At 36.6% G+C, this 57,671-nt stretch carries 59 protein-coding genes and 1 pseudogene (2 of these 60 only partly in view); 2 read left to right on the top strand and 58 right to left on the bottom strand.

Annotated features, from left to right (window positions below; all coding sequences use genetic code 11):
• From flhA to smc, 47 genes and pseudogenes are all read right to left on the bottom strand, one after another.
• Positions 1-1,889, bottom strand: partial view of a flagellar biosynthesis protein FlhA gene (gene flhA, locus B2C77_RS12125; RefSeq protein ID WP_077704072.1) — the 5' portion only. Its footprint begins 145 nt before the window's first position; only the first 1,889 of its 2,034 coding nucleotides appear in the window; its start codon is at positions 1,887-1,889; its stop codon lies beyond the left edge, outside the window.
• A 19-nt stretch (positions 1,890-1,908) separates the two neighbouring features.
• Positions 1,909-2,988 (bottom strand): flagellar biosynthesis protein FlhB, encoded by a 1,080-nt coding sequence (gene flhB / locus B2C77_RS12130; RefSeq protein ID WP_077704075.1) that lies wholly within the window; start codon positions 2,986-2,988, stop codon positions 1,909-1,911.
• A gap of 1 nt (position 2,989) precedes the next feature.
• Positions 2,990-3,769, bottom strand: coding sequence for a flagellar biosynthetic protein FliR (gene fliR, locus B2C77_RS12135; protein WP_077704078.1), 780 nt, complete (start codon positions 3,767-3,769; stop codon positions 2,990-2,992).
• 3 nt (positions 3,770-3,772) lie between these two features.
• Positions 3,773-4,042 carry a flagellar biosynthesis protein FliQ gene (gene fliQ / locus B2C77_RS12140; protein ID WP_073005061.1) on the bottom strand — a complete coding sequence of 90 codons (270 nt, stop codon included), beginning with the start codon at positions 4,040-4,042 and terminating at the stop codon, positions 3,773-3,775.
• A gap of 59 nt (positions 4,043-4,101) precedes the next feature.
• Entirely contained in the window at positions 4,102-4,767 is a 666-nt protein-coding gene (gene fliP / locus B2C77_RS12145; protein WP_077704081.1) for a flagellar type III secretion system pore protein FliP, read from the bottom strand.
• Positions 4,760-5,419 carry a flagellar biosynthetic protein FliO gene (locus tag B2C77_RS12150; RefSeq protein WP_164085535.1) on the bottom strand — a complete coding sequence of 220 codons (660 nt, stop codon included), beginning with the start codon at positions 5,417-5,419 and terminating at the stop codon, positions 4,760-4,762. The genes fliP and B2C77_RS12150 overlap by 8 nt, the downstream gene beginning before the upstream one ends.
• A gap of 16 nt (positions 5,420-5,435) precedes the next feature.
• Positions 5,436-5,798 carry a response regulator gene (locus tag B2C77_RS12155; protein ID WP_077704087.1) on the bottom strand — a complete coding sequence of 121 codons (363 nt, stop codon included), beginning with the start codon at positions 5,796-5,798 and terminating at the stop codon, positions 5,436-5,438.
• Positions 5,799-5,829: 31 nt separating this feature from the next.
• Positions 5,830-6,972 (bottom strand): flagellar motor switch phosphatase FliY, encoded by a 1,143-nt coding sequence (fliY, locus tag B2C77_RS12160; protein ID WP_176087322.1) that lies wholly within the window; start codon positions 6,970-6,972, stop codon positions 5,830-5,832.
• The gene (gene fliM, locus B2C77_RS12165; RefSeq protein WP_077704092.1) at positions 6,962-7,960 is read right to left on the bottom strand and encodes a flagellar motor switch protein FliM; all 999 of its coding nucleotides are present in this window, start codon (positions 7,958-7,960) and stop codon (positions 6,962-6,964) included. Before fliM ends, fliY begins: the two co-directional genes overlap by 11 nt.
• Positions 7,961-7,995: 35 nt before the next feature.
• Entirely contained in the window at positions 7,996-8,415 is a 420-nt protein-coding gene (gene fliL / locus B2C77_RS12170; protein ID WP_077704095.1) for a flagellar basal body-associated protein FliL, read from the bottom strand.
• Positions 8,408-8,629, bottom strand: coding sequence for a flagellar FlbD family protein (locus tag B2C77_RS12175; protein ID WP_077704098.1), 222 nt, complete (start codon positions 8,627-8,629; stop codon positions 8,408-8,410). Before B2C77_RS12175 ends, fliL begins: the two co-directional genes overlap by 8 nt.
• Positions 8,630-8,670: 41 nt before the next feature.
• A complete protein-coding gene (gene flgG / locus B2C77_RS12180; RefSeq protein ID WP_077704100.1) occupies positions 8,671-9,462 on the bottom strand; it encodes a flagellar basal body rod protein FlgG in 792 nt (263 codons plus the stop codon).
• 116 nt (positions 9,463-9,578) lie between these two features.
• On the bottom strand, positions 9,579-10,034 hold the full coding sequence (gene flgD / locus B2C77_RS12185; RefSeq protein WP_077704103.1) for a flagellar hook assembly protein FlgD: 456 nt from the start codon (positions 10,032-10,034) through the stop codon (positions 9,579-9,581).
• 15 nt (positions 10,035-10,049) lie between these two features.
• Positions 10,050-11,354, bottom strand: a complete 1,305-nt coding sequence (locus B2C77_RS12190; protein WP_176087323.1) for a flagellar hook-length control protein FliK — start codon at positions 11,352-11,354, stop codon at positions 10,050-10,052.
• A 333-nt stretch (positions 11,355-11,687) separates the two neighbouring features.
• The gene (locus tag B2C77_RS12195) at positions 11,688-12,296 is read right to left on the bottom strand and encodes a MotE family protein (protein ID WP_077704109.1); all 609 of its coding nucleotides are present in this window, start codon (positions 12,294-12,296) and stop codon (positions 11,688-11,690) included.
• A 5-nt stretch (positions 12,297-12,301) separates the two neighbouring features.
• Positions 12,302-12,748 (bottom strand): flagellar export protein FliJ, encoded by a 447-nt coding sequence (fliJ, locus tag B2C77_RS12200; protein ID WP_077704112.1) that lies wholly within the window; start codon positions 12,746-12,748, stop codon positions 12,302-12,304.
• The gene (gene fliI / locus B2C77_RS12205; protein WP_077706900.1) at positions 12,745-14,067 is read right to left on the bottom strand and encodes a flagellar protein export ATPase FliI; all 1,323 of its coding nucleotides are present in this window, start codon (positions 14,065-14,067) and stop codon (positions 12,745-12,747) included. Before fliI ends, fliJ begins: the two co-directional genes overlap by 4 nt.
• On the bottom strand, positions 14,067-14,810 hold the full coding sequence (gene fliH, locus B2C77_RS12210) for a flagellar assembly protein FliH (RefSeq protein WP_164085537.1): 744 nt from the start codon (positions 14,808-14,810) through the stop codon (positions 14,067-14,069). The genes fliI and fliH overlap by 1 nt, the downstream gene beginning before the upstream one ends.
• Positions 14,803-15,813: a flagellar motor switch protein FliG gene (fliG, locus tag B2C77_RS12215; RefSeq protein WP_077704118.1), complete on the bottom strand. Its 1,011-nt coding sequence runs from the start codon at positions 15,811-15,813 to the stop codon at positions 14,803-14,805. Before fliG ends, fliH begins: the two co-directional genes overlap by 8 nt.
• Before the next feature lie 12 nt (positions 15,814-15,825).
• Positions 15,826-17,424 carry a flagellar basal-body MS-ring/collar protein FliF gene (gene fliF, locus B2C77_RS12220; RefSeq protein ID WP_077704121.1) on the bottom strand — a complete coding sequence of 533 codons (1,599 nt, stop codon included), beginning with the start codon at positions 17,422-17,424 and terminating at the stop codon, positions 15,826-15,828.
• A 227-nt stretch (positions 17,425-17,651) separates the two neighbouring features.
• Positions 17,652-17,960, bottom strand: coding sequence for a flagellar hook-basal body complex protein FliE (gene fliE, locus B2C77_RS12225; protein WP_077704124.1), 309 nt, complete (start codon positions 17,958-17,960; stop codon positions 17,652-17,654).
• A 191-nt stretch (positions 17,961-18,151) separates the two neighbouring features.
• Positions 18,152-18,601, bottom strand: coding sequence for a flagellar basal body rod protein FlgC (gene flgC / locus B2C77_RS12230; protein WP_077704126.1), 450 nt, complete (start codon positions 18,599-18,601; stop codon positions 18,152-18,154).
• A 3-nt stretch (positions 18,602-18,604) separates the two neighbouring features.
• Positions 18,605-19,003, bottom strand: coding sequence for a flagellar basal body rod protein FlgB (gene flgB / locus B2C77_RS12235; RefSeq protein ID WP_077704129.1), 399 nt, complete (start codon positions 19,001-19,003; stop codon positions 18,605-18,607).
• A 734-nt stretch (positions 19,004-19,737) separates the two neighbouring features.
• A pseudogene (gene tnpA / locus B2C77_RS12240) lies at positions 19,738-20,028 on the bottom strand (IS200/IS605 family transposase); the annotation flags it as partial.
• A 285-nt stretch (positions 20,029-20,313) separates the two neighbouring features.
• Positions 20,314-21,093: a GTP-sensing pleiotropic transcriptional regulator CodY gene (codY, locus tag B2C77_RS12245; RefSeq protein ID WP_077704132.1), complete on the bottom strand. Its 780-nt coding sequence runs from the start codon at positions 21,091-21,093 to the stop codon at positions 20,314-20,316.
• Between the two features lie 27 nt (positions 21,094-21,120).
• A complete protein-coding gene (gene hslU / locus B2C77_RS12250; protein WP_077704135.1) occupies positions 21,121-22,515 on the bottom strand; it encodes an ATP-dependent protease ATPase subunit HslU in 1,395 nt (464 codons plus the stop codon).
• 17 nt (positions 22,516-22,532) lie between these two features.
• A complete protein-coding gene (gene hslV / locus B2C77_RS12255; protein WP_077704137.1) occupies positions 22,533-23,078 on the bottom strand; it encodes an ATP-dependent protease subunit HslV in 546 nt (181 codons plus the stop codon).
• Between the two features lie 24 nt (positions 23,079-23,102).
• Positions 23,103-24,011 carry a tyrosine recombinase XerC gene (gene xerC, locus B2C77_RS12260; RefSeq protein WP_077704140.1) on the bottom strand — a complete coding sequence of 303 codons (909 nt, stop codon included), beginning with the start codon at positions 24,009-24,011 and terminating at the stop codon, positions 23,103-23,105.
• 598 nt (positions 24,012-24,609) lie between these two features.
• On the bottom strand, positions 24,610-26,688 hold the full coding sequence (gene topA / locus B2C77_RS12265; protein ID WP_077704143.1) for a type I DNA topoisomerase: 2,079 nt from the start codon (positions 26,686-26,688) through the stop codon (positions 24,610-24,612).
• A gap of 230 nt (positions 26,689-26,918) precedes the next feature.
• Positions 26,919-27,851 (bottom strand): DNA-processing protein DprA, encoded by a 933-nt coding sequence (gene dprA, locus B2C77_RS12270; protein ID WP_077704146.1) that lies wholly within the window; start codon positions 27,849-27,851, stop codon positions 26,919-26,921.
• Positions 27,852-28,111: 260 nt separating this feature from the next.
• A complete protein-coding gene (gene sucD / locus B2C77_RS12275; RefSeq protein WP_077704149.1) occupies positions 28,112-29,014 on the bottom strand; it encodes a succinate--CoA ligase subunit alpha in 903 nt (300 codons plus the stop codon).
• A gap of 32 nt (positions 29,015-29,046) precedes the next feature.
• Positions 29,047-30,207 (bottom strand): ADP-forming succinate--CoA ligase subunit beta, encoded by a 1,161-nt coding sequence (sucC, locus tag B2C77_RS12280; RefSeq protein ID WP_077704152.1) that lies wholly within the window; start codon positions 30,205-30,207, stop codon positions 29,047-29,049.
• 190 nt (positions 30,208-30,397) lie between these two features.
• The gene (locus B2C77_RS12285; RefSeq protein WP_077704155.1) at positions 30,398-30,661 is read right to left on the bottom strand and encodes an EscU/YscU/HrcU family type III secretion system export apparatus switch protein; all 264 of its coding nucleotides are present in this window, start codon (positions 30,659-30,661) and stop codon (positions 30,398-30,400) included.
• Positions 30,658-32,277 carry a TP0910 N-terminal domain-containing protein gene (locus B2C77_RS12290; protein WP_176087324.1) on the bottom strand — a complete coding sequence of 540 codons (1,620 nt, stop codon included), beginning with the start codon at positions 32,275-32,277 and terminating at the stop codon, positions 30,658-30,660. The genes B2C77_RS12285 and B2C77_RS12290 overlap by 4 nt, the downstream gene beginning before the upstream one ends.
• Before the next feature lie 31 nt (positions 32,278-32,308).
• A complete protein-coding gene (rnhB, locus tag B2C77_RS12295) occupies positions 32,309-33,079 on the bottom strand; it encodes a ribonuclease HII (protein WP_077704160.1) in 771 nt (256 codons plus the stop codon).
• A 400-nt stretch (positions 33,080-33,479) separates the two neighbouring features.
• Positions 33,480-34,328 carry a ribosome biogenesis GTPase YlqF gene (gene ylqF / locus B2C77_RS12300; protein ID WP_077704163.1) on the bottom strand — a complete coding sequence of 283 codons (849 nt, stop codon included), beginning with the start codon at positions 34,326-34,328 and terminating at the stop codon, positions 33,480-33,482.
• A 9-nt stretch (positions 34,329-34,337) separates the two neighbouring features.
• Complete coding sequence (lepB, locus tag B2C77_RS12305; protein WP_237342740.1) at positions 34,338-34,913, bottom strand: signal peptidase I; 576 nt, start codon at positions 34,911-34,913, stop codon at positions 34,338-34,340.
• A gap of 298 nt (positions 34,914-35,211) precedes the next feature.
• On the bottom strand, positions 35,212-35,556 hold the full coding sequence (rplS, locus tag B2C77_RS12310; RefSeq protein WP_073005137.1) for a 50S ribosomal protein L19: 345 nt from the start codon (positions 35,554-35,556) through the stop codon (positions 35,212-35,214).
• A gap of 149 nt (positions 35,557-35,705) precedes the next feature.
• Positions 35,706-36,425, bottom strand: coding sequence for a tRNA (guanosine(37)-N1)-methyltransferase TrmD (gene trmD / locus B2C77_RS12315; RefSeq protein ID WP_077706901.1), 720 nt, complete (start codon positions 36,423-36,425; stop codon positions 35,706-35,708).
• 3 nt (positions 36,426-36,428) lie between these two features.
• Positions 36,429-36,944, bottom strand: coding sequence for a ribosome maturation factor RimM (gene rimM / locus B2C77_RS12320; protein ID WP_077704169.1), 516 nt, complete (start codon positions 36,942-36,944; stop codon positions 36,429-36,431).
• A gap of 11 nt (positions 36,945-36,955) precedes the next feature.
• Positions 36,956-37,345, bottom strand: a complete 390-nt coding sequence (locus B2C77_RS12325; RefSeq protein ID WP_077704172.1) for a YlqD family protein — start codon at positions 37,343-37,345, stop codon at positions 36,956-36,958.
• Positions 37,346-37,540: 195 nt separating this feature from the next.
• The gene (locus B2C77_RS12330) at positions 37,541-37,768 is read right to left on the bottom strand and encodes a KH domain-containing protein (RefSeq protein ID WP_077704175.1); all 228 of its coding nucleotides are present in this window, start codon (positions 37,766-37,768) and stop codon (positions 37,541-37,543) included.
• A 9-nt stretch (positions 37,769-37,777) separates the two neighbouring features.
• On the bottom strand, positions 37,778-38,056 hold the full coding sequence (gene rpsP / locus B2C77_RS12335) for a 30S ribosomal protein S16 (RefSeq protein WP_073005144.1): 279 nt from the start codon (positions 38,054-38,056) through the stop codon (positions 37,778-37,780).
• Positions 38,057-38,194: 138 nt separating this feature from the next.
• Positions 38,195-39,541 (bottom strand): signal recognition particle protein, encoded by a 1,347-nt coding sequence (gene ffh / locus B2C77_RS12340; RefSeq protein WP_077704178.1) that lies wholly within the window; start codon positions 39,539-39,541, stop codon positions 38,195-38,197.
• A 13-nt stretch (positions 39,542-39,554) separates the two neighbouring features.
• Positions 39,555-39,875 carry a putative DNA-binding protein gene (locus B2C77_RS12345; RefSeq protein WP_077704181.1) on the bottom strand — a complete coding sequence of 107 codons (321 nt, stop codon included), beginning with the start codon at positions 39,873-39,875 and terminating at the stop codon, positions 39,555-39,557.
• 430 nt (positions 39,876-40,305) lie between these two features.
• On the bottom strand, positions 40,306-41,301 hold the full coding sequence (gene ftsY / locus B2C77_RS12350) for a signal recognition particle-docking protein FtsY (RefSeq protein ID WP_077704184.1): 996 nt from the start codon (positions 41,299-41,301) through the stop codon (positions 40,306-40,308).
• Positions 41,302-41,313: 12 nt separating this feature from the next.
• Positions 41,314-44,880 carry a chromosome segregation protein SMC gene (gene smc, locus B2C77_RS12355; protein ID WP_077704187.1) on the bottom strand — a complete coding sequence of 1,189 codons (3,567 nt, stop codon included), beginning with the start codon at positions 44,878-44,880 and terminating at the stop codon, positions 41,314-41,316.
• A gap of 211 nt (positions 44,881-45,091) precedes the next feature.
• Here smc and B2C77_RS12360 point away from each other — a divergent pair, with 211 nt between their 5' ends.
• Positions 45,092-45,313, top strand: a complete 222-nt coding sequence (locus tag B2C77_RS12360; RefSeq protein WP_077704190.1) for a DUF1128 domain-containing protein — start codon at positions 45,092-45,094, stop codon at positions 45,311-45,313.
• Positions 45,314-45,600: 287 nt separating this feature from the next.
• On the opposite strand, the gene rnc is transcribed toward B2C77_RS12360, so the two are convergent.
• The 9 genes from rnc to sdaAB form a co-directional block, all read right to left on the bottom strand.
• Positions 45,601-46,284 (bottom strand): ribonuclease III, encoded by a 684-nt coding sequence (gene rnc / locus B2C77_RS12365; RefSeq protein WP_077704193.1) that lies wholly within the window; start codon positions 46,282-46,284, stop codon positions 45,601-45,603.
• Positions 46,285-46,354: 70 nt separating this feature from the next.
• Positions 46,355-46,591 (bottom strand): acyl carrier protein, encoded by a 237-nt coding sequence (gene acpP / locus B2C77_RS12370; protein WP_077704196.1) that lies wholly within the window; start codon positions 46,589-46,591, stop codon positions 46,355-46,357.
• Positions 46,592-46,628: 37 nt separating this feature from the next.
• On the bottom strand, positions 46,629-47,372 hold the full coding sequence (gene fabG / locus B2C77_RS12375) for a 3-oxoacyl-[acyl-carrier-protein] reductase (RefSeq protein ID WP_176087325.1): 744 nt from the start codon (positions 47,370-47,372) through the stop codon (positions 46,629-46,631).
• Positions 47,369-48,310: an ACP S-malonyltransferase gene (gene fabD, locus B2C77_RS12380; RefSeq protein WP_077704199.1), complete on the bottom strand. Its 942-nt coding sequence runs from the start codon at positions 48,308-48,310 to the stop codon at positions 47,369-47,371. The genes fabG and fabD overlap by 4 nt, the downstream gene beginning before the upstream one ends.
• Entirely contained in the window at positions 48,307-49,314 is a 1,008-nt protein-coding gene (gene plsX / locus B2C77_RS12385) for a phosphate acyltransferase PlsX (RefSeq protein WP_077704201.1), read from the bottom strand. The genes fabD and plsX overlap by 4 nt, the downstream gene beginning before the upstream one ends.
• Positions 49,315-49,887, bottom strand: coding sequence for a transcription factor FapR (gene fapR, locus B2C77_RS12390; protein ID WP_077704204.1), 573 nt, complete (start codon positions 49,885-49,887; stop codon positions 49,315-49,317).
• Positions 49,888-50,248: 361 nt separating this feature from the next.
• Positions 50,249-52,279 carry an ATP-dependent DNA helicase RecG gene (gene recG, locus B2C77_RS12395; RefSeq protein WP_077704207.1) on the bottom strand — a complete coding sequence of 677 codons (2,031 nt, stop codon included), beginning with the start codon at positions 52,277-52,279 and terminating at the stop codon, positions 50,249-50,251.
• 15 nt (positions 52,280-52,294) lie between these two features.
• Entirely contained in the window at positions 52,295-53,170 is an 876-nt protein-coding gene (gene sdaAA, locus B2C77_RS12400; protein ID WP_077706903.1) for an L-serine ammonia-lyase, iron-sulfur-dependent, subunit alpha, read from the bottom strand.
• A 30-nt stretch (positions 53,171-53,200) separates the two neighbouring features.
• Positions 53,201-53,863, bottom strand: coding sequence for an L-serine ammonia-lyase, iron-sulfur-dependent subunit beta (gene sdaAB, locus B2C77_RS12405; RefSeq protein ID WP_077704210.1), 663 nt, complete (start codon positions 53,861-53,863; stop codon positions 53,201-53,203).
• 298 nt (positions 53,864-54,161) lie between these two features.
• Here sdaAB and B2C77_RS12410 point away from each other — a divergent pair, with 298 nt between their 5' ends.
• Entirely contained in the window at positions 54,162-55,445 is a 1,284-nt protein-coding gene (locus tag B2C77_RS12410; RefSeq protein WP_077704213.1) for an NCS2 family permease, read from the top strand.
• A 301-nt stretch (positions 55,446-55,746) separates the two neighbouring features.
• Here the strand turns inward: B2C77_RS12410 and B2C77_RS12415 are convergent, their stop codons facing one another.
• Together B2C77_RS12415 and B2C77_RS12420 are read right to left on the bottom strand one after the other, a co-directional pair.
• A complete protein-coding gene (locus B2C77_RS12415) occupies positions 55,747-57,402 on the bottom strand; it encodes a DAK2 domain-containing protein (RefSeq protein WP_077704216.1) in 1,656 nt (551 codons plus the stop codon).
• Between the two features lie 98 nt (positions 57,403-57,500).
• Positions 57,501-57,671 carry the 3' end of an Asp23/Gls24 family envelope stress response protein gene (locus B2C77_RS12420; protein ID WP_073005170.1) on the bottom strand. The gene runs 192 nt beyond the window's last position, so 171 of the gene's 363 nt are visible here — the last part of the coding sequence; the start codon falls outside the window, past its right edge; its stop codon occupies positions 57,501-57,503.

Below are 57,671 nucleotides of genomic sequence, written 5' to 3' on the forward strand. Positions count from 1 at the left end.
GTTTCTTCTTGGAGTGTTAACTTTTCCACTTCTTCTTTCATATGCTCTAGTAATTGTTGCTGCAGCTCAGGCTCCATTGATAAGAAGCTTCCATGCTCTGTTTGTTGAATGCTTTCGGCAATTGCATGTTCTGCTCTAGCTGAAAGTGTCACAACTTTCAATGAACGATCTTTATCCGTATATTGCTTTGTAATTTGGTTGGATAGCGCTTGACGAACGTACTCCGTTAGCAAATCCGTATCGTTAGTTAATTTTCCAAAATCTGCTAACGTTTCAAATATGATTGGTAAATTACGAATAGATACCTTTTCCCTCAATAATTTAGCTAGCACTTTTTGTATATCTCCCACAGCTAATGGCTCAGGAGTGACTTCTTCAACTAATGTAGGGTAGCTTTCTTTGAGATGATCAACTAATTGTTTTGTTTCTTCTCTGCCTAGCAGCATATGTGCATGACGTTTAATTACTTCTGTTAAATGAGTGGATACAACAGAAGGGGGGTCCACTACTGTATATCCAGAGAGCTCAGCTTCATCTTTCCATTCCTCACTAACCCATTTTGCTGGTAATCCGAAAGCTGGTTCTGTCGTTTCCACACCTTCAATATCATCTTCATCCATATCTGGTGCCATCGCCAAGTAATGGTCGAGTAATAACTCTCCAGAGGCAACCTCTTCACCTTTTATTTTTAAACGGTACTCATTAGGCTGTAGCTGTATGTTGTCACGAATGCGAACAACTGGAATAACAATACCGAGTTCAACTGCCAGTTGCCTACGAATCATAACAATCCGATCTAGTAAATCTCCCCCCTGATTCGTATCAGCTATAGGAATAAGCGAATAACCAAACTCAAATTCTATTGGATCCATATTAATTAATTGCACAACATTTTCAGGAGCTTTCATTACGTCACTCTCTGTTTCATCAACCTCTTCATCGCTTGGTTCTGTGATATCTTCGGTTTGTTTAAGTAATAGATAACCACTTAACGCTAATAATGCCGCCAAAATCGTCGTCAAGAAAAAGTTTATCGGTGTGAAACCAAGTAAAAACACAGTACCACTAGCAATAAATAATAGCTTTGGATATTGCAATAATTGACCGGATACATCTGTACCCAAATTTCCATTCCCTGCTGTTCTGGTTACAACGATTCCAGTAGCTGTAGAAATAAGCAAAGCTGGAATTTGACTGACTAACCCATCTCCTACTGTTAAGCGCATAAACGTATTAATCGCTTCTTGAAAAGACAAATCCATTTGCACCATGCCAATAATTAAACCAAAAATAATATTAATTAAAACGATAATAATACCTGCAATGGCATCACCTTTAACAAATTTACTTGCACCATCCATGGAGCCGTGAAAATCGGCTTCTTTTTCAATTTTTTCTCGCCGCTCTTTTGCTTGTTGTTCTGAAATTAAGCCAGCATTTAAATCAGCATCTATACTCATCTGTTTTCCAGGCATCGCATCTAATGTAAAGCGCGCAGCTACTTCCGATACACGTTCAGACCCTTTCGTAATAACGAGGAATTGAATGATAACTAAAATGACAAAGACGACAAATCCAACTAACGGATTCCCCCCAATAACAAATGATCCGAATGTGGCTACAACACCACCTGCATCCGCTTCGGATAATATGGATCTAGTTGTTGAAACGTTTAATCCAAGACGAAACAGCGTCAATAGTAATAACAGAGTTGGAAATACGGAAAATTGCAACGCTTCCTGCGTATTCATAGATACTAAAATAACAATTAACGCAAGGGAGATATTGCAAAGTATCAAAATACTTAACAACCATCCTGGTAGTGGTACAATGAGCATAATAATAATTAAAATAACGCCTAAAAGAACAGATAGATCTCTTGCTTTCATGGGGGACTCTCCTTATTGCTTAAACTTTTCTCTCTAATTTATATACGTACGCCAATATTTCTGCAACCGCCTGAAAAAACGATTCTGGTATAACGTCGCCGATATCTACAACACGATATAATGAACGAGCAAGCGGCTTATTTTCAACAGTCATGACGCTATTTTCCTTAGCTACCTGTTTAATTCTTAGCGCTACCTCATCCACACCTTTAGCCAAAATGTACGGGGCAGCAGCTTTTTCTTCATCGTATTTAATGGCAATGGCTACATGCGTTGGATTTGTAATAATGACATCTGCGTTTGGAACTTCACTCATCATTCTTCTTGTAGCCATTTGCCTTTGACGCTCTTTTATCTTTGATTTAATAAGTGGGTCGCCTTCCACGTTTTTAAATTCATCTTTTACATCTTGTTTTGACATTTTCATATTTTTTTCATAGTCGTAGCGTTGATATGCATAATCGAATACAGCTAAAAACACTAGAATAATAACAGCGATAATTCCCATAACGATCGTGACTTTCCCAAAGAAACCAAGTGCTGTATCAGCATTTTTAAACGCCATCATCATCATTTCATCTTTATAAATCCAAATCACAGTAAAAGTTACTGTACCAATACTAACGATTTTTAATAGTGATTTAAGTAATTCCACAATCGCTCGCAAAGAAAAAATTCGCTTTGCCCCTTGAATAGGGTCAATCTTTTTTAAATCAAACTTCAGTGGCTCCGTTGTAAATAAAAAGCCAATTTGCAAAAAATTTGCAGCCAGTGCGCCGATAATCACAATGATCATAATTGGCGCTAACATTTTTGCTACTTCCAGTGTAGCTCCATTGAAAACTTGTGCCACAGTAGTTTCCGTTACTTGCCAATGAATAAACTCCGTAAATGTATGTTCATATAAAGATGTCATTTGATTCTTCATGGAACTTCCGAAAACATAAAGAACGATGAGCGCAAATAACAACAATATGGCTGTATTAACATCTTGACTCTTAGCAACTTTTCCTTTTTTTCTTTCATCTTGACGTTTTTTCGGGGTAGCTTTTTCCGTCTTTTCACCAGCAAAATATTGTAAGTCCAGCTTTAATGACAACTTATCCACCCCCGAATAAATATAGCAAACTGCGTATCGTAGCAAATAAAATTTCAAAAAGATCTTTTGCTAACACTACATATAAACTCATAAAAACCAATAATACGATAAAACTAACTAGTATTTTTAATGGTAAGCCAACAACAAACACATTTAATTGTGGAACGGTTCGAGCAATAATTCCTAACGCTACATCAACTAGGAAAAGGCAGCCTACAATTGGAATGGCAATTTGAAAAGCAATAAGAAACATCGCGTTAAAACTTTCGATAACATAGTGAACGATCGATTCATTTTGAAATGGGACATATTGCTCTAATGGGATAAATTGATAGCTATTTACCATTCCATCTATTAAGATATGGTGTCCATTTACCGATAGTAGAAATAGTAAAGCAAAAATATAAAAATATTGACCAGTTAGCGGGCTTTGTGCTCCCGTTTGTGGATCAATAACATTGGCAATGGCAAAACCCATTTGAAAATCAATAAAACCACCAGCGATTTGCACTGCTGACAAAATGATATATGCGATCAAACCTATAAGCAAACCAACTACAGTTTCCTTTAAGAGAAGTAAAAAATAATGTCCATCTATCGCTATCGCAGGAGCATCAACCGCATAAAACATTAAGAAAGCAAGAAAAAAGCTTAATCCTAATTTAAACGGCCTTGGAATTGTTCGATAAGAAAATAATGGCATCGTAGCAAAAAACGCTACTACACGTACTAAAATTAGTAAAAATACAGGTAAACGATTTATATCAATAACATCTAACATTTTTTATCCTACAAACTGATTCATATTTTGAAATAGATTAGAAGTGAACTCAATCATTTGTGTTAACATCCAAGGCCCAAAGAAAACTAATCCTACCAATACAGCAACAATCTTAGGAATAAATGCTAACGTTTGCTCCTGTATTTGTGTTGTTGCTTGAAAAATACTGACAAGCAGTCCTACAACTAGCGCAAGTAAAAGCAGTGGGCCAGTTACTAGTAAGATGGTAAACACGCCTTTTTCTGCTAGCGTTAAAACGAATTCACTGCTCATTTTTGTGCCCCCTATCTGGTTTAAGGAATACAGGACGGCTAACGCCCTGCACCTCCTATTTAAAAGCTGTCCAGTAATGAATGAGTAATTAAATACCAACCGTCTACCAGCACAAATAGTAATATTTTAAATGGCAATGAAATCATAACGGGAGGAAGCATCATCATCCCCATAGACATCAATACACTGGCAACAGCCATATCTATAATAAGAAAGGGAACAAAAATCATAAACCCCATTTGAAATGCTGTTTTTAATTCGCTTATAGCAAATGCGGGAACTAAGGTTGTTAACGGTATTTCCTCGACAGCATTTGGGCGCTCTAGTTCAGCGTAATTCATAAATAAGGCTAAATCTTTTTGCCGCGTATGTTCAGCCATAAATTGCTTAATTGGTGTACTTGCTTCATCGTATGCTTCATCTAATGTCATTTCCTCATCGAACAATGGCTGCAATGCATTATCATACACGTCATTAAATACAGGTGCCATAATGAAAAAAGTAAGAAACAGTGCAAGACCAATGAGTACTTGATTTGGTGGCATTTGCTGTGTCGCTAATGATGTTCGAACAAACGACAGTACAATAACAATTCTTGTAAAACTCGTCATTAAAATTAAAATACTTGGCGCCAATGTTAGAACTGTTAATAATAAAACTAACTTTATGGAAGTGGACACATTTTCAGGATCAGAACTCGAGAACATATCAATAAATTCATTCATTACGATCTTCCTTCTGTGCAAACTGCTGTATTAATTGGTTGCGATTTTGCTTTAACTTGTCCAATTCCCTTGTAAATTGCCGTTTGAAATTCGTTTGATCATTTGTTTTCATATTTTTTGATCCATGATTAAATTTTTGCAAAAACTTTGGAAGAGTAGCTGTTTCATAAGCTACACCCTCCTTTCGTAAGTCATCAATAACAGACTCATCCGTTATTTCCTGAAGCAGCTCAACATTATCTCCTACACCGATTAAATAATACTTTTTCCCTAGGCGAACAATTTGCAATGATTTATTCTGTCCTACAGATATACCTGCAATGTTCTCTAATGCTTTCGCTTGGTTAAATAATGCATTTTTTCGTTTCAAAAACAAAAGCAAGAGATAGATCAAACCGAGAATAAGCAATAAAGCAATGATTAACTTCACAAAGCTTAGCCATAGTGGATCTGCATCTGTTTCTTTATTCAATAATGCCGTCTTATCTTCATTATTTTCCTTCTCTGCTGCATTTGTTTCTGTAGATTCGCAGTCTGCTTCGTCATTGATACAATCATTAACAGATTTAGGAGCAGCCGCTACATCTAATTCCGTTACAAACAGAAATAGGAACAAGCTTAACAAACTAAATATAACCGTTAATTTCTTCACACACATTCACTCACTTTTAGCTTAAAGCTTTCTGAATTGCTTCAATAACGCGATCCGCTTGGAACGGTTTTACAATAAAATCCTTTGCTCCTGCTTGAATGGCGTCAATAACCATTGCTTGCTGTCCCATCGCGGAACACATAATGATTTTTGCTTGTGGATCAACGGCTAATATTTCGTTTAATGCCGTAATCCCATCTTTTTCTGGCATTGTAATATCCATTGTTATTAAATCAGGGTTTAATTCATTATATTTTTCAACAGCTTGTACGCCATCTTGTGCTTCACCAACAACTTCATATCCATTTTTCGTTAGAATATCCTTAATCATCATTCGCATAAACGCTGCGTCATCTACTATTAAAATACGATTGCCCATAAAGCAAAACCTCCCACTATATTTTGTTCACTTACTTCAGTTTGTTTAATCGATCGGATTGACTCAAAATGTCCGTTACACGAACACCAAAATTTTCATCAATGACAACTACTTCTCCAGTTGCAATCCGTTTTTCATTTACTAAAATATCTACCGGTTCACCTGCTAATTTATCTAACTCTACAATAGAACCTTGTGATAAATCTAAGATATCTTTAATCGTACGCTTCGTTCTACCAAGCTCCACCGTTACTTTTAAAGGAACATCCAAAAGCATATCTAAATTACGTTGTTCTGTTCGGTTTAAAGTCACGGGCTCAAATGAAGAAAATTCTGCTTGTTGCACATTAGATTGCTCCGTTGCTGGGTGATGATTCCCTATAAATTGTTTTGTATCCTTAGCATGAGAGTGATTCTTTTCGGGTTCCAAGTAATTATCATTATATTCTTTATGACTCGCTGGTTCTTCCATAACTGTCGATGCTACCTCTTCTTCGCTTGGTTCGCTAGAAACTAATTGGTCTACTAATTCTTTTGCGAAATGAATTGGCATTAATTGAAAGAGTGTAGAATCAATAAGATCACCAACTTTTAATTGGAAAGTTACTTTAACAAAAGGATCGTCTCCTAAAGTCTTTTCAGATTCTTTTTCCGGATCTTCTAAATGGATCGTCGGCGGAGAAATGTCTACACGTTTATTGAATACCGTAGACATGCTTGTAGCAGCAGCGCCCATCATCTGATTCATTGCTTCCTGCACAGCACTTAAATGAATTTCATTTAATTCTTCTGATGGGTTTCTGCCATCTCCTCCTAGCATAATATCAGATATAATAGCTGCATCTTCGGCTTTTATAACAAATACATTCTTCCCAGAAAAACCTTCTAAATAGTTTACTTGGACACTTACTGGTTCAAAGGTGAAATTTTTCAACTCCTCCTGAGCTATAACAGAAACTTCAGGTGTCGTAATTTCAACTTTTTCTTTTAATAATGTAGATAAAGTTGTAGCAGAGCTACCAAAGGATATGTTACCGATCTCTCCTAATGTGTCAATTTCCATTGTAGATAAGAAATCATTCGTAATGGAGCTAGAGTTATCATCATCTTCTGTAGAACTTACATCTAATAGTGCATCAATTTCATCTTGAGATAGCTTACCGTCATTCCCCATCTTCATTCCCCCCTTTAAAAGTATCTAATATTTGGACGGACATTCTATTTTTATATGTACCTGGTTGTACAAGAAATTTCGGCTCATCGTTTACCTCTAATATTAGTGGACTTTCAATGGATTGATCGAGTCTAATAATATCTTTTTTGCCTAATTTCAAAAACTGTTCAATGGTGATCGTTGATTCACCTAAGATTGGTTTCACCTCAACAGTTGCTTGCTGGATATTTCTAGTTATTTTTTCATATGCTTCATCATTACGTTTTTTTCCAGCCGTTTGCATCCAGTAATGAACAGACAACTTAGATATAATTGGTTCTAATACAATATGCGGAATACAAATATTAATCATGCCGCTTGCTTCTCCTATCGTAGTATTAAGCGATACAACCACGACAGTTTCATTGGGTGAAACCATTTGTAAAAATTGTGGATTTACTTCAAAGTCTTCCATAACAGGATCAATGTCTACAATGGAAGCCCAAGCTTCTTGGAGCTTCGTACTCGCCTTTTCAAACAACTGTGACATTAGAAGTGTTTCAATTTCGGTTAAATTTTCGACTTTATTAAAACTAACGCCTTGCCCACCTAAGGTTCTATCAAGCATCGCATAAGCAATGTTTGGATTAATTTCCATTACAATTCTACCTTCCAGCGGCTTAAGACTATATGTATTTAAAATCGTCATCTTAGGTACAGAACGAATAAACTCTTCATAAGGTATTTGATCCACAGATGCAACCGAGATGTTTACATATGTTCGTAGTTTAGCTGAGAAAAAAGTGGTCAATAACCGGGCATAATTTTCATGTATCCGTGAAATACTACGAATTTGATCCTTAGAAAATCGCAATGCACGTTTAAAATCATAGACAAGCACTTTTTTTTCTTGATCTTCTTTTTTTAATTCGTCCGCATCCATTTCACCTGAAGATATAGCGGATAATAATGCATCAATTTCATTCTGTGAAAGAACTTCTTCTACCAACGACCATCACCTCCAAATCGGAGTCGAAAACTTTCTTATTGTAAAATCTTACTAATTGTATAAACATCCGTTATCTTCCCTGTAGTCATGACTTCATTTAGTTTTGTTTTTACGTGTTTTTCTAAATCATTAAGCCCCGATTGGAAATCTTTTTCTTCTAAAGTAGCTAATTCTTTGATAAGAATATTTTTTATTTGAAAGTCTCGTTTCTCGATTTCCTCTTTTGCATCTTTTCCATCGGTAATAATTTGAAATTGTATTCTTACAAAACTACCATCTTTGAGATCTGTTGTAATTTCAGGTGTTTCGTATGAATATTCCTCCATTTTATCAATGGATGATGTTTTTCCACTTTGCTCATCTGAGTTAACATATTGGACAACGACGAAAGCGGAAATCCCTATAATCAGTATGACAGTTAATGACGTTAGCATCGTTTTTACTAGTTTATTCATCGCCGTTGCATACCTCCTTCTTGGTGACAACTTGAACACCAATTTGCTGATAATACGCTAAAGTTCGCTGGAGAACTTCTGAACGAGTTTCCTTTACAACAAATTTCTTTCCATTCATTAACGTAATCGTTGTATCTGGAAAATTTTGAACCTGTTCAATCATAACTGCGTTTAATGTAAATTCGTCACCGTTTAATCTTGTTAATGAAATCATGTGTAGGTGGGAGCGAAGAAACGCTCCCTTTCCTCCTTAATTTATCGTTTTAAATTTACAAGTTCTTGAAGAATTTCATCGGAAGTCGTAATAATTCTTGTGTTTGCTTGGAACCCGCGTTGCGCGGTAATCATTTCTGTAAATTCTTCCGATAAATCAACGTTAGACATTTCAAGTGCACTTGGTACAATTTTAGCAGCGCCTTCTGTTTCTGGAGCAACAATTCCGTTATAACCCGCATTTTCACTATTAAGAAATAAATTGTTACCGGCTTTTTCTAAACCTGCTGGGTTAGAAAAACTAGCGAGGGCAATTTGCCCACCATCAACTGGGTCTCCATCAGCATTAATATACGTAACTGTACCATCGGTTCCAATACTAAAACTTTCAGCGTCTTCAGGAATGGTCAAGTCCTCTCCGCCAACACTTTGCAAATAGAATCCATTTGCATCGACAATGCGATCATCATCATCTAAATAAAAGTTTCCGGCCCGTGTGTAATAGGTAGTGCCATTTCCTTCCACAATAAACATGCCATCGCCTTCTAGCATCAAATCTAACGGATTTCCAGTTGTTTGCCTAAACCCTTGAGTGTGAATATTATCGATTGATCCAAGCTGCGAACCTAAACCTACTTGAGAAGGGTTTATTCCACCACGCGTAGCCGTAGGTCCTTGAGCTCCAGAAGTTGTTTGGCTCATCATATCTTGAAATGTGACTCTTCCTTTTTTAAAACCTACTGTACTTACGTTTGCAATATTGTTCCCAATAACATCTAACTTTGTTTGAAATCCTTTCATACCAGAAATTCCTGCATACATAGAACGTAACATTGTCATTTCCCCTTTATATTAAAATTAAATATATTTTGAGCGTTTGAGGTATATTAGATTCCAACTGCGTACGTAACCGATAAAAGCTAAATGCTTATTTTCACCAGTGGCTACTTTTACTTGTCCTCTGTTTCTTCAAACGCCGGATCATTTACTTGCAAAGCTGCATCCGCGTAAATCTTCTCTCCATTTTCTAATTCTAGAATTGCCCAACCCTCATTCTGACTAACAGCGACGACCCTACTTGTTTTTATTTCCGTTTCCTTACCCGTTTCTTCATCATAACTTTGGTAAGTTACCTCTTTTCCTAACATGTGACTATATTTGATCACAGGAGAAACAAGTTGACTTTCTACTAATGTATTAATAGAATTTGACATGTTCATCATCTGCTCTAAAGAACTAAATTCTGCCATCTGTGATACAAATTGACGATCATCCATCGGATTAGTAGGATCTTGATTTTTTAATTGGGTCATTAAAATTTTCAAAAATTCATCTTTTCCTAGATTTGGGCTGGGTGTTCGCTCTTTTTGATTATGTAAATAAAGCGAAGGATCAATTTTTGCCATTATCATACACCCCTTTTATACTTGCTCGTTCATTAATAGTTCATGGAAAGTAGTCATAAATTCTTCGTTATTATCTGCAGCAGAGTCATCGTGAAATTCTTGTTGTTTCTGCTCTTGTGAATCAGAATACTGCTGCGATTCAGATCCAGTTCCCTTTTGCATTTGTTGGCTTTGCTGCAATATACCTTCTTGTTTTTCAATGGTTACTTGCTGCGGAGAAAACATATTACGGAGCTTATGTATATTAGACTCTAACATTTCCTTTGCAGCTTGCGACTGTACTAGAATACGAACTGCCATCACTCCATCTGTTTGCGTAAATCGGACTGTCATATCACCCAAGTGTTCTGGACGCAACGTTAAATGAAGCTGGTTGACACCATTTGGCATTTTCATAAATTTACTTGATTGCATAATTCGCTGTAGTTGTTGAACTAGCTCTTGACCAGTATTTCGTTGCGTTTGCTGCTCTGGTTGAAGATATATGACATGCTGTTCAAGTTTTGCCATAGGTACCGAAGTTGGGTTTATATTATTCATAGTTGTTATTGGCTCTTTAGCATAGGTTGTTGTCTGCTTAGTTTTCGACATTTCCTCCATTACTTTTGTAAGCCACTTAGCGACATCACCACTTGATATTTTAGCTTCATTATTGTAATGCTGTTTCTGAACAAACGCACTTCTTTTTTCAAATGTTGCCACTAACTGTTTCCAAATGGTTGCTTCTTTTGTATTCCCTCCTTCGTTTAAACGGATTATTGCCTTTTCCGTATTCCCTGCGGTACTTACTTGTTTACTTAACTCAGACCATTGCTGTAATAAATGAACTAACTTTGACGCTGCTTGTTGTATATTTGGTTGATTATTTTGTTGATTGTTTAGCTGGGATAGTAAAGTGCTTACCTTAGAGAAAATCGCAGTTAATTCTTTCTGTATCAATAAATTTGCTGACTGCTCATCTGTAATTGATATACTTTCGTTACCTAACAATAGTTGCTCACTTGGAAGTTGTTTTTCTATTTGTATGGCTATCTCTTTATTTAAGGATTCTTCCGGTTGTACTCTTTCATTTCCTTGTGTTTCAAACCATTTACTTACCCACTGTTGCATGAAAGGAGACATCTCCTCAGACAACCAGTTAGTTTTATCATCAGGTAATTTTTCACAAATTTGATCCATCATCTTTCCTAGTTCTTGCTTAGAGGCTAGCAATTCATAAAAAGCATGTTCCGTTTGTTGCTCTTTTACTGTCAATGGCATAGAACCTTTTTTATCAACTGTTGATGGTAACTGCTGCAATAACATCGCAACGTTAATCATTTTAACACCACCTTCCTTGAGCATTTTATTGCGCGTAATTCCATATATAATGAATCTTTTCACTTCCCCTTTACATATCCTCCGATTTTGTAGTGGGGAATCGTACAGCAGCTTATCTTCACGGGAAACAGGACGTCAACACTTTAAAACTAAAAATTATAGAATTGATGTCAAAGAAAATCCACTTTTTAAGTGAGCGTAGGCTATGACTTGCATCTTTAAATGCTATCCACATATAATTAGCATTTTTTCGTCAGAACTACTACTTTACAACCTACTCCGTATTGGAAATGATGAGATTTTTGACATATTATCTAGCTGCTTAATAAAGGACTACTCTTCCTCTGCCTTATCTAAAAATTGCTCTGTTAATTGCGCAGCAGTAGTTGCATCCATTACTTCTAATATCTTGCCGCGTTCCTTGTCATCCAACTCTTCTAAAATGGCTAATGCTGTTTTTCTCTTTAAATCTTGTAAAATTTGAGCTGCTTTTTCTTCATCCATTTCTTTAAACGAAGTAGACATTGATTTAAAGGAATTCTTTTTTGTTTGATTTTTATCCTTCTTCTGTTGTTCTTCCGTCTGATTTTGCTCTCGATCTTGAAGTTTAATAACGTCTTGTTCGAGCATTTGGATCGTTGTCTCTTTCTCTTTTAGTTCTTCTTGTAATTGTTTAATCTCTGAATCCTTATTTTCAATTTGTGATTTCAACTGCGTATCCGCTGCATCTTTTGCCTTCTTACCATCTTCTTCATCTACAAATGATGAAACACCAGGAATCTCTGCTGCTTTCCCTTTCACCCAACCTCCTACATCCACACCTGTAGCTAACAAAATAATGGTGACAAGCGTAATAGTGAAGCCTATAGGGACAACAATTGCGAACAAGAACCAAAGAAAAGGATTCATTTTTTTTGTATCTGCTTGTTTTTTCTTAACCATTCGCTTCACCTATTTTTATATTTTAAAAATTGCTGCATGGATATTTCATCCATCATCGATTTTTCTAATTTTTCCTGTGCTTCCATTTCTCTTTGCTTACGATGTGCAATCATTTTCTCAAATTTTTTTGTTTCTACATGTGCCTCTGTTAAGTCAGATTGTTTTGCTTCCATATCTGCTCTCGCTCTTTGTACTTCCTCTTGTAAATGGACAATCATAGCATTTAATTTTTCTAAATAGTCAACCTGTTCCCTTAATTTTTCTAACGTTGTAGTTTGTTGCATACATTCTTCATAGGTTTCTTCTGCTACTTCTTTCTTTTTTAACAATTGGTATAATTGGGTGGCAGAATTTTCAAAGCAATCGATAGCCTGCTGATAAGCTTTTTGAGCTTGTACTTTTTCCGTTTCTCGAACATGCAGTAGTTTAGTTAAGACTACCGTTCCACTCATTTCCGAGCACCTCCGTGAAGCAGATTTTTCATTAAATGAATAGATTCTTCTAACGAGTAATAATCACTAATCCCTTGTTTAAGAAAAGATACAATTTTAGGATAATAATCCATTGCTCGATCAATTTCTTGGTCTGTCCCACGTTTATAAGCCCCTATTTGAATCAATTCTCTATTCTCTTCAAACGTTGCGAGTAAATTCCGAATTTGTTTAGCTGCCTGCTGGTGATTTTCGCCTGTAACTTGCTGCATTACCCGACTGATAGATTGCAATATGTTAATCGCAGGATATTGACCTCTTTCTGCTAATTTACGATCCATAATGAAATGGCCATCCAAAATACCTCGAACAGTATCAGCAATTGGCTCATTCATATCATCCCCATCAACGAGCACCGTATAAAAAGCCGTAATGGTCCCATTAGAATTGGTTCCAGTTCTCTCTAAAAGCTTAGGTAGTGTCGCAAATACAGACGGTGTATAACCTTTAGTCGTCGGTGGTTCCCCAGTGGCCAATCCAACTTCTCTTCTTGCCATAGCAACTCGTGTTACGGAATCCATCAATAAATTAACGCGGTAACCTTGATCACGAAAATATTCGCTAATAGCGGTAGCTGTATCCGCACCCTTAATTCTCATTAAAGCTGGTTGATCAGATGTTGCTACGACGACAATGGACTTTTTTAGCCCTTCTTCGCCCAAATCTTTTTCGATAAACTCTCTAACTTCGCGTCCACGCTCACCAATCAATGCAATAACATTGATATCTGCTTCACTGTTCCTTGCAATCATTCCAAGTAAAGTACTTTTTCCTACACCACTGCCAGCAAAAATACCAATTCTTTGCCCTTCGCCAACAGTTAGTAACCCATCAATAATTTTAATACCAACCTGTAAAGCATTTGTGATTGGCGGTCTTTGCATTGGATTTGGCGGAGATTGATCGGTAAGATAGCTCATAAGGCCTTTTTGCAACGCTTTACCATTCAAAGGCTTTCCTAAAGCATTAATAACATTACCAATTAACCCTCTACCAATTTTAATACTAAGTGGTTTTCCAGTAGCTTCTACTAAACAACCAGAACCAATTTCTATTACTTCCTCATAAGGCATTAAAATAATTCGTTCCTCATGAAATCCTACTACTTCTGCAATGATTGGAGTTTCTCTTTGAGAAGCTGGATGAATGTAGCACACTTCACCGATGTTTGCAGCAGGACCTTTAGACTCGATCATAATACCTACAACACGCAATACTTTCCCGTAACGTTTGTACGTATCTAATTTAGAAATAGCATTTAAATAAGCAGTTGCATTCATCATTTTCCCTCTCCTGCTAATTCAATTAGAGCCTTGCCAATCTCTTCAAGCTGCGTATCAACCCCCACGTCAACTTGTCCGTATGGGTATTTAATCATACAGCCGTTTTCTTCTATTTCATCTGATACATAACACATAAGCTTTGCATTTGGTTCAATTAAAGAAGATAACTCTTCTTTATGTTGCACGACAAATGCATATTGGTTTGGATGTAAATATAAAGCAATTTCAGATTGATCTTTTAATTCTTTAATAGCTGCTTGAATAATAGGTAAAAATGATTTATGGTCTGCTACTATTTCTTGTTTGATAATTTTTTCTGCTGTATGAATAGCGATTTCCATAATTGTTTCTTCATGTTCTTCAATCAGTGAATAATATTCGTGCTTGGCACTTTCTACCAAATGATTTGCATGATCTACATAAGCCTTATACGTAGTTAGCGCTTCTGATTTCCCTTCCGAAAAACCAGCTTGGAACCCTTCTTCCTTTGCAGCTTCGACGTATTTTTGTCTTTCTTCTTGCCAAGCACCCTTTTCAGCTTCAATCTCTCGTTTTGTTTGTTTTATCAATTGTTGGCGCTGTTCTCGAAGTTGCTCTAATGCTTGTTCAGCTTGCAACAGTTCCTGATCAAGTTCCGATTTATCATGAGCTTCTTTTACATGCGTATTACTTGGCTGAAAGACGCTAACTGGCTTTATACGAATTTGTTTTCTTTCAGTTATCCGTGAAGGATTAGACAATGATATCATCTCCCCCACCTCTAGCAATAACGATCTCACCTACATCCTCAAGTCTCCGTATGGTTGAAACAATACGTGTTTGAGCCTCTTCAACATCACGCAGACGTACGGGTCCCATATATTCCATTTCTTCTTTAAATGTCTCTGCCATTCGCTGAGACATGTTTTTAAATATGATGTCCTTCACTTCATCGCTACTCACTTTCAATGATAGACGAAGATCTTCGTTATCTACTTCACGAATTATACGTTGAATAGCACGATTATCTAAAATAACAATATCTTCAAACACAAACATCCGTTTTTTGATTTCATCTGCAAGCTCTGGATCTTGAATTTCTAATGCATCTAAAATTGTCCTTTCTGTACTTCTATCAACTCCATTTAATACTTCTACTACTGCTTGTATTCCACCAGTTTGCGTATAGTCCTCTGTAAATGAAGCAGAGATGTTTTTTTCCAGCACTTGCTCCACTTGAGAAATAATTTCCGGTGATGTAGAGTCCATTGTCGCGATTCGCTTTGCGACATCTGCTTGCATTTCTTGTGGTAATGCTGATAATATTTGCCCAGCCTGTTCCGAATCCAAATAGGACAGGACTAAAGCGATCGTTTGCGGATGCTCTCCTTGTATAAAATTAAAAACCTGTTGTGGATCCGCTCTTCTAGCAAAATCAAATGGTCGCACCTGTAATGAAGAGGTTAGGCGGTTAATAATGTTCGTTGCCTCTTGTTTGCCGAAAGCTTTTTCTAACACTGTCTTTGCATAGCCAATTCCACCTTGAGCAATAAAGTCTTGAGCTTGAGCTATTTGATGAAATTGCTCTATAATCTCCTCTTTCTTTTGGTTATCTACTTTTTTAACTGAAGAAATTTCTAAACTTAACCGTTCAATTTCTTCTTCCGTTAAATGTTTATATACTTCTGCAGATACATCAGGGCCTAAGGAGATTAATAGAATTGCAGCTTTTTGCTTACCAGTTAATCCTTTATGACGTGCCAATATTCATACCCCCTATTCCTCTCCAATCCAACTGCGTAGTAATTTCGCGAAATCTTCTGGTTTTTCTTTAGCAATCTTTTCTAACTGTTTTTTACGAATCGTAGCTTCTGAATCTTCCTGTTCTGGAAGGTCAGGTACTTCCATTGGTGCTGTTGATTCTTGTAACAGCTCTTCTTCTTCACTTTCTGCTTTTCTACGACGCAAGAAAATAATTAGTAAGACAATAATAGCTAGAAGCAACCCGCCCCCAACTGCATAAACCCAAGTTGGTATAGTTGACGCCGTTGTATCAGGTTGAGTATCTGCACCCGTAAACTCTTGAAAAACAATGGATACATTTTCTTCTGGCGTAACATCTTCTTCGTATGCTGCATCAACGGATGTCGTAACAATGGAATTGACAATAGAACTAATTCCTTCTTCGACAGCAGTCTCTTCTTGCTGTGATAAATATTCTACTTCATTTTCTTCTGTAGTTTTCGCACGGTTAACCGCAATTTGAATGCCTAAATCACGAATCTTATATGGGCTTTCTACAATATTTTTTCTTATTCGATTAAATTCATTGTTGATGGTTTCTTTTGTCATTTCATATTCGCCATCACCATCATCATCTGTAGCCTGATAATTGGCCACGTCTTCCTCGCCAGTACCGCTGATTCCACCTGCAGCCGCGCCATTCCCTTCATACGTTTCCTGTATCGTTTCTATACTAACAGGTAATCCTTCCATACTTTCTAAGTCAACTGGTTCGACAAGCTCTTCTGTTCGATTTTCTTGTGTGAAATCAATATCTGATGTTACGGACACGATAACATTTCCAGGTCCTACCATGGCTCCTAGCATTTGCTGCAATCGTTTTTGTACGTCTTTTTCAATATCTTGTTTAACAGTTTGTTGATACGTGTACGAGTCTTTTGATGTGTTGTTTCCAGAGCTCTCTAGGTCAAAACTCTCAAAATATTGATTTGTAATAGCAATATTCTCTGTAGGTAAATTCGGCACAGCCTTGGAAACAATGTGATACAGTCCGTTTATCTCACTTGGTTCAAAGTTATAGCCTGCTTCTGTATGAATAACAATCGAAGCGCTTGCTTCTTGTTTGGCATCATTTACGAATACAGGCTCTTCTGGCATATTAATCATCACTTTAGCGTCTTGAATGCCATCAATTCCTTTGATTAAATTTGCCAATTCTGTTTGCATCGCGTCAAGCTTCATAACATTAAATTCGTTTTCAGTAACTCCCCATGAAGCATTTTCACTAAAAAAGGAGTAATCAATATTGCCGCTGTTTGGTAATCCTTGAGCAGCAAGGTCAACCAAAAGACTATCCACTTGCTCTTCTGGTACTTCAATTACCTTACCACCATCTGTTAATTCATAGGGAACACCTTTAGCGTCCAACTCTCCTTTAATTTGTCCCACTTCTTCCATAGATAAATTATTATATAATGGAACATAGTTTGAATGCGTTGTAAAAAGGACAATGCTTACTATTAAAAGGAGACCAACAAAAATGGAACCGAAAAATGTTATTTTTTGAACTTTTGTACGATTCCTCCAAAAATTCGTTGTTCGATCTTTCCAATTTATCATCTTCTCTTTCATAAGTTCCCCCACCAACATGCTCTAGTAAAATATCTTTCTATATGTACTGTACGTAAAGAGGATAAAGCATCACCTCGTGCAGAGATGCTATAAAATTATTCCTAGTTATGTAATAAATGAGCCTGAAAATCTTTAACCAATCAGACAGTAGATAACGAAATGCTATTTAAAATTACAATTGCAATAACACTTGTAGAAATGTTTTATAACTGCTAGATCCTTTTCATCTACACTTGCATACTCATCATTTCTTTATAGGCTTCAACTGCTTTACTCTGAACTTGTACAGTTGCTTCTAAAACGATACTAGATTTTTGAGAGGCAATCATAACATCATGCAAATTTGTAATATCACCTTTCGCCATTGCTTCCGTTTTTTCATCAGAAATGGCTTGTACTTCATTTACATTATTAATGGCATTTTTTAATGCGGAAGCAAATTTTGCTTGTGCTTCACCAGGAGATATTTTTGGTTTACTTTGAACAGTTGCATTTGGAGATAGTTCTGTTATTGGATTGCTAATTCTTTGAATCATAAAAACCCTCCTATTTAATGCTTTTGTAGCTACTCTCTAATAAATTGCTTTGTCAATGAACTTACTGATTATTCGTCTTTTAAAGTATAAGCCGATTCCTTTCTGAAATTTAGGTCTTTGTAAATTCTCACTTACCTTTTCCCATGTGCAATTACCCTTAAAATATTGGCACCTATATCGTAAAAATATACTTATTTACCAATTTCTAAAGCTTTCATCAACATAGATTTCGTAGCATTTACAGACGTTATATTTGCCTCATAAGAGCGAGTGGCGCTCATTAGATCAACCATTTCCTTCAAGGGGTCAACGTTCGGTAATTGAACATATCCATCTCCATTAGCATCCGGATGACTAGGATTATATACTTGCTTGAACGGAGTTTCATCTTCTTCTATCGATCTGACACGCACACCACTAGAAGCTGGAGCATTAGCTGCTTTATGTAAAAAAGATTGAAAAGAAGCTCCCTCTGGCTGCAATGCAACCATTTTTCTACGGTATGGTTCTACCTCTCCGTTCTGATTGACGGTAGCCCTCGTTGATTGTGCATTAGCAATATTAGATGATATCACATCCATTCTTAATCTTTGTGCTGTCAAAGCACTAGCACTAGAGTGTAACGAATGAAACATGGACATTATTTACCTGCCTCCTTTTAAAGCTGTTTGCAAACTTCCAAATTTCCCACTAATGCGATCCACTAGCGCTTGGTAGTAAATTTGATTTTCAGCCAAGTCTGCCATTTCCTTATCTACATCTACATTGTTACCATTATGCTGATATGACGATGCTTGATTTATAATAGTTTTATAGCCAGCTGGTTGCGTATCTCCTTGAAATCCTATATGACGGCTGTTTGTTGTTTTGGCCTGTATAGGTCGCGAAAGTTCATGTGCCAAATAATTCTTAAATGTAACATCTTTCGCTTTATAATTAGGTGTATCTAGATTTGCTAAATTTGATGAAATTGCTCGATTTTTGGCGGAAGAATAGCCTAATGAATGTTCTAAAGCTTGAATTGTTCCATTAAACAAACTCATTGTTTCACCCCTAAAAAAGTACTAGTTATATTTCAAAAAGCAGTCGAAAAGTAATGTTTATCTACGAATAGTTTAAGTCATAATCAAACTAAAGTCTATGGTTTTTAGACATTTTTATATAATACATTACAAGTTGGTTATTTTTTACTAGGTCAATTATACTATATTTATGTTTTGTATGATTGACTTTTCTTTCAATTAAGGACTTTCAAAAATCGACAAAATATGAATAACTTCAACAGGAATGCTTGGGGTGAAATAATAATGATAGATTAAAAATCATACAGGATCGATGTATTCAACTCGATAAGTAACTCCATGTCATAGTAGTGTATACTAGAAAAACTTGACTTATTGCCAATTCTTTATGGCAAAAACCGTTTTTTTGCTTAAGCAATAAATTTTATACTTTGTCATAAAGTGAATCTTCCTTTAGCCGAGGTTTTCCTTCACCACCCACTGATTGTTAGTAGCTAAAGGGTATTACCTAAAGACGCTTACGAAATAGGAGGTGTAGGTACTGTTATCTCCGCTTAGACTTGTTCAGCTCACATCTTCAAGCAGGAGTCTTGCAGCACCTTATATTGGGGATAAAATCATGACCAACCTGTCCAACGGGTGTTTTACACAATGGCTATAAGCCAAAACTACCTACCAGCGTCTATAAGCAATGGCTCTCATTTAGCATTCAAACCTCATTGTCTTTGCCTCTTTTGCTTTCCCCTAAAGGAGTGTTAGTGTTTCTTGCCACCCTTAAAAGGGTCTTCGTACTCTCTTACGCTTAACTTATCTAATGTTATATCATGCTTCTCTTGCCCTTGTATATATTTTTTACCTTTTCATTCAGCCCCACTGTACTTACATAATAACCTCGCGCTCAAAAGTGCCTATTACCGAATTTATATTTCAAATTTGCATGCTTATCTAAAATTATAAGAGCGCTTCTTCCTTTTTTAATAACCCATAAAGGATACCACTACTTTTGGTGGGATACTTACTAACATGTGCACATGAATAGGCATAAGATGACCTCTGCTTTGTATTTACATAACCATTTTGTATGCACCAAACTATTTGCTTTTTTTTGCCAATTTAATCACTTTCCTTTCTATAACAATCTCTATTATAGAAGAAAGTGAGTTTTTTGTTTGGTATAACCATTGGTTCCTCACCCGCATAGCAGGTGGTTTTCTGTTTCGCACGCTTTCGCGAGCTCAACGGACTAAAGTCATAATATAAAACATCCGCAACACGGTTAAACGCGTTGCGGATGTTTAGTTTTCTTTCTACGAGCAATTATTTTATATTTTTTATCTAGAGCGTAAATTTTCTAATTCAACAAGGAAATTGTGATTTAAGACTTTAATATATGTCCCCTTCATACCCAGTGAACGAGATTCAATTACTCCAGCACTTTCTAGTTTTCTTAGAGCATTTACAATGACAGAACGGGTAATGCCAACACGATCAGCGATTTTGCTTGCTACAAGAAGCCCTTCACTACCGTCCAGTTCTTCAAAAATATGGTCAATTGCTTCTAATTCACTATAAGAAAGTGAACTAATTGCCATTTGAACAACAGCTTTACTTCTTGCTTCTAGCTCAATTTCTTGAGACTTTTCATGAAGAATTTCCATACCTACAACTGTAGCCCCATACTCAGCTAATAAAAGATCGTCTTCATTAAATTCTTCTGATAAACGACCAATAATAAGGGTTCCTATACGATCTCCACCGCCAATGATTGGAACAATGGTGGTTAAAGCTGTTTGGAATAAGTCGCGGTTTTCTACTGGGAATACAGTATGTGGACTATCTATACCAATATTCGCTGTTGTTTCATGAATATTGTGTAATCCTTCTGTATATTCTTGCGGAAACTGACGTTCTTCCAGCATAGCTTTCATTCTTTCGTTTTCAATCTCTTGATTAATAGCAAATCCAAGTAATTTCCCACGACGGCTTAGAATATATACATTTCCTTTAATTACATCACGTAACGAAGCAGACATATCATTAAAGTCCACAGATTTCCCGCCGAATTTTTGTAGCATTGCATTAATTTTTCTTGCACGATTTAATAGTTCCATTATGATCCTCCATTCGATCTCTATATGTTATAAGATATATTGACTTAAATCCTTATTTTTAGCGATAGCAGAAAGTTTTTCATCTACATAAGCTGGAGTGATTTCAACAGTATCCATATTAATCTCTGGTGCTTCAAAGGACAGATCCTCCAGCAACTTTTCTAAAATCGTATGAAGTCTTCTAGCTCCAATGTTATCCATTTCCTGATTCACTTCATAAGCAATTTCAGCAATTCTATTTACAGCTTCGTCTGTAAATACTATATTTATACCTTCTGTTTTTAATAAAGCTTCATATTGCTTTAATAAGGCATTAGATGGCTCTTTTAATATTCGTTTAAAATCATCTGTTGATAGTTTCTCTAATTCTACCCTAATTGGAAATCTTCCTTGTAATTCAGGAATTAGATCAGATGGTTTTGACATATGAAATGCGCCAGCGGCAATAAATAACATATGGTCTGTTTTTACTGGTCCATGCTTTGTAACAACTGTAGACCCTTCAATAATTGGCAATATATCGCGTTGAACACCTTCGCGAGATACGTTAGCACTTTGTTCATCTTTACCAGCTACTTTATCTATTTCATCAATAAACACAATCCCCGATTGCTCTGCTCGTAAAATGGCTTCTTGTGCCGCCTCTTCCATATCTACAAGTTTACTCGCTTCTTGCTGCGTTAACACTTTCCTTGCTTCAGACACTGACAATTTTCGCTTTTTCTTTTTCTTTGGCATAAATTGTCCAAGCGCATCTTGCATATTCATGCCCATATGTTCCATTCCAGAACCTTGTAACATGTCAAACATAGATGGCGTTTGCTCTTCTATTTCAACAGTTACTACTTTATCTTCTAACTCACCAGATGCTAACTGTTGTTCTACACGCTTTCGTTTATTTCGAATCTCATCATTTTTCGCAGATTCTTCAGCACCTTCTTCACTATTAGCCTGTGAAGAAAATAACATTTCAAAAGGGTTTTTTGTTTCGTTGGTTGCTTTAGACTGAGGAACTAAAAGTTTGACAAGTAATTTATTTGCTTCTTCTTCCGCTTTCTCTTTAACTTGTTTCATTTTTTCCTCTTTCACAGTCCGCAATGCCATTTCAACTAAATCGCGAATCATGGATTCAACATCACGACCTACATAGCCTACTTCCGTAAACTTCGTCGCCTCCACTTTTACAAATGGTGCACCTTCCAGCTTAGCTAGCCTTCTAGCTATTTCTGTTTTCCCTACTCCGGTTGGTCCAATCATTAAAATATTTTTCGGAACCACTTCTTCTTTTAAACCTTCATCTAGCTGCATGCGCCTATATCTGTTACGCAATGCAACAGCTACAGATCGCTTTGCACTTTTCTGGCCAATAATATATTTATCTAATTGTCCAACAATCTGTTTAGGAGTGTAGCTCATACCCATTTCCTAAAGGCCTCCTTTTACTCCAATACCTCAAGTGTGATATGGTTATTCGTATACACACATAATTCTCCAGCAATTTCTAAGGATGCTTTCGCAATCTCTTTGGCAGATAGTTCTTTAGAATATCTCGCTAGAGCTCTACCAGCGCTAAGAGCATAATTTCCACCAGATCCGATAGCTAAAATTCCGTCATCAGGCTCTATGACTTCTCCAGTACCAGAAACTAAAAACATATGCTCCTTATCCATGACAATTAACAAAGCTTCCAGTTTTCTTAGCACTCTGTCGCTTCGCCATTCCTTTGCAAGCTCAACTGCCGCTCTAGGCAAGTTGCCATTATATGTTTCTAATTTCGCTTCAAACTTTTCAAAGAGCGTAAACGCGTCAGCTACGGAACCGGCAAATCCAGCTAATACCTGTCCTTTAAATAGTGTACGAACTTTCTTTGCTTTATGTTTCATAACTACTGCATTTCCCATCGTTACTTGACCGTCCCCACTCATCGCACATTGTCCGTTATGGTGGATGGCAAAAATAGTGGTAGCATGCATTTCATTGGTCATGTAAGCTCACCTCTTTATTTAAAGTTAATCATTTGCTCTCGGGTGACTTCTCATATAAACACGTCGCAAATGATCTTTCGTCACATGCGTATAAATTTGAGTTGTTGACAGATTTTCATGACCTAATAATTCTTGTACGCTGCGTAAATCAGCACCTTCATTCAAGAGATGAGTAGCAAATGTGTGTCGCAGTTTGTGTGGATGCACATGCACAGTTAAAGCTGCATCTTTCACCATTTTGTTCAATATGTCACGAATCCCTCTATCCGTTAAGGGTACTCCACGATTATTGAGAAATAATGCGTTTGTTTGTTGATTGGATTTTGCAAGCAACGCTTTTCTTCCATCCTGTATGTATGTTTCCAAAGCAATTTCAGCAAATTTTCCATACGGAATGTAACGTTCTTTTCTGCCTTTTCCTTGCACAAACACTGTTCCAATATAGAAATCAATGTTATCTAAAATCAACTGTCTACACTCACTTACCCTTATCCCCGTAGCATAAAGCAATTCTATTAAGGCTTGGTTTCGCTGACCTAAAGGTTGGGTTAAATCACTTACTTCAAATAGCTTTTCTAACTCTTTCTCATACAAAAACCCCGGAATCTTGCTTTCCGTTTTAGGTAAACGAATAGCTGAAAATGGATTTACATCTACCACATCTTCTCGTTCTAAATATTTATAAAACGTTCGCAACGCTGATATCTTCCGGGAAACAGATTTCCTGCTTAATCGCTGATCATATAGGGTATTTAAAAACACACGAACAATCCGTTCGTCCACATCACAAAATCTCGTTAACCCTTCCGTGTGCAAAAAAGAAAAAAACACTTCCAGATCCTGCATGTAATATTTAATCGTATACGGGGAGGCATTTTTCTCTATTTGTAAGTACTCTTTAAAGGATTGCCAATATTGTCTGAAATTATTCAAATTTTCACCCCATTAAGCAGCGAATATAGCATAACACAGAAAATCATGTTAAGCAATAAATTTAACTAAATTGTAACAAAATTCAGAAACAACCACTCTCATAGTTAGAATTGCCTTTTCATCTGGCCATTTTTGCATGAAATCAATCTTCCATCATTAGGTGTTTATTACGCTAGCTAATTGCCACTAAGCCATTTGTGTGATCCAGAATGAATGCATAAAAGTAAGAGCAATGCCGTCAAGTACATTGCCTTACCAAGGCGTAATTATATCTGTTTTGTGGAGATTAGTCAATTAATTATGTTTATATTTTAACAAATTCAGCAAATCTTTTATAACTAAGCATTTAGGAACATGCAAATAGCTGACAATATCACTCTCATATAGTATATATCCTTTTTTTAGAAGGTTCAAACAGTATCATTGTTAAATAATTGTGACAAAAATAGCAGGTCTTCATTTTAAGAATTAGATTGATTAAACTCACATCTTCCAATTCATGAGGTAGGGAGCTTAGCACCTTATATTCGGGATAAACCCTTAAAACTTTATACTATCCTATAATACGAAAAGAAAACTGTTCAACTAAGTTGAACAGTTACGTTTGAGGCTCTTCTTTATATTCACAGTTCGTACATTGAATTTGCGTTCCCTTTTTCGCTTTTTTCTCCACTAGTAATGCCTCGCATTTAGGACATGGTCTAGAAATAGGTTTATCCCACGAAACGAAGTCACATTCCGGATATTGGTCACACCCATAAAAAGTACGGCGTTTCTTTGATTTTCTTTCAACTATTTCCCCTGTTTTACATTTTGGACAATCAACACCAATTTTCTTTAAAATCGGTTTCGTATTTCGGCATTCTGGAAAGTTCGAACAAGCCAAGAATTTCCCATATCTCCCCATTTTATAAACCATCTCATGACCACATTTTTCACAATCAATTCCCGCTGGTTCATCTTTTATTTCTACTTTTTCCATTTCCTGTTCAGCCTTCTTCAAGCGCTTCTCAAATTCTTGGTAGAATTGATCAATGATCTTTACCCATTCTATGCTTCCTTCTTCAATAGCATCTAAATCGTTTTCCATTTTTGCAGTAAAATCTACATCAATAATTTTAGGGAAGAATTCTTCAACCAATTCTAATACAATCGTACCTAATTCAGTAGGTACAAATCGCTTATTATCAATACTTACATAACCTCGTCTTTGAATAGTATCCAAAGTAGGTGCATAAGTAGAAGGACGGCCAATTCCTAGTTCCTCCATCGTTTTTACTAATCTCGCCTCCGTATACCTTGGTGGTGGCTGTGTAAAATGTTGATTCGGTTTTATTTCCTGTGCCTTAACTTTCATACCTTCAGATAATGCAGGAAGGAGTTTGTTTTCATCTTTTTTCTTATCATCTCTTCCTTCCACATACACTTTCATAAAACCTTTAAATTTTATCTTTGAACCTGTAGCTCGGAACTCAACATTATTATTTAATAAATGAACAGTCATCGTGTCCATAACCGCAGCAGCCATCTGACTAGCCAAAAATCGTTCCCAAATTAATTTATATAATCGAAGTTGATCTCTTGATAGGATAGCTTTAAGTGAATTAGGCTCTCTTAACACAGAAGTCGGGCGAATAGCTTCATGGGCATCTTGCGCAGACTCTGATTGTTTCTTTTGTTTATTTGTCCCTAAGTACTCTTCTCCATATTGTTCATGAATATACGAGTTCGCTTCATTTTTTGCCGTTTCAGAGATTCTTGTTGAATCTGTACGCATATACGTAATTAGTCCAGTTATACCACCTGCTTGACGACCGAGGTCAATTCCTTCATAAAGTTGCTGAGCAACCATCATTGTTTTCTTTGCTTTAAAGTTCAGCTTTCTAGCAGCTTCCTGCTGTAAGGAAGAAGTAGTAAATGGTTGAGCTGGATTCCTTCTACGTTCTTTTTTGTTTACTTTATCTACAGTAAACTGATCACCTTGAAGCATCTGTTTAATTTCTTTTACATCTACCTCTGTTTTTAATGCTACTTTTTTTCCATTTATCCCGTAAAAGGCCCCTTCAAATAATTCACTTTCTTTTAAAAACTGCGCATCAATGGACCAATATTCTTCAGGGATAAAGTTTTCAATTTCTTTTTCTCGATCAATGATTAATTTCACTGCAACAGATTGCACGCGCCCAGCACTTAAACCTTTTTTGACTTTTTTCCATAGCAGTGGACTGATATTGTACCCTACCAATCGGTCAAGTATCCTTCTTGCTTGTTGCGCGTCAACTAAATTCATATTTATAGATCTAGGATGCTTAAACGACTCTTTAATGGCGTCTTTGGTAATTTCATTAAATACAACCCTGCATTCTGATTGCTCATCAATGTTTAAAATATGAGCTAAATGCCACGCTATTGCTTCCCCTTCCCTGTCAGGGTCCGCTGCGAGGTATATTTTTTTGGCCTTTTTAGCTGCAGATTTTAAATCCTTAACCACATCGCCCTTTCCTCGTATAGTAATGTACTTTGGAGTAAAATTATTTTCTGCATCTACACCCATCTGACTTTTTGGTAAATCTCTTACATGCCCCATCGAGGCCTTTACTTTATATTTTTTTCCTAAATAACGTTCAATCGTCTTCGCCTTCGCAGGCGACTCAACGATCACTAGATAATCCGACATATGATTTCCTCCCAAATTAAGGGTGCTCAAGAACAAGATTCACACCCGACCAGAACTCCTTTCTGGTAACCATGTCTTTCTTTATTTTCATTATTGTTTGTTCACTAAAATAAACCTACAAATTATTCTTTAATACTATTTACAAATCTTCACTAATAGTAAATATATACATTGCATTTGTCAAACATGTTCTGAAATAACCGTACTAAAATCTATCATTCTCATTGACATTAATTATTTTTTTCATAAATATACATACTGGTTAGTAGTCCTTTCCCGCCCATCGCGTGGACTTGCCATTCTTCAAGAATGTCTTTGGCATTTGTAACCATTTGGGCACCATCTCGAATCAATTGATGACAGCCCTCTGTTTGCTCTGTAAATATAGAACCAGGAACCGCAAACACTTCTCTCCCTTGTTCTAATGCTTGATCTACCGTTATCATAGTCCCACTTCTTTTTTTCGCTTCAATAACCAATGTGCCAAAGCTCAATCCACTAATAATCCGGTTTCGTTCAGGAAAATGGTGTTTAGCAGGTGGGGTTGTTGGCGTATATTCAGATAGCACAAGACCTTTATGAACAATTTCTTGATATAATGATTGATTTTCTTTAGGATAGAGATGTTCAAAGCCACTTCCTAATACAGCTATCGTTTTTCCATTTAATATAAGTGTCTTTTCATGCGCATATTGATCTACCCCTCTTGCTAGTCCACTTACAATTAACCAATTTTTATGGAGTAAAGGCTCGATTATAAAAGCTGTTTTTCTCTTTGCCTCCCTTGAAGGATCCCTCGAACCAATTACACTTAAAGATGGGGCATCATTTAATAAGTCTACGTTACCTTTCCCATATAAGACAAGAGGTGGGTCATGAATAGCTTTTAACATAGGTGGAAACCGTTTGTCAAGGATAGTAATTATATGCTGATTTTTCATTTCCGATTGCAACTGTTTTAGACGTGCTTGACTATGAAGATCTTGATATAAGGTTGTAGCGTTTTTTAATGGAAGAGAAAAAGTGTGGCTGATTTGACTCGGGGTCATTTGGTAGAGTTGTAGAAGAGAACGATCTAGCTTAATAATTCTTTGAATACTCCTTCTAGTCACTCCCCTACAACGACTTAAATGAATAAAACGAAAACGAACTTCATTCGTCATATTCCACTTCCTTTCAAAGGGATTGTTTAAAAAATGAACTTACAATGACACATCGATATTTGTAGTTGGCTTATTTTCCTGCGTTAGTGATAAAACAATTAAATAGTATTTCATTAGAGGATAAGTAAAGAGGAGCCTATGATTTTTTAACTAGGCTCCTCCATTGCGTACAGATATTTCTATCGTAACTTATAACCTACGTTTTTAGATTTATTATTAAACTAAAAATACAAATGAACTTCAAATTTTTTTAGGAAACCTTATTGTGTTTTACACTTCTCTTTTAAGCCTTTTTCTTCAAGCACACCTATCATTGTTTCACCCATAACTGCCGGCGTTTCAGCAACTTTAATTCCACACTCATTCATAATGCGAATTTTTTCCTCGGCTGTTCCTTTTCCACCTGAAATAATAGCGCCAGCATGCCCCATTCTTTTTCCTGGAGGAGCTGTAGCACCTCCAATAAAACCAACTACGGGCTTCTTCATGTTTGCTTTCACCCATTCAGCTGCTTCTTCTTCTGCTGTACCGCCTATCTCTCCAATCATCATAACAGCATACGTTTCTGGATCATTATTAAATGCTTCTAGCACGTCAATGAAATTGGTTCCATTAACAGGATCACCACCGATACCAACAGCGGTAGTTTGACCATATCCAGCTTCTGATAATTGATGAACCGCTTCATATGTTAATGTTCCTGAACGAGAGACAACGCCAATATGACCTTTTTTATGAATATAGCCAGGCATAATTCCAATTTTACTTTCATCAGCAGTAATAACCCCTGGACAGTTTGGTCCTACGAGCCGTGTATTCTTTCCTTCCATATAACGTTTTACTTTCACCATATCCATTACCGGAATATGCTCCGTTATACAAATAACCAAATCTAATTCAGCGTCAACAGCTTCTAGAATAGCATCTGCAGCAAACGGGGCCGGTACATAGATGACGGAAGCTGTAGCACCTGTTGCTTCTACAGCCTCTAATACTGTATTAAAAACAGGTACACCTTCTACCTCTGTACCACCTTTTTTCGGAGTGACTCCACCAACAATTTTTGTGCCGTATTCAAGCATTTGTTTCGTATGAAATTTAGCTGTGCCACCGGTTATCCCTTGGACAATTACTTTTGTATCTTTATTAACGTATACACTCATTTTCGTCCGTCCTTTCAAACATTTTACGAAGTTTACTTTACCATGGAGACTATTTTTTGAGCACCGTCAGCCATCGAATTAGCAGAGGTAATATTTAATTCTGAAGCTTCCAGAATTTTCTTCCCTCTAGCAACGTTTGTTCCTTCTAGGCGAACAACCAACGGAATTTCTAGCCCTACTTGCTTGGTTGCTTCTACAACTCCTTCAGCAATTACATCACACTTCATAATGCCACCAAATATATTAACGAAAATACCTTTTACATTCTTATCAGATAGAATGATTTTGAAAGCTTCCGTTACTTTTTCAGCCGTAGCACCGCCTCCAACGTCAAGGAAATTAGCGGGCTCTCCGCCATAGTGTTTAATAATATCCATGGTAGACATAGCAAGTCCAGCACCATTTACCATGCAACCTATATTCCCGTTCAGTGAAATATAGCTTAAATCGTACTTGGACGCTTCAACTTCTTTCTCATCCTCTTCATCAAAATCACGTAAATCCATAATGTCCTTTTGACGGAATAAAGCGTTGTCATCAAAATTTAATTTTGCATCTAAGGCTAAGACCTCCCCATCACCAGTTGTTACTAACGGATTAATTTCAGCAATGGAACAGTCTTTTTCGACAAATGCTGTATATAAACCAATCATGAATTTGACAGCTTTACCTAACAAATCATGTGGAATATTAATATTGAAAGCTAATCTACGTGCTTGAAAACCTGTTAAACCAACAACAGGATCAATAACTTCTTTAAATATCTTCTCAGGTGTAGCAGCAGCTACTTCCTCAATTTCTGTACCACCTTCTTCAGATGCCATCATAACGACACGAGAAGTAGCGCGATCCAGTACTAAGCCGATGTAATATTCTTTTTGAATATCACAGCCCTCTTCAATCAATAAACGTTTCACTTCTTGCCCCTGTGGCCCTGTTTGATGCGTTACTAACGTTTTGCCAAGAATTTCATCGGCATATGTACGCACTTCATCGACATTTTTAGCTATTTTTACCCCGCCGGCTTTACCACGTCCACCAGCGTGAATTTGTGCTTTCACTACTGTGACATCGCTTCCTAATTGTTTTGCAGCTTCTACAGCTTCTTCAACTGCATAGGCAACTTTTCCATTAGGGACTTTAACGCCGTATTGTCGCAAAATCTCTTTGCCTTGATATTCATGAATGTTCATCCTATATCCTCCCATCAAATTTCACTGCATATCCATTGTATAAAAAAACGCTTCAATTAACAAGAAATACCGCACATCTCAACATATTTCGCTACCCCACACTTTTTCTACATATATATATATTTTACTATGAAATGACCATTGACTTCATACAATAGTCACGTATAGTAGCCTTTAAACATGCTTTATGTTACATTTGCTGATCTGTACGATAGATAAATGCAAATACTTCAGCCACCGCTTCATAAAGCTCTTCTGGAATCGTTTCATTTATGTTTAATTGACCTAACAACTCTACTAAAGAAGCATCTTCTAAAATTGGAATGTTATTTTCCTTTGCTGCTTCAATGATTTCATCTGCCAGTTTACCTCTACCCGAAGCAGTAACGACAGGAGCAGTGTGATGTGCTTCATGATAGCGTAGTGCTGCTACTTTCCTTTGTTTTAAGTTCATATTCGATAATCCACCCCTTGATAACTCTGAGCATTAAACACAGCTGTTTTTGCTTTCTTTCCTTGATGTAAAGCAAAGAATGAAATAGATGATAGATGATAATTCATTTCCTTTAACCCTTTCTTTAATAAAGGCTGAAATTGCATCGGAAGTGTTCGCGATTGGATATGATCATTGAAAACATGAATGCTAATATTTCGATTTTGTACATGCATATCTACCACAGTTTCTTTTATATTTGTTAATTCCAAATAGAACACAATTCGACAATGATTTGGATCTAACTTATTTGTTTCTGTTTTCTTTCCTTCGAACTTTATTTCCATATCATTTGTTAATCCTAACTTTAAGGCTGGTATTTGTAGATATGCTTGCAAAAAACCATTATCGAAATCTTGTACAGAGGATAATTGTACAGCATGTAAATGGTGAAGCACTTGCTGTAGTTGTTCCCCCAAGCCGCCTTTTGTTTGCTGTAACATGGAAATCAATTGACTTTTAATGGTAGTTGGCGGTGATTCTCCTTTAACCAACAAATTTTCATGTGATATACCTGAAAGTTGCAAAAACCGTTTTGTCAATTGTAGAAATTGCTCTTTTGGCTCTGCCAATAAATATTTTTGTGAAAACGTGATAATTTGTTCTAATTGTTCATATGTATGTGACTTTTGCAATGCACGTAACTGAACGAGTAAACCGCCAAAATCACCTCCGTTACCTACGTTTTTAGCGAATAATGTCGGAAAGACTTTTGTTACATCTTGTTTTAACTGTGAGACTTCAGCATCTGAAAACATATATTGATTAGCCGCAGTTAATAGAAGCTTGCTTTCCCATTTTTTTAATATTTGGTCAGCATGTTGCATAAACCATTGATTATTAGCTATATAATGCTTTAAATTATTTATTGTGTTTGAAGAATAAATATCTTGACCATCTAATAACGATTGGATGAGGGAAAACACTTGTTTATTTCGAAAAGAAAGTATCTTACTCATTTGTTCTTGACTATTTGCAATATTTTCAGCAGTTGGTTGTAAAAGATCGCTTAAATGTCCTCGCAGCATTGAAAAATTCGAATCCTTCGGTAGCATATGCAAAAGTTTTTGCAATTGAGTAGCGAAAGGATATTTTTTTTGCATGTGAAGAGCTTTCGTAGTTTGTTCAGTTATTGGCCATTCATTTGCTATTAACTCTTTCATTATAGGCATAAAAACTTGAACTTGCTTATCTTTATATTGTGACATATATTCAAAAGCTTGTTGCAACTGCTCTCTATGAAAAGATATTTGTTCCTTCGTTAATTGCTGCACAAGCTCCGCTTGGTTCGTTGCCATTTTTAAGGAAAGTTGCTGTAACAATTGATTCGCATTCAATGCCCCATTACCTAATACCTTTAATTTTAACAATTCATCAGCTTGCATAACTTGAAAATAATAATCCTTTCCAGTTGTTAAAGAAGCTTGTAACTGAGCTATCAGTCGCAAGCCACCTAATTGTATTTGCACCTTATTTTCTGGATATATTTTTATAACCTGTCCTTGAATAATTTGACCTTTTTTAAGTTGTTGTTGTGAGGGAATTTTCAACTTATTTAGTTGTAATATTTCTTTCAACTGATGGATACGCACAATACTTCCCTCTTTCCTAATTGATCATTTTTTTAACCGGTGCAAATGAGCAGCGGTGCTGTGGACAAACACCATATTGATGTATTTTTTTCACATGCTCCTCTGTTCCATATCCCTTATTAAAAGCAAATTCATACATAGGGAATTGAAGATGTAATTCCTTCATATAATTATCCCTTGTCACTTTTGCCAGTACACTAGCTGCTGCAATTGAGATGCTTTTGGCGTCACCTTTTGTAATTGCTTCACTTGAAATTGTTAATTTTGGCAATTCTACTGCATCAATTAATATACGTTCAGGCATAGGGTCTAACTTTTCAATAGCTTCAGCCATAGCAAGTTTTGTTGCCTCTAATATATTAATTTGATCTATTATTTTACTATCAACTATAGAAATTCCATAACTAATCGCATGTTCTTTTATGTAATAAAAAAATTCATTTCGTTTTGACTCCGTTAGCCGCTTTGAATCATCTAGTCCTAATAACCGAAAATTAGATGGTAAGATTACTGCAGCTGCTACAACAGGACCAGCTAAGGGTCCTCTTCCAGCTTCGTCAACTCCAGCTATATATTTTATTCCTCGTTTATAGTGAGAGCGTTCAAATATTGTCATTTCCACATAACGTTCTTGTAGCGCTTGAAATTTAAGCTGTTGTTTATCATATTTATGAATTAATTGTTGCACACCTTTTCTTTCATCCAATCGTAAATATGCAATTTGTTTCTCGTCCAATTTCTCTGCATGAAACAAACGATTCAGTTCCCTAATAGATATTTTCTTCATATTACCCCTACCTTTTTACTATCGACTAAATAATAGAAATATGAAATGAATGTTTCTCTTCTATTCATTGTTAGAAAAATCGACTAGTTATTAAATTTTTTAATACTATAGAAAAGCATAAGCTGTTTGGGTTTATAGTATAAGAAAAACGAAGGTTTACGCCATAACAACTTGGCGATAAGACAAGTTTTTCTAACAATAGATTCTACGTGAAAAATTTCCCAAATGAAATAACAAGACACCCATCCGAAGATGCATGTCTTACAATATTGTATCTTATTATGCTATGAATATTTCTTTGTCAATTGACAAGACCTATACGTTAATCCAGTAAGCCTTCATGACAGTTAAAAACGAATCATACTTTTAAATTTAAGCTACTTACGCTGTTTTAATTCGGTTATATTTCAGGTGTCTCCAAAGTTATTTTACCAAGTTTACCTGAACGTAAATCTTGTATTACGATATCAGACACTTTTGCAAAATTAACTTTCCCTCCGCTTTCAAGCGCTCCACGCTGCTTACCGATATAGTTGAATATATCCCACATATCTTCTAGCGTATTATCCAAATTATAACGTTGTTTTATGTTTTCTGGGTAATGTTGTTGCATATATTGAATAACAAATGCAACGATGTCTTGCAATGAAAGTAATTGATCTTTAATAGTGCCAATTGCAGCTAACCGAAGTCCAACTTCTTGATCTTCAAACTTTGGCCATAATATCCCAGGTGTATCTAAAAGTTCAAAATCAGATTTAACTTTTATCCATTGTTGCTGTTTTGTAACCCCTGGCTTATTTCCCGTTTTAGCTATTTTTTTATTTGCCAACCGGTTAATTAAAGTCGATTTACCAACGTTTGGTATGCCAACAATGATAGCACGAGCAGCTCGAGGCTGTATACCTTTGGAACGTAGTTTTTCCATTTTTATCTTAGCATGTTCTTTTGCCAACCGTATGACAACTTGTATATCATGTCGTTCATTTACGTTAATAGCAATGGCTGAGATCTGATGATGTTCAAAGTATTTTATCCATTGTTCCGTAATTTGTTGATCAGCTAAGTCTTTTTTCATCATTACAACCATTTTTGGCTTTTGCTGAATTACTTGCTGCAACATGGGGTTCTGAGAAGAAAGAGGAGCTCTAGCATCTACTAGTTCGATAACAAAATCGACGAGCTTCAGTTTTTCCTCTACTTCACGCTTTGCTTTGGCCATATGGCCAGGAAACCATTGTATTGTCATTACTTAACCCTACTTTCCAATTAGTTGCATACGTTCGAACGGCCAATAAATTAAACTTGTCTTGCCAACAATCTGATCCATTGGTATAAGCCCTAGTGAGCGGCTATCCATTGAATTCTCTCGATTATCTCCTAAGACAAGGACGTAATCTTCAGGTATTTTACGATAACTGCCCGGAAGATCTTCCAAGGTAAAATTGTTTGTATATACTTTTACTTGAGTCTTATTTGCTTGACCCTTCAAAAAGTTTTGTTCTATTTCTTTTTCATTAATGTACAATATATTATTTCTAACTTCAACATGGTCTCCAGGTAAACCGATAACACGTTTAATAAAATCTTTTTCACTAGAAGCATGAAATACAACAATATCAAAGTGTTTTGGGTCTTTCAGGTCATAAATGATTTTATTTACCATCATTTGATCGCCATTATGTAATGTCGGGAGCATAGATGGACCTTCCACCACAATAGGCGCAAACAAAAATGTACGAATGATAAATGCCAAGCCAAGAGCAATTAAAATTGTTTTTCCCCATCCTAACCACTCTTCGCGATACTTTTTTCTATTTGATTTTTCAGTCAAAGGACAAACCTCCATTTCAAAATACACTTTTTTAAAATGAGGCAAGAATGTAAATTACAACGGCCATTAATATGTAAGTGTAACTTGGGCAATTATGTAGGCTTTCAGGTTAGAAGAGGCTTTAATTCAATACTTATGTATAATATTAGAAAACTTGGCTTAAGACCAGCGGAAACTGTAGATTTGCTTGCTTATACTATAAACCTTAAACTTTATACTTTCCTTTAGTATAAAAAAGGAGCTTATGCATAATTGCCAAGCCCCTTTTCTTAAACACTTTATTTAGTCATGTATTTCTTTAACGACGCTCTTTAATACGAGCCGCTTTTCCACGTAAATTACGTAAATAGTAAAGTTTCGCACGACGAACAATACCACGACGACTTACTTCGATTTTATCAATCCGTGGAGAATGTAATGGGAATGTACGTTCCACACCGATACCGTAAGATAATTTTCTTACTGTAAATGTTTCACTAATCCCGCCGTTTTGACGTTTGATTACAACACCTTCAAATACCTGAATACGTTCTCGGGAACCTTCGACAACTTTAACGTGTACTTTTACAGTATCCCCAGCGCGAAATTCAGGATGATCTGTGCGTAATTGATCTTTTGTAATATCTTCAATTAATTTTTGCATCCTGTTTCACTCCTTCCAAACCAATGCTCATGCCTTTTAAATGGCAGCGGAACATCGTTGATAGTGTTTAAAACATATATTACTTTAAACACAGCTTTTAATATACCATATACTTCAAAGAACTGCAACTACTTTTGCCAATATCGTATTTAGTCTTTTACAATGCTTTTTTCATCTATTGTCAACTTTGAATTATTTAACAGATCTTTTCTCCGTTCATACGTTCTCTTGAGCGACTGTTCTTTTCTCCATGCCGCAATTTTACCGTGATCACCAGACAACAAAACTTCTGGAACTTTCATTCCACGAAATTCTGCTGGTCTCGTATAATGAGGATGTTCTAACAAACCCGACGAAAACGAATCCTGAGGTGCTGAAGCTTCATTCCCAAGTACATTAGGGAGTAGACGAATAACACTATCCATTACTACCATAGCACCTAACTCTCCACCTGTTAAAACGTAATCCCCTATGGATATTTCATCATTTACTAAATGTTTACGTATACGTTCATCAAATCCTTCATAGTGCCCACAAATAAAAATAAGATGATCTTCTTGTACAAGTTCTTCCGCTTTTTTTTGGGTAAATGTTTCGCCTTGTGGGCACATTAAAATAACACGCGGCTTAGAAGAACGTTCTTTTTTTACTGCTTCTACCGCATCAAAAATAGGCTGGGGAGTTAACACCATTCCCGCTCCTCCACCATACGGATAATCATCGACTTTCTGATGCTTATTTTGAGCATATTCACGAAAATTAACTAGTTGATACGTAAACTTATGCTTATCCTGCGCTTTTTTTAATATAGATGATTCCATCACACCTGTAAACATTTCCGGAAAGAGTGTCAATATATCTATATGCATCATTTATTCCAACAACCCTTCCATTGGAGAAATGATGACTTTCTTTGCTTTGACATCAACTTCCAAAACAACATCTTCAATATACGGGATGAGTATATCTTTGCCGCTTTTTCTTCTAGTGACCCATACGTCATTCGCACCAGGTGATAAAATTTCCTTGATCATTCCTAATTCTTCTCCTGTTTCTGTTATAACGGTACAACCAATTATTTCATGATAATAGTATTCATGCTCATTTAATTCCGTCTGGTCCGATTCAGGGATTTTTAGCTCACTGCCTTTAAAGTGAATGATATCATTCATGTTTTCATAACCTTCAAATTGCAACAGATCAAAACCCTTATGTACGCGATGACTGGATATAGTAACTTGTAAAGGGGCTTGTCCATCATTTACCACGTAAACGCGCTTACCAACTTCAAATCGATCATCAAAGTCGGTTATACGTAACACTTTAAGCTCTCCTTTAATGCCATGTGTATTTATGATTTTTCCTACTGTGAACATCTTCTCTGTCATTTAATCACCCGCTATTCATCTATCCGTATCACAACGTCATCTTTTATAATGATCGCTTGTTCTTTCATTATTTCATGCCAATGGGATCCTTCTGTAACCTCAACAAGAGCTTCAACTTCTTTTTCAACAATTTCACTACCTATTTCAAGCATATCCAGTTGTTCCATTTTAAACTCAACCAGTTTTATTTTTTCTTTGCGATTATTAATTTCCTGTTGAAACCGTTGTTCGAGTTCATGCTTGGAATAAGTCGATTTATTTAGTAGTTTACGCTGTTCAAACAACAACTGTTGACACTCTTGCTCAAGTCGCATTTTATGATCATGGAAATTCGTCTGCATTTTCTGTTTACTATTTTCCGTTAATACTTGTTTAATCTGCACCTTTTTTATTATTTGCATATGGCTCGCCTCACTCTCAGAACATCTCAGCAGAGCATAGCAATAACTATATGCTCTTGTTTAAAACACCCTTTTTCATACAACTAAATGCTTTATTTTCTCTATTACTTTTACCACTTCAATCTGCATACCGCTCCACTATTATGTTAGCATTAACGTGGCAAAAAGGGAAAGGGTTTTTAATCCCTTTCCCTTTTACATAATATCTAAATACACACGTTTATTACTATTTGTCTTCGCTGCATAAACAACCGTTCGAATGGCCTTTGCAATTCGACCATTTTTTCCGATTACCTTACCAACATCTTCAGGATGAACAGAAAGATGATATACAATCTTCGTTTCTTCTTCTGTCTCTGTAATAACGATATCTTCAGGATGATCTACAAGTGATGTAACAATCGTTTCAATAAGAGCTTTCATGTTATCACACTACTTTGCAACTTGATTTTTTTGCTCGTGAAATTTCTTCATGATGCCTTCTTTAGAGAATAGATTGCGAACTGTATCACTAGGTTTTGCACCTTTAGACATCCAGTCAAGTGCCTTATCTTCATCTATTTTAACTTCAACTGGATTAACTACAGGGTTATACGTTCCAATTTGCTCGATAGAACGACCATCGCGTGGCGCTCTTGAATCAGCTACAACGATACGGTAGAATGGGTTTCTTTTTGATCCCATACGCTTCAAGCGAATCTTTACTGCCATTTTCTTGCACCTCCATTTTTAAAAACTTAACACATTTTTAAATTCTAGCAGAAAAAGTTAAGTCTGTAAAGTGTTTTCCCATTACAGAGTAAAATAATTAGGCAGAACATATCAATTGAATGCATCTGCTTCAAGCTTCTACATAAACGGCAGCTTCATTCCTTTTTTGCCTTTTTTGCCTTTTTGCATATTTGTCATTTGCTTCATCATTTTTTTCATTTCTTCAAATTGCTTCAGCAAGCGATTTACTTGTGAAACATTTGTACCTGAACCTTTAGCTACCCGTTTTTTTCTACTTGCATTCATAATGCTTGGGTCTTGACGTTCCTTCTTGGTCATAGATTGAATAATCGCTTCTACATGTGAGAGTTGTTTTTCATCAAATTGGGCATTTTTTAAACCCTTCATTTTATTTGCACCTGGAATCATATTCATTAGGTCTTCTAATGGACCCATATTTTTCACTTGACCCATTTGCTCTAAAAAGTCATCCAATGTAAAAGACATCGTGCGCATTTTCTCTTCCAGTTCTTTCGCTTGCTTCTCATCTACATTCGTTTGAGCTTTTTCGATTAAAGATAGCACGTCTCCCATACCTAAAATCCTAGACGCCATGCGATCAGGGTGAAATGCTTCTAATTCATCAAGTTTCTCTCCCATACCAGCAAATTTAATCGGTTTGTCAGTAACAGCTTTAATAGATAGAGCGGCTCCACCACGAGTGTCACCATCCAATTTGGTTAACACAACACCTGTTATATCAAGCTGTTCATTGAAGCTTTCTGCAACGTTCACAGCATCCTGACCGGTCATGGAATCAACTACAAGATAGATTTCATGTGGATTGACTTCGGTTTTAATTTGTTGTAATTCTCCCATAAGTTCTTCGTCTACATGCAATCGTCCAGCAGTATCAATAATGACATAATCATGATGCTCTTCCTTGGCTTTTACCATCGCCTGTTTTGCAATATCTACAGGATTTGCATCTGTCCCCATTGAAAATACAGGCATGTCAAGTTGTTGTCCTAATGTTTCCAATTGTTGAATCGCAGCCGGACGATAAACATCACAAGCAACGAGTAATGGTTTGCGATTATGTTGTTTTCGTAAGAGGTTTGCTAATTTTCCAGAGGTGGTTGTCTTCCCAGCACCTTGTAACCCTACCATCATAATGACAGTAGGAGCACGATCAGCTACAGCAATTTTACTCTGTTCTCCACCCATTAAATCCGTTAATTCTTCTTTGACAACTTTAATAACCTGTTGGCCAGGTGTTAAACTTTCCATTACTTCTTGACCAACAGCACGTTCTTTAATATTTTTAATCAAATCTTTAACGACTTTATAGTTAACGTCTGCTTCTAGCAAAGCTAAACGAACTTCTCTTGTCATTTCTTTTACGTCTTGTTCAGTTACCTTACCCTTACCCGTTATTTTCTTTATGGTACTTTGCAGGCGGTCAGCTAATCCTTCAAATGCCATAGAAGGCGTCCCCCTAATCTAATTCTTTTATTTTATTCACAAGTTGTTGCGCGTCATTATCGTCAGAAATTATTTCACCCAGTCGCTTTAACAGCTCAAAGCGCTGCTGAAATTTTTCATATAAGTGAAGCTTTTGCTCATATGATTCCAACATTTGTTCCGTTCGCTTTATATTATCATACACAGCTTGCCTAGATACATCAAATACTTCTGAAATCTCACCTAGAGAATAATCCTCTAAATAGTACATTTCCATATAGTTACGCTGTTTGGGTGTAAGTAATGCTTGATAAAAATCAAATAAATAGTTCATTCTAGTCGTTTTTTCCAGCATGTTGTTACACCTCTCATCTTTTGTTTATCAACTAATTTAAATGTTGTATATTTTTGTTATAAGACTTCTTTCATACCAAAACTCTTCATATACGCACTTTTTGTACAAAGAATACGAGTACGCATCTTTGGATTAACAGAATTTAGCTTTCTGCCATTTTTATAGCAGAAGCCTTAAATTTGCTTATACTATAATACTTAAAACGATTACTGTCCTATAGTATAAAGAAAAAATGAAAATACTCTTTTGACACTACTTCAAAATAAGAATAACGGAATGTAATTTATGTGTCAAGCAAACTTCCTTTATCCCTTAATAAAAACTGTTGTAAGATTCTACGACTTTTGCTATAAACATATGGTTGTAAGTTAAGTTTTCTAAAGTTATGAATAACCAGTGGAGAATACCCCCCACTGGTTAAAAGGTCACTTTATTCTTTTTCTAATAAATCAGCGAAGAGACCGTAGACAAATGCATGAGCATCAAACGGGCGTAAATCGTTTACTCCTTCTCCTAAACCGACAAATTTAACTGGAATTTGTAGTTCATTTCGGATAGCTAAAACAATTCCACCTTTAGCTGTACCATCTAATTTCGTTAACACAATCCCGGTTACATCTGTCGCTTCAGCAAAGATTTTTGCTTGGCTTAAAGCATTTTGACCAGTTGTTGCATCTAGTACAAGCAATACTTCATGCGGAGCATTTGGAATTTCTTTTGCGATGACCCGCTTAACTTTTGCTAATTCGTTCATTAAGTTCACTTTGTTTTGCAATCTTCCAGCAGTGTCACAAATGAGAACGTCAGCCTGTTTTGATTTTGCTGATTTGATCCCGTCAAAAATCACAGCTGCCGGGTCGCTACCAGCAGTTTGTTTTACTACGTCCACACCGGTCCGCTCTCCCCACACTTCTAATTGTTCAATTGCTCCAGCACGAAAAGTGTCACCAGCAGCAAGCATCACTTTTTTTCCGTCCAGTTTAAGCTGGTGGGCCAATTTTCCAATAGAAGTAGTTTTACCTGCACCATTCACGCCGACAACTAAGATGACGGAAAGTTCACCTTCCTGAATAGCAAGGCTTTCTATTTCCTGATCATCATCTCCATAATATATTTCTACAAGTTTTTCTGAGATAACATCTTTCATTTCTGATGTATCTTTAATCTTTTGACGCTTTACTTCCATTTTCAATTCATCAATTAGATCCATTACAGTAGATACACCCGTATCTGCAGAAATTAGTACCTCTTCTAACTCCTCGAAGAAATCTTCATCTACTTTTCGGTATTTAGCAAGCAAATCATTTATTTTTCCAGAAAAAGTTTGTCGGCTTTTTTTCATCCCCTCCTTATACTTATCGGATACTTCTTCTACATCCTCTTGACCTCGTTGAAATTTGTTTCTTAACTTATCCATAAATCCCATTGTTCATTCCTCCTATTGTTCAACTAATTGTTCTGTCTCTTCTAAGCGAACAGATACTAAACGTGAAACACCTGATTCTTGCATAGTTACACCATATAACACATCTGCTTCCTCCATTGTACCTTTACGGTGTGTTATAACAATAAACTGTGTTTTTTCACTAAAAATTTTCACGTATTTAGCAAATCTAGTTACATTTGCTTCATCTAACGCTGCCTCTACTTCATCAAGCACACAAAATGGAACCGGGCGAACACGTAAAATTGCAAATAACAAAGCAATTGCAGTTAACGCCCGCTCCCCACCCGATAATAACCCGAGATGCTGCAATTTCTTTCCTGGTGGCTGAGCAATAATGTCTACACCTGTATCGAGTAAATTTTTAGGGTCTGTTAATTTCAATTCAGCATTCCCACCACCAAACAATTGCTTGAAAACATTTGCAAAAGCTTCTTTAATTTGCGAAAAAGTCTCACCAAAACGATCTTTCATTTCTTCGTCCATTTCGCCAATCACTTCATACAACGTTTTCTTCGCATCTACAAGATCTGTCTGTTGTTCTTTTAAAAAATCGTATCGTTCAGATATGCGCTCATACTCATCAATCGCTCCTATATTCACTGTTCCCAATTGATAGATTTGTTGCTTTAATTGGGTAACAGCAGTTTGGGCAGCTTGTTTATCTTGAGCTTTTTCGTAGTTTTGCCGTGCTTTTTCATAAGTCATCAAATATTCACTTTGTAAATGACTTAACATATTCTCAAGTTCTACATCCATCCGATTAGACTTCACTTCTTTCTCATTTAACCTTCGTCTAAGATCGTCCAATTCAGTATGAATTTGCTTAAGCTCCTGCTCTTTTTCTTGCATTTGTTTTGATTTAGCATCTCGTTCAGCTCGTATTTTTTGTAAAGATGCTGTTATTTTTTGTTTCGCGTCTGACTGTTGGCGAATTGTATCGTCGATGTCTTCCTCTGTTTCCTTGGTTTCTTGAAATTCAATGAGATTATTCCACTCTTCTACATATTGATCATATTCGCGTTGAAGCTCTGTTAGTTGGTTTTGCACTTGTTTTGTTTTTTCACGTTGGCTCTTAACACGTTCTTCTTGTTCCGCTAGTAAAACTTGATTTTGGTGCAATTCTTCTTGTAACTTTTCTTTATTCTCGATTAACTCTTTCTGTTGTTTGTTTAACTCGTTAATTTCCTGTTCAATTTCTTTTGCTTGTTCATCAAGTTGCTTTAGTTCTTTTTCTAAGTCCGCTTTTCGTTTTGCTACACCCTCATGATCTTCGGAATGTTGTCGTTTATCCTGATCATATATTTGCAATTGATCATTTAAAGCATGCAACCTTATTTCTAACTCGTGCATACTTTCTTGCATTTGCTGCAGTTGGCTTTGCTCAACTTGTACACTTGCTTCTTCTTCGTTTAACTTTTGTTCCAATTGTTGAATGTTCGCCTTTTTATTTTGGACAGTTTTTTCAAAGTCCAACACTTTCTTATTAAAAGTAGCTAGCTTCTCAGCCATTTCTTCAAGTTCTTTTTCACGCGTAAATAACGACTGGTTTGTCTTCTTCTTGGCACCACCGGACATGGAACCTCCTGGATGAACGACATCTCCATCCAGTGTTACAATACGATACCGTCTGGAAGCTAGCGCCGCTAATTCATTTGCATCCTTCAAAGTTTTAGCTATAATTACATGCCCCATTAAATGATTAATTGCTTTACGATACATAGCTTCGGTTTGAACAAGTTCACCTGCAACACCAACATATCCCTCATGCTCAGCTAGTTGAATTTTTAATTCATTAGGAATAACCCGCTGTTGAATGGAGGAGAGAGGTAGAAAGGTAGCTCTCCCATTATTTGTTTGCTTTAACCAGGAAATACTCTGCCTAGCTGATTGTTCATCTTTTACAACAATATGCTGCGCTTGCCCACCAAGCACTGTTTCTATAGCTGTAATATACACTTTAGGAACTTCTATTAGTTCTATAATTGCACCATATATGTTAGCAAGTTTATTTTCTTTACGCGCCTTTAGTACAGCCTTTACACCTTGAAAGAAACCTTGAAATTCTTCCTTCATCTCCTCAAGCATTTCTTTTTTAGATTTTACTTTTTCGATATATTGATAGCCTTGATATAGTTTAGTTTGTGCTTCTTGAAAGGCATAACGTTCCTGTTGTAATAATTCTTTCGTGGAATAAACATTCTTTTCTTTTTGCATACATATTTGCTTTTGCTTGTCCACATCAGGTACAAGCGTGTTCCATTTTTCTTGTAATTTCTCTCGTTCGTGAATTAACCCGGCAAACTTCTCTGATTGTTTTTCTGTCTTTACAGCTAACTGCTGCAGCCGCTCATCTAACGTTTGTTTTTCGTTACGTTTAGCAGCTTGTTGATTTAAACACTCAATATAATCGGACTTTCGATCTTCTATCTTTTGAGTCAAATTTGCATTTCCTAATCTGAGCTCCTGCTCTAACTCTTTCACAGTATTAGCAGTTGTTTTTTTGGCGCTTTGTAATGTTGTTAAGTTCTTCTTTTCTTGTACAAAAACATCGTGTAAACAACCTATTCGTACGGAAGTTTGATTCTTCTGGGAATCTAGCTTTGCCTTGTTTTCAAAAAAATGTTTAGAACGTTCCAAAAACAATTGCTTTTTCCCTTCATATTTTTCCAATGTTTGTGTTGCTGTTAATAAATCCGCTTGTAATTGCTCTAATTTTTTATCCATTTGCACAATGGCTAAACGCTCTTGTTCCTGCTCTTGCTCTTTTAGCTCCACAGTTTGTTGTATATGATGTTGTTTATTTTTCACCTTTTCTATTTCTACTAGCATTGATTTCCATTCTGTATGGAGGCGATCAATTTCAGCAAGTAAGTATGTAATTTCAGTCTCCTTTAATTGATCTTTGAACATCTTATATTGACGAGCAGTTTCTGCTTGCTCTCGTAAAGGATCCATTTGCTGTTCAATTTCATGAATAATATCTTCCACACGATTTAAGTTTTCTTGTGTTTCCGCAAGTTTGTATTCTGCTTTTTTCTTTCGTTGTTTATATTTTAAAACGCCTGCTGCTTCTTCAAAAATAGTTCTTCTTTCTTCTGCCTTGGAGCTCAATATTTCTTCCACTTTTCCTTGACTAATAATCGAAAAAGCTTCCCTACCAAGCCCTGAGTCCATGAATAGATGAACAATATCTTTTAAACGACAGGATTGATTATTAATATAGTACTCACTATCACCAGAGCGATAAACACGCCTCGTTACACTTACTTCATCATAATCTAATGGTAGAAGCTGATCATGATTATCAAGAACTAATGTTACTTCAGCTACATTAAGTGGTTTGCGTGTATCACTACCTTGAAATATAATATCTTCCATTTTCGAACCGCGCAGCGATTTTGCTGATTGCTCTCCGAGAACCCAACGAATAGCATCTGTAATATTGCTTTTTCCGCTCCCGTTTGGTCCAACTACAGCTGTTACTCCCGGAACAAAATCAACACTTATTCGTTTAGCAAACGATTTAAAACCGACGCTTTCTAATTTTTTCAAATACACCTGACATTTCTCCTAATGATTGAAAGAATATGTATAACTACTGTCATATAGCCTCATATCCTCTCCTACAAATAAATTTATATTCTACTTATTATCTTTCTATATCTAACTACAAACAAAAAATAGTTGGCATTTTACCGCATATATTTTATCATAAATGTTATAGTAAAAGAAGTTTTGACGTGATATGAAGATAAAAGGAGCTGAAATAATGAATTTAGAAACACCATCTCAGGAAAATTTAAAAATACTATTAGATGAGATTGCTGATCAACTTTCCATTGTCAATCGCACAATTATGGATGCAAAAGATTACGATCTAAATAAATATACAGAGCTAAAGTCGCTGTATGATTTAATTAAACAAAAAGGGCACCTTAGTACGCTTGAGACACAGGCATTCATAGAGGAATTACGGAATATTCGTAAATAAGCACGAAAATGGTAAGTAAATGGCTCCCAAAGTTGTACAATTAACCAAAAGCATTCACAGACAAGGTGCGGAAAGAGGATAGTTATGTGTTCCACTTTAAAACGGAAGGTTATCGTATAAAAAATAACAACTTTTCGTCATAAAGACTGGGAGTAACCTAGGCTTTACTAACAAGAAACGTAAAAATGAGCCGATAAATACTTATTATATCATTTCCTTGGGCACTTTTTGAATAAATCTGTAGAAAAACAATAGCAAAAGGCTGTATCACCTTTTACAGCCTTTTGCTATTGTTTGTATTTATCTAAAGCGGCTTTAGCTGCCCTCTGTTCAGCTTCTTTCTTTGTACGCCCTATTCCTGATCCGTATACTTCACCTTGTATAAAAGCTTTAGCTACAAATTCCTTATCATGAGATGGCCCTCGTTCTTCGACAATTTTATATTCAACTGAACGGTGTTTCACTTGTTGAATTAATTCTTGTAATTGGCTCTTATAATCCATCGCATGCGAAAAAGCACCATTTGTTATTTTCGGAAATATATAGTCTTCGAGGAACTGTATGGTTGTATGAAAACCTTGATCTAAAAAAAGCGCACCTAAAAATGCTTCAAAAACATCTGCCAGCAGGGCATCGCGGTCACGACCACCAGTTTGCTCTTCTCCTTTACCTAGTAAGATATACGCTCCAAACCGTAAGCCACGTGCAAAACTGGCTAAAGAAGGTTCACAAACAATTGCAGCTCTTAACTTTGTCATTTCCCCTTCAGGCATTTTTTCATTCGTCCGAAATAAATATTGAGATACGCCAAGCTCTAATACAGCGTCTCCTAAAAATTCGAGCCTCTCGTTATCCGAAAATACTTTATCACGATGCTCATTCACATAAGATGAATGAGTAAATGCTTGTACGATTAATGAGGGATTGTAAAAACGAACGCCTAATTGCTTTTCTAATTGGTCAACATTCATGAATGGCACCTCTATTTACATCTTAATATAGAGAAAGCCTCGTTAGACGAGACTTTCTTTCGCTAAACTGTTAACCTTGTAAATTATTTATGTAGTTAACAGCATCACCTACTGTATTAATTTTTTCTGCTTCTTCATCAGCAATTTCCATGTCAAATTCGTCTTCCAGTTCCATAACAAGTTCAACAACATCTAATGAATCTGCTTCTAAATCATCTTTAAAAGAAGCTTCCATTGTTACTTTTGCCTCGTCAACATCAAGACGATCGACAATGATTGCTTTTACACGATCAAATACGTCTGCCATATCCAGTCACCCCCTTTCAAGTTATGTATAGAAGTTCTTACATTACCATGCCACCATCAATATGGATCGTTTGGCCAGTAATATAGTCTGCATCTTCGCTTGCCAAGAATCGAACAACCTTTGCTACATCTTCTGGCTCTCCTAGTTTTTGCAACGGAATCAATGTAAGCATTTCTTTATGTTGTTCTTCCGATAAAGCATCGGTCATATCTGTTGAAATAAAACCTGGTGCTACCGCATTTACAAGAATATTCCTAGTAGCTAACTCTTTTGCAGTTGTCTTCGTTAATCCTATCACTCCTGCTTTGGCAGCTACATAATTTGCCTGACCAGGGTTTCCACTCACACCAACGATGGATGCAACGTTAATAATTTTTCCTGCACGCTGCTTCATCATTTGTCTCGTAACTGCTTTCGTACAAATGAAAACACCTTTCAAATTCGTATTAATAACTTCATCAAATTCCGTTTCTTTCATCCTCATCAGCAAGTTATCCCGCGTTATTCCAGCATTATTAACTAGAATATCCAATGAGCCAAAACGAGAAGCTACTTCCTTTATCATTGCTTTTACTTCGGATTCGTCTGCTACATTTGCTCTAATTTTGAAAGCCTGTCTTCCAAGCTGTTGAATTTCACTTACGACGGCCTCTGCTTTTGCCTCACTACCTGCGTAATTAACAGCAACATTTGCTCCTTGCTTCGCTAATTCAAGCGCTATAGCACGACCAATTCCTCTTGAAGCTCCTGTAACTAGCGCATTTTTTCCAGTTAGAATCATATTTCCTCCCCCTTATACCATGCAATAAATTCATTTAATGATGCGACATCTTGAATGGCAAATGTTTTCTTCTTCCGATCAATTTTCCTTACAAGCCCACTTAAAACTTTTCCATTTCCTACTTCCACAAACGCATCAACTTCATGCTTCATCATATTTTGAATGGACTCTGCAAAGCGGACAGGGGAATAAAGTTGTTTTACGAGTAATTTTTTTATTTCTTGTTTGTCTCTTACTGGTTGAGCAGAGACGTTAGCATAAACTGGTATTGTAGCATCTCTTATCGTTACTTTGTCCAAATAAGCGGAAAATGACTCATTGGCTGCTTGCATTAGTCGAGAGTGAAATGGACCACTAACATTTAGAGGTAATACCCGCTTTGCTCCGTGAGCCTTTAAAATTTCAGTAGCATGTTCCACGCCTTTCACAGAGCCTGAAATAACAATTTGACCAGGACAATTCAAATTAGCAATATCCACTATTTCATCTTTTACTTCAGCTAACGAATGATGAACAGTTTGCTCATCTAGACCTAATACAGCTGCCATCGTTCCTTGTCCTTTCGGGAAAGCTTCCTCCATTAACTGGCCCCGTTTAGATACCAACGGAAGTGCTTCATCAAAAGCGATCGCACCTGAAGCAACGAGCGCACTATATTCCCCAAGACTATGCCCGACCAGATTCACTGGCTGAACCCCATATTTTAAGAGTAGAGCGTGTATTGCAGTACTTAATAATAGCAATGCTGGTTGCGCATATTCAGTAGCGGTTAATTGTTCCTTTGGTCCGTTACTTATAATTTGACTTAAGTTTGTTTCCAATAAGTCATCAGCTTCATGAAATAACTGCTTCACTTCTGGATAAGTGTGATACAATTCATTCCCCATGCCTATTTCTTGAGAACCTTGTCCCGGAAACATAAAAGCTACTTTTTTCATTCATCTTCCCCCTTCGCTACATGTAAGGACTCAATCGTTGACTGAATCGTTTCTGCGATTTGGTTCTCTGCCATATAGCGTGCTTGCTTAATTGCGTTGGCTATTGCTCTTTGATCAGAAGATCCATGTGCTTTAATGACTGGCGCCTGCAGTCCAAACAAACCGGCACCGCCATATTCCGAGTAATCTAACTTTGTTTTCAAAGCTTTTAAATCTTTCTTCAACATGCCTGCTGCTAGCTTACTTTTAGTAGACGACGTAAATGCTTGTTTTAACATAGCAAAGATCGAACCAGCTGTCCCTTCGATCGTTTTAAGCGCAACATTTCCGGTGAATCCATCCGTTACAATAACATCTGCAACATGATCTAACATATCACGAGCTTCGACATTTCCAATAAAATTAATAGGTGCTTCTTGTAGTAATTGGAAAGTCTTTTTCGTTAACTCTGGTCCTTTTCCATCTTCCGTGCCAACGTTTAAAAGACCTACTTTCGGCTGGGATAAACCACGAACCTTTTCGGAATAAATAGAGCCCATTATGGCGTATTGAAGTAAATGGTTCGGTTTTGCATCTACATTGGCACCAACATCCAAAAATAAAAATCCTTGACCATCTAATGTTGGAAGCGTGGGACTTAAAGCTGGTCGTTCAATCCCTTTGATTCGACCTACAACAAATAATCCTGCACTCATTAATGCTCCCGTGTTTCCTGCTGAAATACAAGCATCTGCCTTACCTTGTTTTACTTCATTCGCTGCCAAAACTAATGAAGATTGTTTTTTTCTTCTAACAGCCCGTACAGGCTCATCTTCAGCAGTAATCACTTCATTCGTATGTAAAATATGAATTCGATCGTGTTCGCTCGCATATTTTTTTATTTCTGATTCATTACCGACTAACGTAATGTGTAGATCTTTCATTTCAGAGACAGCTTTCATGGCACCGAGAACAGTCGATTCTGGTGCGTGATCGCCTCCCATGGCGTCAATTGCAATTCTCATTTAGTCTGCTCCTTTATGCTGATTCAATTGATACATATGGAATACACCTGTAAATACTAACTCATTTTCTACAAAACTATTTACATGTACGAGTGTTAATCCTTTTTCTTTCCCTTTTACTACAGCTTTAGCTATTACGCGTTCTCCCTCTTTCACTTGCCTCGTAAATTTCAACTCTGATTTAGCAGTCAGTGCCAATTCATCATTTAATACAGCAACTGCTAACGAATTGGCTTGTGCAAAGAGGTGGTGGCCGCGAGCTATATTATTTCGTGAAAAAACATGTTCTTGGCGAATATCTAAAATTGAAATTGCTCGTTCATCCAATTCTAAATCAATAACCTCACCAATCACCTCTTCAAGTGGTAGTGCTTTAACCGTCTCATTCCATTGTTCCGTCGCCACTGATTTAATACGTTGTCGCAGTTCAGGAATGGCTAATTCCATGCGATCCAAGCGAATAGTTTGGATACTTACATTAAATTTCTTGGCTAACTCTTCGTCTGTTATAAAAGGTGTTTGTTCAATCGTTTCTTTTAATAAACGCTGCCGATCAGCCTTTGATCTTTTCATGACTGCACCATCCATATAAAATTATACATTACCTTATATAGGTTATTCACCGAGACTTATAAAACGTAAATGTGTCCTATTCATAAGCAATTCCTACTACTTTTCACATAAAAAGAAATAGGGGAATGTAACTTCAAACAAAGAATATAGGTTTTATTGCTAGCTTGAAAAAACTAGGGTTACGAGCAAATCTTTTAGGACGACAGCTTTCTTGTTTACTATAAGTTTAAAGTTTACTTTCGTAAAAGAAAAATTCCTTAATCTCTAACGCAACTATCTTATACATAAACCTCATAAAACATAATTATGACTTGCTCCTAATAGTAATATATAATACCAAAGCGCTTAATGCAACTATTTATTAATCCAATTTCTCATCCATTTGAAATTTATTCTCTACATATTTTGAAAGCAATGCATATTCTTCCGTTTCTAATAAACCGTCTTGAATAATCTTTGCAGCATCTTGTCTAGCAGTCTCTAATGCCCGGTAGTCGTGAATCATGTCAGCAAGTTTAAATTCAGGTAAGCCACTTTGTTTTTTTCCAAAAAAATCACCTGGCCCACGCAGTTGCAAATCTTGTTCCGATAATGCAAATCCATCTGTCGTCTCTGCCATAATCCGCATGCGTTCTTTCCCTGTTTCCCCTTTCGGGTCAGCAATTAAGATACAATAGCTTTGTTTCTCTCCTCTGCCTACCCTCCCCCGCAATTGATGCAATTGTGATAATCCAAATCGCTCTGCGTCATAAATCATCATAATTGTTGCATTGGGAACATTCACTCCTACTTCCACTACAGTTGTAGATACAAGTAGGTGAACTTCATTATTAGCAAATTTTTTCATGATTGTTTCTTTTTCTTCAGCCGTTAATCTTCCATGCATTAAACCTATTTCTACAGTTTCAGGAAAATATGCCCTTAATTGGTGATACACATCGACCGCATTTTGAATATCCAATTTGTCTGATTCTTCAATAAGTGGGCAAATAACGTATGCCTGCTCGCCAGTTTGAATACGACTACCCACAAATTGCAATACGCGATCCAACATCGTTTCTCGTACCCAATACGTTTCAATCTCTTTTCTTCCTAAAGGCATCTGGTCGATGACGGAAACATCCATATCTCCAAATGCTGTTATAGCTAAAGTACGCGGTATGGGAGTGGCTGTCATAAATAAAACATCGGGGGATAAACCTTTTTCTCTCAAGGTTCGTCTTTGCTCTACACCAAATCGATGCTGTTCGTCTACAATAACAAACCCAAGCTCAGAAAACTGCACATCTTCTTGAATTAAAGCATGCGTTCCGATAACAATATCTATTTGTTGATTGTAAATTTGTTCAACTAGTTCTTTACGTCTTTTTCCTTTCATGGAACCAGTAAGTAAAGCAATCTTTGCTCGTCCTCCAAATAATTTACCGAGCGATTCATAGTGTTGTTCTGCTAATATTTCCGTAGGCACCATTAAAGCGCCTTGTTTCCCAGCTGTAACAGAAGCGTACAAGCAAATAGCTGCAACAGCAGTTTTTCCAGACCCAACATCACCTTGAAGCAAACGGTTCATACGATAAGGCGATTGCATATCCGTTAAAATCTGCTCAAGTGCGCCTTGCTGTGCACTCGTTAGCGTAAATGGAAATGTATCTATAAATTCTTTAACAAACTTACTGTTATAGTTTTGTGCATTTCCAACAGTGGCCTCACGTTTCCATTTTCGTAGCAACTGCATTTTTAACTGAAATACTAAAAACTCTTCATATATAAGCCTTCTACGTGCATGTTTTAAAGCACTTCGGTTCTTAGGCATGTGCAACGTCTGATACGCTTCCTTACGGGTTGGTAATTTATATGCAGTTAAAAAAGTTGCCGGGAGAATTTCCCCAATAGTATCAGAATAACTCGCCAACGCCTGCTTCATGACTTTCTTTAACTTCCCAGGGGAGAGTTCGCCGCGAGCAGGGTAAACAGGATGCATTTCATCTTGCTGTAAAGCCGGTCCTTTCTTATACGTATTTACTGTAATTTGTAAGCGATGCGCGTCCCATTTTCCGATAAGGGTAATTATATCTCCTTTATGTATATGTTTTTTAGCGAAGGATCGATTAAACATAACCGCTTTTACAGCAATTTGCTCTACTTCCAATGTAAAAGTTAATCTTGATTTTTGCTTTCCATAAAAAGTGAGAGAAGGATCGTGGACTACCCTTCCCTCAATCGTAACTTTATCATCGTGTACAAGCTCACTCAATGGCTTTATTTCAAAAACATCATACCGATAGGGAAAATAATTGAATAAATCTTCTACTGTAAAAATGCCGATATGAGCAAAATCCTCACCCATTTTCTCCCCGACACCTTTCACGTGGGTAACAGGATCGGTTAACATAATTATCACACTTTCTTAGCTTGTTAGTCCTAATAATTTATCTTTTAGCCAGCGTCCAGTTGGTGTATCGGCTAATCCGCCTTCTCCCGTTTCTCGTAAACTGGATGGCATTTGCTTTCCAATTCTATACATAGCGCCAATTACTTCATCACAAGGAATTCTACTCGTTACACCAGCTAGTGCCATATCAGCCGAAACAATTGCTAACGAAGATCCACCAGCGTTTCTTTTCACACACGGAACTTCAACAAGGCCAGCAACGGGATCGCAAACAAGTCCAAGCATGTTTTTTAATGTCATGGCGAATGCTTCTGCGGATTGCTGTGGTGTTCCCCCAGCCATCTCCACAATACCAGCGGATGCCATTGCTCCAGCTGACCCTACTTCGGCTTGGCATCCTCCCGCAGCCCCTGAGATAGATGCATTATTCGCTACTACAAAGCCAAATGCGCCAGCGGTAAATAAATACCGCATCATTTGTTCACGTGTTGGATTCAATTGATTCTTTACAGCAAACAACGTACCAGGAACACACCCAGCACTTCCTGCAGTAGGAGTAGCACAAATTGTTCCCATTGCAGCGTTTACTTCATTCGTTCCCATCGCTTTACTTACAGCATCCAGTAGCAATGGACCAGAAAGCGGGTTTTTCTCATGTATATATTTTTGGATAAGAACCGCATCTCCACCAGTTAAGCCAGTAACGGATTCCACTCCTTGCAAAGCATCTTCAATCGCTTTTTCCATGACTTGTAAGTTCTTCTCCATCTCTTCATATAACTGCTCACGTGTTTTTTCTTTTACTTCCATTTCCTGACGAATCATCACTTCTGAAATAAATATTGCTTTCATTTCAGCTATCTCCACTAATTCTTGAACAGTCCGAAACATCATGAGATATTCACCTCTTTTCTTTACTAATTAACTATTAATCTTAGCAATTCGGATAATGTACTCTGCTTTTTCTAGTTCACGCAATATATCATCATCGACGTTTTGGTCAACTTCTATAACCATCAACGCTTCCTTCCCGACATCTTTTCGGTTTACTTCCATGTGACCAATATTGACTTCATGCTTAGCTAGAACAGACGTTACAGAAGCGATAGCTCCAAAACGATCATTATGCATAATTAAAATCGCTGGATGGTTTCCGGATAAACGTAATTCAAAACCATTTAGTTCCGTAATTTCTACCTTTCCACCACCAATCGATACACCTACCAATTCCAAGGAATCTCCCACATCGCCTATTTTTAATCGTACCGTATTTGGATGATTGACGGCAGCGCTATCTTCAATAAATTCTATTTGCATGTTACGTTCTTTAGCTATTTTTAATGCATCCTTCATACGTGTATCATCTGTATCAAAACCGAGCAAACCACCCACTAGTGCAAAATCTGTTCCATGACCTTTATATGTTTTTGCAAATGATTCATAAAGATGAATCTTAACCCATGTTGGGACTCTACCAAATAAACTATGTGCAGCTTTACCAATTCTAGCTGCACCAGCTGTATGTGAACTTGACGGACCAATCATAACAGGTCCGATAATGTCGAAAACAGAATTGTATTTCAATCTCCATCCCATCCTTTAACACGAACTTTTCTTCTCTTGTTGATTATAACAAAAAAATACTATTCCATCATTCATCGCATGTACGTTAACCAAAAGATAGCATGGATCTTCCTATTAGGTAATTTTTCACGCTCTCTTAAGAGTTTCATATTACCGCAGTTGATACTGACTCTACACGAACCATAAAGATCGAGTGATTCTTTGACTTTAAATTGTATTCTCGATATAATTACTTCTTGTGGATTATATATTATATAATCGGGCGGGAGAGGGACAGGAAATACATTGAGGAGTTTGTATGCCTGATAAGAAAAGCAACTTGAAACTAGCCAATAATTCTACCCTACGTAACGAATGGGTCGCAGGCTTAATTGGTTACCTTACAACAATGTACATTGTTGTCGTCAATGGTTCCATTCTTAGCGAAGCTGGAATTTCGTTAGAAAGCGGCATGATCGCCACTATTCTTGCTAGCTTCATTGGAACATTATTGATGGGGATATTCGGAAAACTTCCGCTAATAGTTATCCCTGGTATGGGTATAAACGCATTATTTGCATACTCCATTATCGGTGGAACTAGTCTAACTTTTCATGAAGGTTTGGCTGTTGTCTTTATTGCAGCGATTGTTTTTTTAATTACCGCTTTTACAAAGTTAGGTGTATTATTTAAAAAAGCAATTCCTGATTCATTAAAACACGCTATCACCGTCGGGTTAGGTCTATTTTTAATTTTAATTGGACTCGAGAAAAGCGGACTTATTAGTAAAGGAAGTAATACCATTATTGCTATGGGTGATTTCACATCCTCTACAGTTATTGTTAGTTTAATCACACTATTTCTAGCAATATTTTTATTTGTTAAAAATATCCCAGCTAACTTTTTAATTACGATGGTATTAGGGACCATTATTGCTGCTATCGGCGGAATTATCCAACCGGGTAATCAATCATTGCAAGTAGAGTGGAGTGACGTACTCTTTATTCCTTCTTTTAACGCAGTTGGTGAACTTTCATTCTGGTTATCCGTTTTTCCTTTATCGATGATTTTAATATTCGAAAATATGGGGCTTTTACACGGACAACTCTCTATGCTAAAACGTGAAGATCAGTACCAAAGAGCTTATCAAGTCACTGCATTTTCAACTTTAACTTGCGCGTTCCTAGGTACTTCACCTACTGTTTCTGCTGCTGAAAACGCAGCTGTGATAGCTTCTAAAGGAAGAACAAGAATAACAGCAATTATTGCCAGCTTTCTTTTCTTAGCAACCATTGTATTGATCCCTTGGATTACAATGATACCTAATACGGCAATAAGCCCCATTTTAATCATTGTTGGCTTTTTAATGGTGCAAAATATAAAGCAACTGCCACTTGATAACTTATCAGAATCATTGCCAGCTTTTTTAATTGTTGTCATGATCCCATTTACGTACAGCATTGCAGATGGAATGGCTTTTGGCTTTATCGCTTACCCAATTGTTAAATTGGCAATTGGTGAAAAACACGAGCTTTCAGCACCGCTCTTAGTTATTTCTAGTTTATTCTTGCTTGATTTTGTTATAAAAATGATAGGGATTTAACTTAAAGCAACTATAGCTCATCCTGAATGATAAACCGCATGAAATCCAATATGGTATCATGCGGTTTTATTATAATTCTTCAGTTTCGAGACAGGATACCTAGTTAAGGAAATTAAAATGATTTTTTTTCAAAATCTCCCCATTACCTTTTAAAGTATAGTAAGATGAAACATAAAAGGCCCCTTGAGTACCTTTCAAGGAACCTTTCTTTTATTTATTTATTTATGTTATCTAGCTAAGGAATATATATCCCATGCATCACGAAAGAAGTATTCCATTGCTTACTATACCAAGTTGTAAATTACTCTACAGAAAAAATAAAGGCATAGATTGGTTGTTTCCCATTATGAACTTCTACTTCAATATCTTCATATTTTTCTTCAATATATGCCATAAGCGCTTGGGTTTCTTCATCCGTACCATCTTCACCTTGTAATACAGTTAAAATTTCATCGTCTTCTGTAATTATTTTTTCTAATAATAATTTAACAGTTGCCATTTTATCTGCATTGGTAGTGACGATTTTCCCGTCTGCAATTCCCATGAAATGATCCTTTTTGATAGTAATACCATCCATTTGTGTATCTCGAACGGCATATGTAATTTGACCAGTTTTTACATTTTTTCTAGCCTCATCCATTGCCTTTTGGTTCGTATCTAGATCGTGATCTGGATGGAACGCCAACATAGCGCTAATACCTTGAGGTATTGTCTTGGTTGGTACAACTCGAACATCTTCCGTTGCTAATTCTGCCGCTTGGTCAGCTGCCATAAAAATATTTTTGTTATTAGGTAACAGCAGCACTTTTTTAGCATTTGCTTGTTTAATAGCGTTCGTAATATCCTGAGTGCTTGGGTTCATCGTTTGACCACCTTGAATAACGACAGAGGCACCTAAACTTTCTAACAATTCTTTTACCCCTTCACCCATAGCTACTGTAACAATGGCATATTCTACTGGTTCTGTAGATTTATTTTCTTTCTTCCCAACTAACGCTGTATGCTGCTCGCGCATGTTTTCTATTTTCATATTAATTAGACTTCCATAGCGTTGCCCTAGCGTGAGACACTCTCCAGGATATTCTGAGTGAATGTGCACTTTTATTAGTTCTTCATCACTTACAACTAATAAAGAATCACCATGGTTGCTTAATTCTTGACGGAATGCTTCTTCATCAAAAGGGTGCTTGCTTACCTTTTCTTCTTCAAATTTCACCATGAATTCCGTACAATAACCAAACTTGATATCCTCGGTATTCATAAAATCTTGTGTTATTTTATGGTGCTCTGCATTAACCATTTCGTCCATATTAATATTTGAAGTGCCTTCAGGTAGCTCTTCCCCTTTTAAGGAAGCTAAAAAGCCTTCATAAATCGTTACTAATCCTTGTCCACCTGAATCCACCACTCCAACTTCTTTTAAAACAGGGAGTAGGTCAGGTGTGCGCTTTAAAGAAGCTTTTGCTTCAGCTACAACTTCCTCCATTAAGGTAATAATATCTGTTTCATCTTCGGCGATCGCAACCGCCTTATTTCCAGAATCTTTTGCCACAGTTAAAATAGTTCCTTCAACTGGCTTCATTACAGCATTATATGCTGTGGATACAGCACTTTCAAATGCTTTTGCAAGCCCTTTTGTTGTAACAACTTCTTCTTTTCCCAACCCTTTTGCAAAACCACGAAATATTTGCGATAATATAACACCTGAATTCCCTCTTGCACCCATTAAGAGCCCTTTGGAAAATGCCTGCGCAACTTCGTATACTTGGGTACTTTGGATATTTTTCACTTCATTTGCCCCAGAAGTAATCGTTAGGTTCATATTCGTTCCTGTATCCCCATCTGGTACAGGGAAAACATTTAATGCATCAATTCTCTTGGCATTATTGGACAAATGATGAGCACCAGACAAAATCATTTGTGCCAGTCTCTTGCCATCGATTTGTTGTAAACTCACGTTAAATTTTCCTCCTCTAATCAAGAACTCAGAAGCGTCTGTTAAGAAACAGACGCTAAGACAGATCGTATATAGTCATACGTTTCATAGTTGATAAATTATTCTTGAGTAACACGAACTCCTTGAATATAAATATTGACAGAATCAATCTCCAAACCGAGAGATTGATTTAGCGTGTATTTAACTTTTGATTGAACATTATGAGCAATCTCAGATATTTTTGTACCATAACTTACAATAATATACATGTCGATATGCAGATGATGTTG

The sequence above is a fragment of the Virgibacillus dokdonensis genome, assembly GCF_900166595.1.
Lineage (GTDB): Bacteria > Bacillota > Bacilli > Bacillales > Amphibacillaceae > Virgibacillus > Virgibacillus dokdonensis.

What these genes read in the sequence shown, in the direction of transcription:
- fliR (WP_077704078.1), bottom strand. Translation starts at nt 3,769, where the DNA reads ATGTTAGATGTTATTGATATAAATCGTTTACCTGTATTTTTACTAATT.
- fliQ (WP_073005061.1), bottom strand. Translation starts at nt 4,042, where the DNA reads ATGAGCAGTGAATTCGTTTTAACGCTAGCAGAAAAAGGCGTGTTTACC.
- fliP (WP_077704081.1), bottom strand. Translation starts at nt 4,767, where the DNA reads ATGAATGAATTTATTGATATGTTCTCGAGTTCTGATCCTGAAAATGTG.
- B2C77_RS12155 (WP_077704087.1), bottom strand. Translation starts at nt 5,798, where the DNA reads ATGGGCAATCGTATTTTAATAGTAGATGACGCAGCGTTTATGCGAATG.
- fliY (WP_176087322.1), bottom strand. Translation starts at nt 6,972, where the DNA reads ATGGGGAATGACGGTAAGCTATCTCAAGATGAAATTGATGCACTATTA.
- fliL (WP_077704095.1), bottom strand. Translation starts at nt 8,415, where the DNA reads ATGAATAAACTAGTAAAAACGATGCTAACGTCATTAACTGTCATACTG.
- B2C77_RS12175 (WP_077704098.1), bottom strand. Translation starts at nt 8,629, where the DNA reads ATGATTTCATTAACAAGATTAAACGGTGACGAATTTACATTAAACGCA.
- flgG (WP_077704100.1), bottom strand. Translation starts at nt 9,462, where the DNA reads ATGTTACGTTCTATGTATGCAGGAATTTCTGGTATGAAAGGATTTCAA.
- flgD (WP_077704103.1), bottom strand. Translation starts at nt 10,034, where the DNA reads ATGGCAAAAATTGATCCTTCGCTTTATTTACATAATCAAAAAGAGCGA.
- B2C77_RS12190 (WP_176087323.1), bottom strand. Translation starts at nt 11,354, where the DNA reads ATGATTAACGTTGCGATGTTATTGCAGCAGTTACCATCAACAGTTGAT.
- B2C77_RS12195 (WP_077704109.1), bottom strand. Translation starts at nt 12,296, where the DNA reads ATGGTTAAGAAAAAACAAGCAGATACAAAAAAAATGAATCCTTTTCTT.
- fliJ (WP_077704112.1), bottom strand. Translation starts at nt 12,748, where the DNA reads ATGAGTGGAACGGTAGTCTTAACTAAACTACTGCATGTTCGAGAAACG.
- fliI (WP_077706900.1), bottom strand. Translation starts at nt 14,067, where the DNA reads ATGAATGCAACTGCTTATTTAAATGCTATTTCTAAATTAGATACGTAC.
- fliF (WP_077704121.1), bottom strand. Translation starts at nt 17,424, where the DNA reads ATGAAAGAGAAGATGATAAATTGGAAAGATCGAACAACGAATTTTTGG.
- fliE (WP_077704124.1), bottom strand. Translation starts at nt 17,960, where the DNA reads ATGATTCAAAGAATTAGCAATCCAATAACAGAACTATCTCCAAATGCA.
- flgC (WP_077704126.1), bottom strand. Translation starts at nt 18,601, where the DNA reads ATGTCCATGTTTCATTCGTTACACTCTAGTGCTAGTGCTTTGACAGCA.
- flgB (WP_077704129.1), bottom strand. Translation starts at nt 19,003, where the DNA reads ATGAGTTTGTTTAATGGAACAATTCAAGCTTTAGAACATTCATTAGGC.
- codY (WP_077704132.1), bottom strand. Translation starts at nt 21,093, where the DNA reads ATGGAACTATTAAATCGTGCAAGAAAAATTAATGCAATGCTACAAAAA.
- hslU (WP_077704135.1), bottom strand. Translation starts at nt 22,515, where the DNA reads ATGGGTATGAGCTACACTCCTAAACAGATTGTTGGACAATTAGATAAA.
- hslV (WP_077704137.1), bottom strand. Translation starts at nt 23,078, where the DNA reads ATGACCAATGAAATGCATGCTACCACTATTTTTGCCATCCACCATAAC.
- topA (WP_077704143.1), bottom strand. Translation starts at nt 26,688, where the DNA reads ATGTCGGATTATCTAGTGATCGTTGAGTCGCCTGCGAAGGCGAAGACG.
- dprA (WP_077704146.1), bottom strand. Translation starts at nt 27,851, where the DNA reads ATGACGAATGAAGTTCGTTTTCGTTTTATTCATTTAAGTCGTTGTAGG.
- sucD (WP_077704149.1), bottom strand. Translation starts at nt 29,014, where the DNA reads ATGAGTGTATACGTTAATAAAGATACAAAAGTAATTGTCCAAGGGATA.
- sucC (WP_077704152.1), bottom strand. Translation starts at nt 30,207, where the DNA reads ATGAACATTCATGAATATCAAGGCAAAGAGATTTTGCGACAATACGGC.
- B2C77_RS12285 (WP_077704155.1), bottom strand. Translation starts at nt 30,661, where the DNA reads ATGAACTTAAAACAAAGGAAAGTAGCAGCACTACGCTATCATGAAGCA.
- rnhB (WP_077704160.1), bottom strand. Translation starts at nt 33,079, where the DNA reads ATGAAGAAAATATCTATTAGGGAACTGAATCGTTTGTTTCATGCAGAG.
- ylqF (WP_077704163.1), bottom strand. Translation starts at nt 34,328, where the DNA reads ATGACAATACAATGGTTTCCTGGCCATATGGCCAAAGCAAAGCGTGAA.
- rplS (WP_073005137.1), bottom strand. Translation starts at nt 35,556, where the DNA reads ATGCAAAAATTAATTGAAGATATTACAAAAGATCAATTACGCACAGAT.
- trmD (WP_077706901.1), bottom strand. Translation starts at nt 36,425, where the DNA reads ATGCATATAGATATATTGACACTCTTTCCGGAAATGTTTACAGGTGTG.
- rimM (WP_077704169.1), bottom strand. Translation starts at nt 36,944, where the DNA reads ATGACAGAGAAGATGTTCACAGTAGGAAAAATCATAAATACACATGGC.
- B2C77_RS12325 (WP_077704172.1), bottom strand. Translation starts at nt 37,345, where the DNA reads ATGCAAATAATAAAAAAGGTGCAGATTAAACAAGTATTAACGGAAAAT.
- B2C77_RS12330 (WP_077704175.1), bottom strand. Translation starts at nt 37,768, where the DNA reads ATGAAAGCTCTTATTGAAACGATTGTTACATCACTTGTAGATCATCCT.
- rpsP (WP_073005144.1), bottom strand. Translation starts at nt 38,056, where the DNA reads ATGGCAGTAAAGATTCGCTTGAAGCGTATGGGATCAAAAAGAAACCCA.
- ffh (WP_077704178.1), bottom strand. Translation starts at nt 39,541, where the DNA reads ATGGCATTTGAAGGATTAGCTGACCGCCTGCAAAGTACCATAAAGAAA.
- B2C77_RS12345 (WP_077704181.1), bottom strand. Translation starts at nt 39,875, where the DNA reads ATGCTGGAAAAAACGACTAGAATGAACTATTTATTTGATTTTTATCAA.
- ftsY (WP_077704184.1), bottom strand. Translation starts at nt 41,301, where the DNA reads ATGGGATTTATGGATAAGTTAAGAAACAAATTTCAACGAGGTCAAGAG.
- B2C77_RS12360 (WP_077704190.1), top strand. Translation starts at nt 45,092, where the DNA reads ATGAATTTAGAAACACCATCTCAGGAAAATTTAAAAATACTATTAGAT.
- rnc (WP_077704193.1), bottom strand. Translation starts at nt 46,284, where the DNA reads ATGAATGTTGACCAATTAGAAAAGCAATTAGGCGTTCGTTTTTACAAT.
- acpP (WP_077704196.1), bottom strand. Translation starts at nt 46,591, where the DNA reads ATGGCAGACGTATTTGATCGTGTAAAAGCAATCATTGTCGATCGTCTT.
- fabG (WP_176087325.1), bottom strand. Translation starts at nt 47,372, where the DNA reads ATGATTCTAACTGGAAAAAATGCGCTAGTTACAGGAGCTTCAAGAGGA.
- fabD (WP_077704199.1), bottom strand. Translation starts at nt 48,310, where the DNA reads ATGAAAAAAGTAGCTTTTATGTTTCCGGGACAAGGTTCTCAAGAAATA.
- plsX (WP_077704201.1), bottom strand. Translation starts at nt 49,314, where the DNA reads ATGAGAATTGCAATTGACGCCATGGGAGGCGATCACGCACCAGAATCG.
- fapR (WP_077704204.1), bottom strand. Translation starts at nt 49,887, where the DNA reads ATGAAAAGATCAAAGGCTGATCGGCAGCGTTTATTAAAAGAAACGATT.
- recG (WP_077704207.1), bottom strand. Translation starts at nt 52,279, where the DNA reads ATGTTAACCGATCCTGTTACCCACGTGAAAGGTGTCGGGGAGAAAATG.
- sdaAA (WP_077706903.1), bottom strand. Translation starts at nt 53,170, where the DNA reads ATGTTTCGGACTGTTCAAGAATTAGTGGAGATAGCTGAAATGAAAGCA.
- B2C77_RS12410 (WP_077704213.1), top strand. Translation starts at nt 54,162, where the DNA reads ATGCCTGATAAGAAAAGCAACTTGAAACTAGCCAATAATTCTACCCTA.